Genomic DNA, 56,310 nt, shown 5'->3' with positions numbered 1-56,310 from the left:
GCACCGAGTTCCCCGTCGAAATCAGCCTCAGCCCCCTCGAAACCACCGACGGCCTCCTCGTCTCCGCAGCCGTACGCGACGTCAGCGAACGCAAGACCGCCGAAGAGCGCATCAACGAGCTCGCCGCGCTGGTCGAGTCCTCGCAGGACGCCATCCTCGCGAAGACCCTCGACGGCCGCATCACGTACTGGAACGCCGCGGCGCAGCGACTGTACGGGTTCACGGCCGACGAGGTCATGGGACGGCACGTGTCCGTCCTGGCCCCCTCCGCGAGGAGACACGAGATCACCGTGCTCCTGGAGCGGCTGCGCCAGGGCGAGAAGGTCGAGCACTTCGAGACGCTGCGGCTCACCCGCTCCGGGGCGTTGCTGGATGTCGACGTCACCCTGTGGCCCACCAGGGCGTCGGACGGTTCGGTCGTCGGGGCGTGCGCGATCGTGCGGGACATCAGCGACCGCAAGCGCGCCGAGGCGGAGCTGAAGGAGCTGTACGAGCAGCAGCGGCACATCGCCCTGACCCTGCAGCGCAGCCTGATGGGTACGCCGCCCGCCATCCCGGGCCTCGCCACCGCGAGCCGCTACCGGCCGGCGACCCAGGGAGCGGGTGTCGGCGGTGACTGGTTCGACCTGATCCCGCTGGGCGCCGGCCGCGTGGGCGTGCTGATCGGTGATGTGATGGGCCGCGGTCTGGAGGCCGCGGCCGTGATGGGTCAACTTCGTTCTGCGGCACACGCGTTGGCCAAGACCGGACTCCAGCCGCGGCAGCTGATGCAGGCGATGGACACCGTCGTCGCCGATCTCGACGTACCCGACCAGCTGGTCACCTGCTGTTATCTGGTCATCGCCGCCGACACGGGGGAGGTCACCATGTGTTCCGCGGGCCACCTGCCGGTTCTCGTCGCCGTCCCCGGTGTACCGACCCGGACGCTGCCGGCACCTGTGAACGCCCCCCTCGGTGTCGGTGGGGTGATCTACGAGCAGTGCTGCAGCACCATCGAGCCCGGCGCCACCCTGGTGCTCTACACCGACGGTCTGGTGGAAACCCCCGGAACCGACATCGAGGAGAAGCTCACCCAGCTCGTCGCCACCCTCGACGAGCTCCCGACCGCGGTACCCGACCTGGAGACCGCCGCCGACCATGTCCTGTCGACGCTGCTGCCGGACGCGGACGGCCACGACGACGTCACCTTGCTGCTGACCCAGTTGCCCGCAGCCCCGCTCGCCACGGCCACCACGGACCTGCCCGCCCTTCCCGAGTCCGTGCCGGCCGGCCGCGACTTCCTCAGCAAGGCGCTGAGCACGTGGTACTGCGCGGGTGCCGTCGACGACGCCCTCCTGCTGCTCTCCGAGATCCTCACCAATGCCGTACAGCACGCCCAGGGCCCTATCGGGGTGCACGCGTGCCGCACGGACACCGATCTCACCGTGGAGATCAGCGACCGCAGCCCCCAGTTGCCCCAGCCGCGCCTCGCGGCGGAGGACGAGGAGTCGGGACGTGGCCTGCTTCTCGTCCGTGCCCTCGCGGACGACTGGGGCGTGCGGCCGATGGACCACGGGAAGACGACCTGGTTCAGCCTCAAGCTGTAAGCGTCACAGGCGAGGCCGACGGGGACCCTCGGCTCACACCGCTCGCAGTCCGTGCTCCCGGAACTGCTCGCGCACGCGTTCCGTCAGTTCCGGGTCGGGCACGGGTGTGTCGCGCAGCGGGAAGTCGATCCCGAGGGCCTCGTACTTGTGGGAGCCGAGCTTGTGGAAGGGCAGGACGTCCACCCGGTCGACGTTGCCCAGCCCGGCCAGGAAGGCTCCGAGACCGTCCACGGCGGACGGGTCGTCCGTCCACCCAGGGACGAGGACGTAACGGATGTGCACGGGCACGCCCAGCCGGTCCAGGCGGGTGGCGAAGCTCAGCGTGGGGGCGAGACGGGCCCCGGTGAGCTGGCGGTAGGTGGCGGCGTCGAAGGACTTGATGTCCAGCAGCACCAGGTCGGTGTCGGCGAGGAGTTCGTCCGAGGCACGCCGGCCCAGGTAGCCGGAGGTGTCCAGCGCCGTGTGCAGTCCGGCCTCCTTGCAGCGACGCAGGAGGGAACCGGTGAACGCCGGCTGGAGCAGCGGCTCCCCACCGGTGAGGGTCACCCCTCCCCCGGCCGTGGTGAGGAAACCCCGGTACCTCTCGATCTCCGCCATGACCTCGTCGACCGAGGCCTCCCGCCCGTCACGCATGTGCCAGGTGTCGGGGTTGGCACAGTACCGGCAGCGCAGCGGGCAGCCGCTGACGAACAGGACGAACCGGGTCCCGGGACCGTCCACGCCGGTGGACAGGTCCCAGGAGTGCACCCGGCCGGTCGTCACGGCCGCCGTCGTGCCGTTCACAGCGACCCGTGGAAGGTACGGCTGATCACGTCGAGTTGCTGCTCACGGGTGAGCCGGACGAAGTTGACCGCGTAGCCGGAGACCCGGATCGTCAACTCGGGGTAGTTATCGGGGTGTTCCATGGCGTCCTCGAGCGTCGTCCGGCTCAGCACGTTGACGTTCATGTGGAAACCACCGAGGGTCATGTACCCGTCGAGAATCCCGACCAGATTGCCGGCCCGCTCTGCGAGGTCGTGGCCCAGCCCCTCGGGCGTGATGGTGGTGGTCAGGGAGATGCCGTCGCGGGCCTCCTCGTACGGCAGCTTCGCCACCGACAGGGCCGAGGCGACGACTCCGTGCCGGTCCCGGCCGTTCATCGGGTTGGCGCCGGGTGCGAACGGCGCTCCCGCGCGGCGGCCGTCGGGGGTGTTTCCGGTGTGCTTGCCGTAGACCACGTTCGAGGTGATGGTGAGGACCGACTGGGTGTGCTCGGCGCCGCGGTAGGTGGGGTACTGGCGCACCTTGGCCATGAAGGACTCCACCAGGTCGACGGCGATGCCGTCGGCTCGGTCGTCGTTGTTCCCGTACGCCGGGAAGTCGCCCTCGGTGCGGAAGTCGACGGCGAGTCCGGTGGTGTCCCGGAACACCTTCACCCGTGCGTGCTTCACCGCGGACAGGCTGTCCGCGGCCACCGACAGGCCGGCGATCCCGCAGGCCATGAACCGGTGCACGGGGTAGTCGTGCAGGGCCATCTCCAGGCGTTCGTAGGCGTACTTGTCGTGCATGTAGTGGATGACGTTCAGGGCGTTGACGTACGTGCGGGCCAGCCAGTCCAGGATGTGGTCGTAGGCCGCCGTCAGTTCCTCGTAGTCGAGGTACTCACCGGTCAGCGGGGGCGCGGCGGGCGCGACCTGTTCGCCGGTCATCTCGTCGCGGCCACCGTTGACCGCGTAGAGGAGCGCCTTTGCGAGGTTGACCCGTGCGCCGAAGAACTGCATCTGCTTGCCGACCGCCATGGCGGAGACGCAGCAGGCGATCGCGGTGTCGTCTCCGGTCCGGGGACACAGCAGGTCGTCGGACTCGTACTGGACGGCGCTGGTGTCGATCGACACCTGCGCGCAGAACTCCTTGAAGCCCGCGGGCAGTCGGGGTGACCAGAGCACGGTCAGGTTGGGTTCCGGCGCCGGGCCGAGGTTGTACAGGGTCTGCAGAAAGCGGAAGGAGGTGCGGGTGACCAGGGTCCGTCCGTCGGCGCCCATGCCGCCGATGGACTCCGTCACCCATGTCGGGTCGCCGGAGAACAGGGCGTCGTACTCGGGGGTGCGCAGGAAGCGCACGATCCGCAGCTTGATCACGAAGTCGTCGATCAGCTCCTGGGCCCGCTTCTCGTCGATGGTCCCGTCCTCCAGGTCACGCTGGAGGTAGACGTCGAGGAAGGTGGAGGTGCGGCCGAGCGACATGGCCGCACCGTTCTGCTCCTTCACGGCGGCGAGGTAGCCGAGGTAGAGCCACTGCACGGCCTCCTGGGCAGTGCCCGCGGGGTGCGACACGTCGCAGCCGTACGACGCCGCCATCCGCGTCAGCTCGTCCAACGCCCTGATCTGCTCGGCCAGTTCCTCCCGGTCGCGGATGACCTCGGTGGAGGATGCGCAGGCATCGAGCAGGGCACGCTCGGCCTTCTTGGCCCCGATCAGGCGATCCGTGCCGTAGAGGGCCACGCGCCGGTAGTCGCCGATGATCCGGCCGCGTCCGTAGGCGTCGGGCAGTCCGGTGATGACGCCTGCCTTGCGGGCGGCGCGCATCTCCGGGGTGTAGGCGTCGAAGACGCCGTCGTTGTGGGTCTTGCGGTAGGTGCCGAAGACCTTCGTCACGAAGGGGTCGGGCTCGTAGCCGTACGCCTTGAGGCCGCTCTGGACCATCCGCAGGCCGCCGTTCGGCATGATCGCGCGCTTCAGCGGGGCGTCGGTCTGGAGGCCGACGATCAGCTCACGGTCCTGGTCGATGTAGCCGGGGGCGTGCGAGGTGATCGTGGACGGGGTGGCGGTGTCCACGTCGAGGATGCCCCTGCGTCGCTCCTCGGGGAACAGGGCGCTGACCTTGTTCCACACGGCCAGCGTGCGCTCGGTCGGGCCGGTCAGGAACTCCGGGCCGCCGTCGTACGGCGTGTAGTTGGCCTGGATGAAGTCGCGTACGTCGATCCCCTCGCGCCAGCCCCGGCCGGCGAAGCCACGCCAGGCATCGGCGGGAGCGTCCAGGTCAGGACGGGTTGCCACGGTCATCACTGCCTCCGCATCGTTCGCGACGCCGCGCACGGACAGCTTCCGTGCGCGGCTCCACTGCCGATGCTCCTCGCGCGCCCTTCACCCGGGGCAGGGCCTGGGGGGACCTGTTGCCGCGCCGTACGGCCCTTCGGCGTTGGGACCTTTGGGCCGGGTCGCGGGCGGCCGATGCCCGGCGGTCAGGCGGAGATGTGCGGGCCGCTCAAGTGCCTCTTTGGTGGCAGCCGGTCGAGCGGGAGCACGTCAGGGCATCACCAGGGCACGACCCCGCCGTCGTCGAACATCTGACCGGTCGGGCCGTCGTCAGGCAGGGTCGCCAGCCTGACGGCGATGGCCGCGCCCTGCTCGGGGGTCCGCGTGCCGCTGAATCCGTTGAGGTCGGTGGCCACATAGCCGGGACAGGCGTTGTTGATCAGGATGTCGGTGCCGCTCAGTTCCTTGGCGTACTGGATGGTGACGGCGTTGAGGAAGGTCTTCGTCGGCGCGTAGGCCCCGCTGATCCCTCCGAGGTCGACGCCGGGCGTGGTCTGCAGCGTCAGAGAGCCGACATGGCTGGACTGGTTGACGATCCGCGGGTGCGCCGAGCGGCGCAGCAGCGGCAGCATCGCGTTGGTGACCCGGATGACGCCCATGACGTTGGTCTCCACCAGCCGCCGTACGGTTTCCAGGTCGACGGTCGAAGGCTCCTCCGGCCAGCCGCCCGCGACGCCGGCGTTGTTGACCAGCACGTCGAGGCGTCCCGCCCGCTCCTCTACCAACCGTGCGGCGGCGGTCACGCTCTCGTCGTCGGTTACGTCCAAGGGCACGGCGAACGCGTCGCCGCCTGCCGCGCGCAGTTTCGCCACGGCGTCGCTCCCGCGCTGCTCGTCCCGGGCGCCGACACCCACGCTCCAGCCCAACGCGCTCAGCCCGGCCGCGATCTCGTAGCCGATTCCCTTGTTCGCGCCGGTGACCAGCGCAATCGTCTTCTCGCTCATGAGACCGAGCATGGCTGCGCTTCGGCCGGGCACCAACACCGTCTCGGCAGTGCAGCGATACCCTGCCGGTATCGATCGGCTCCTCCCACGGTTACCGTGCCTGCATGGAACTACGCGAGCTGCGGTACTTCGCCGCCGTCGCCGAGGAGCTGCACTTCGGCAAGGCCGCCGAGCGTCTGGAGATGGCCCAGCCGCCCCTGTCCCGCGCCATTGCCCGGCTCGAACGACAGCTCGGGGTCACGTTGCTGGAGCGGACCAGCCGCAGGGTCACGCTCACCGAGGCCGGGGCGGTCCTGCTGTCCGAGGCACGTGCGATCCTCAGCGCGGTGGCCACTGCCGAGCGGCGTACCCAACAGGCCGCGCAGAGCCGCCCCCGTCTCGTCCTCGCCGTCAAGTCGGGCACCGCCGGCGGGTTGCTGGCCAAGCTCCTCGACGCCTACCGCGCGGAGCCCGGCGCGGCCACCGTCGACCTGCTGCTCTGCGAAGCGCATCAGCAGCAGGAACTGCTCCACACCGGGCGAGCCGACGTGGCTCTGCTGCATCTGCCCTTCGACTCGACGGCCGGACTCGACAGCGAAATCCTGTACACCGAGGGACAGGTGGCGATCCTGCCCGCCTCACACCGCCTCGCGGGCCGCTCCGAGATCCGGGTGGCCGAGGTCACCGCACTGCCGGAACTCCCGATGGCGCGCTGGCCGGACCACGACGGCAGCTACCCGGAGGGGCCGGGGCCGGAGGTGAAGAACCTGACCCAGCTCTTCCAGCTGATCGCGCTCGGCCACGCCACCGTGATCATCCCCGAGTCCGCCGGCGCCGACCTGCGCCGGGATCTCGCCGCCGTGCCGGTCCTGGACGCCCGGCCCGTGACAACCGTGATCGCTTGGCCCCCGCAGAGCCGCCTTCGCACAGCCGCCGACCTGATCCGGGTGGCAACGCGTCTTTGACGGGCCGCCCTGCATCCGCTCAGGTGGGACAGGGCCGACCGGTGCAGCGGCAAGCACTCCTGGGGCGGATCAGGGCTGAGGAGCAGGTCGCCGCCCAGGACTGCCTGTCCAGCGAGGCGGCCCCGCCGCCTGTCGCCGACCCGCACGACACCGCGCCGGGGGTGGCCGCGCAGATGGCACAGGTGCACAGCCCGTCCGTCACGACCGGTTCTCGTCCGCGCATTCGGGCCCGCGCAGACGCCGAGGACCGTCGAGTCGGTCGTGGACCATGTCCGGGCTTTCCACAGCCACATCGCCCAGCGCGGCGCCCCCGCAATCCGTACCCCGATCCCTTGCCCCGCGCCCCGGTCACCCTTCGAAGCGGTAGCCCATGCCGGGCTCGGTGATGAGGTAGCGGGGGTGGGAGGGATCCGCTTCCAGCTTTCGGCGCAGTTGGGCCATGTAGACCCGGAGGTAGTTGGTCTTGTTGCTCTGGGTGACGCCCCAGACCTCCTGGAGCAGCTGCTTCTGGGTGACGAGTCGCCCTGGGCTGGTGACCAGGATCTCCAGCAAGTGCCACTCCGTGGGGGTCAGGCGTACGTCGCGGCCGTCCCGGTGCAGTTTCTTGGCGAGCAGGTCGACGGTGAAGTCCGCCGTCTCGACGAGCGTCACCCCTGAGGCGAGCGGAGTCTCCTCGGTGCGTCGGGCGGCGGCCCGCAGCCGGGCCAGAAGCTCCTCCATGCTGAACGGCTTCGTGACGTAGTCGTCGGCGCCGGCGTCCAGGGCGGCGACCTTCTCGTCGGAGCCCTGACGGGCGGACAGCACGAGGATCGGCACGCGGGTCCAGCCTCTGAGCCCCTTGATGACGTCGAGGCCGTCCATGTCGGGGAGGCCCAGGTCGAGCATCACCACGTCGGGCTGCCGGGCGGCCACCAGCCGCAACGCGGTGGCGCCGTCGGGGGCCGCGTCGACCCCGTACCGGCGTGCCTGGAGATTGATGATGAGGGCCCGTACCAGCTGCGGGTCGTCCTCGACCACCAGCACCCGTGTCATCGGCGTGCGCCTTCCTGTCGTACGTCTGGTCACGTACCTGCTCATGACGGCGGGAGTCGGTGCACCCGGATCGTGTCCGGGTGCACCGACTCCCCCGGTGGGTCGGGTGACGCCATCAGCTCCTGGCCGCCAGGGCCTTGAGCGCGATGTTGAGTTCGAGGACGTTCACGCGGGGCTCCCCGATGAAGCCGAGCGTGCGGCCCTTGGTCTGCTCGTCGACCAGTTTCTGCACCTGAGCCACGCTCAGGCCGTTGCGCAGGGCGACCCGGTGGACCTGGAGGTCCGCGTAGGCCGGGGAGATGTCCGGGTCGAGGCCGGAGCCGGAGGAGGTGACGGCGTCCGCGGGTACGTCGGACGCCTTGAGGGTGTAGCCGGGCACCGAGTTGTCCTTGACGACGGCGGCCTGGGCGGCCTTGACCTGCTGGACGAGGACCTTGCTGTCGGCGGAGAGGTTGGTGGCCCCGGACAGGATCAGCTTGTACCGGGTGTTGACGCTGTTGGTCCCGAGGCCGTTCTGCGGGCGGCCCTGGAACCACTTCAGGTCCGGCTCCGGAGTCTCCTGCCCCTTCTTCAACGGCAGGTTGTACGACTGCCCGATGAGTGAGGACCCGACGACCTTGCCGTCGGCCCTGATCTCCGAGCCGTTCGCCTTGTCGTGGAAGAGGGCCTGGGCGACACCGGTGACGGCGAGCGGGTAGAGGACACCGGTCACCAGGGTCAGTACCAGCAGGGCGCGCAGTCCCGCCCCCAGCAACCGGCCTGTGTTCGATACGAGGTTGTTCATGGCCTTCAGCCGATCCCGGGGATGAGGGAGATGAGCAGGTCGATGAGCTTGATGCCGATGAAGGGGGCGATCAGGCCGCCGATGCCGTAGATGGTGAGGTTGCGGCGCAGCATCTTTTCCGCGCTGACCGGCCGGTACTGCACGCCCCGCAGAGAGAGCGGCACCAGCGCGATGATGATCAGCGCGTTGAAGATGACCGCGGACAGGATCGCGGAGTCCGGCGAGGACAGGCCCATGATGTTGAGCTTGTCCAGGCCGGGGTAGACCGCCGCGAACAGTGCCGGGATGATCGCGAAGTACTTCGCGACGTCGTTGGCGATGGAGAACGTCGTCAACGCGCCCCGGGTGATGAGGAGTTGCTTGCCGATCTCGACGATCTCGATCAGCTTGGTCGGGTTGGAGTCGAGGTCGACCATGTTGCCGGCCTCCTTGGCGGCCGACGTGCCGGTGTTCATGGCCACGCCGACGTCCGCCTGTGCGAGGGCCGGGGCGTCGTTGGTGCCGTCACCGGTCATCGCGACGAGCTTGCCGCCTGCCTGCTCCCGCTTGATGAGGGCCATCTTGTCCTCGGGCGTGGCCTCCGCGAGGAAGTCGTCGACGCCCGCCTCCTCGGCGATCGCCCTGGCGGTCAGCGGGTTGTCGCCCGTGATCATGACGGTCTTGATGCCCATGCGGCGCAGCTCGTCGAACCGCTCCCGCATGCCCTCCTTGACGACGTCCTTGAGGTGGATGACGCCCAGGATCCGCGAACCGTCGGTGTCCTCCACGGCCACGAGCAGCGGAGTGCCGCCGGCCTCGGAGATCCGGTCGGCGGCCGTCTCCGCGTCCGCGGCCACCCTGCCGCCCCGCTCCTCGACCCACTTGATGACCGAACCGGCCGCGCCCTTGCGGATCCTGCGCCCGTCCACGTCGACACCCGACATGCGGGTCTGCGCGGTGAACTCGACCCACTCGGCGCCTGCGAGTTCGCCCTGGTGGCGCTCGCGCAACCCGTACTTCTCCTTCGCCAGTACGACGATGGAGCGACCCTCGGGTGTCTCGTCGGCCAGCGAGGAGAGCTGGGCGGCGTCCGCGACCTCGGCGTCCGTCACCCCGCTGACCGGTACGAATTCGGACGCCTGTCGGTTGCCCAGGGTGATGGTGCCGGTCTTGTCGAGCAGCAGTGTCGAGACGTCGCCGGCCGCTTCGACCGCGCGGCCCGACATGGCCAGGACGTTGCGCTGGACGAGACGGTCCATGCCCGCGATGCCGATCGCGGAGAGCAGGGCGCCGATCGTGGTCGGGATCAGGCAGACGAGCAGGGCGACCAGCACGACCATCGTGAGGTGGGTGCCCGCGTAGTCCGCGAACGGCGGCAAAGTCGCCACGGCGAGCAGGAAGACGATGGTCAGCGAGGCGAGCAGGATGTTCAGCGCGATCTCGTTGGGCGTCTTCTGCCGGGCCGCGCCCTCGACCAGGTTGATCATCCGGTCGATGAAGGTCTCGCCCGGCTTCGTCGTGATCTTGATGACGATCCGGTCGGAAAGGACCTTGGTGCCGCCGGTGACGGCGCTGCGGTCGCCGCCGGACTCCCGGATGACCGGGGCGGACTCGCCGGTGATCGCCGACTCGTCGACCGAGGCCACACCCTCGACCACGTCACCGTCGCCGGGGATGATGTCCCCGGCCTCACAGACGACCAGGTCACCGATCGTCAGCTCGGTGCCGGGCACCTGCCCCTCGGAGCCGTCCTTGAGCAGACGGCGCGCCACCGTGTCGGTCTTGGCCTTGCGCAACGTGTCGGCCTGGGCCTTGCCGCGCCCTTCGGCGACCGCCTCCGCGAGGTTCGCGAAGACGACCGTCAGCCACAGCCAGGCGCTGATGGTCCAGCCGAACCAGTCCCCCGGGTCCTTGAAGGAGAACACCGTGGTCAGCACGGACCCGATCCACACCACGAACATCACGGGCGACTTGACCATGACCCGCGGGTCGAGCTTTCGGAAGGCGTCCGGCAGCGACTTCAGCAGCTGCTTGGGGTCGAAGAGACCCACGCCGACACGGCCCTCGGGAGGCCTGTGCCCGGTGGGCGCGTCCTGGTGGGGCGCAAGGGTGGGAGTGGACATCTCGTCACTTTCCGTACGGGTGCTCATGACGCCAGCCCCTCGGCCAGCGGGCCCAGCGCCAGGGCGGGGAAGTACGTCAGACCGGTGATGATCAGGATCGCGCCCACCAACAGGCCCACGAACAGCGGCTTGTTGGTGCGCAGGGTGCCCGCGGTCTCGGGGACGGGCCGCTGCTCGGCGAGCGAACCGGCCAGCGCCAGCACGAACACCATCGGCAGGAAGCGGCCCAGCAGCATCGCCACGCCGAGCATGGTGTTGTACCAGTCGGTGTTCGCGTTCAGGCCCGCGAAGGCCGAGCCGTTGTTGTTGGCGGCCGAGGTGAAGGCGTACAGCACCTCGGAGAAGCCGTGCGCACCGGAGTTGAGCATCGAGTGCGGCGGGGTCGGCAGCGCCATGGAGATCGCGGCGAGCACGAGCACCAGGGCTGGGGTGATGAGGATGTAGCAGGCCGCCAGTTTGATCTCGCGGGTGCCGATCTTCTTGCCCAGGTACTCGGGCGTACGGCCGACCATCAGCCCAGCGATGAACACCGCGATGACCGCCATGATCAGCATTCCGTACAGGCCCGAGCCGGTACCGCCCGGCGCGATCTCGCCCAACTGCATGCCCAGGATGGTGATGCCGCCGCCGAGCCCGGTGAAGGAGGAGTGGAAGGAGTCCACCGCTCCCGTCGAGGTGAGCGTGGTGGACACCGCGAAGATCGACGAGGAACCGACCCCGAAGCGCACCTCCTTGCCTTCCATCGCACTGCCGGCGATCTGCAACGCCGGTCCGTGGTGGGCGAATTCGGTCCACATCATCAGGGCGACGAAGCCGACCCAGATGGTGGCCATGGTCGCGAGGATCGCGTAGCCCTGCTTCACCGAACCGACCATGACGCCGAAGGTACGGGTCAGCGAGAACGGGATCACCAGCAGCAGGAAGATCTCGAAGAGGTTGGTGAACGGCGTCGGGTTCTCGAACGGGTGGGCCGAGTTGGCGTTGAAGTAGCCGCCGCCGTTGGTGCCGAACTCCTTGATCGCCTCCTGCGAGGCGACCGCGCCACCGTTCCACTGCTGCGAGCCGCCCATGAACTGGCCGACCTCGTGGATGCCGGAGAAGTTCTGGATGACTCCACAGGCCACGAGCACGATCGCGGCGATCGCTGCACCGGGTACCAGGATCCGGATCGTGCCGCGCACCAGGTCGGCCCAGAAGTTGCCGAGTTCACCGGTCCGGGACCGCGCGAACCCTCGTACGAGGGCCACGGCGACGGCTATGCCGACAGCGGCGGAGACGAAGTTCTGCACGGCGAGGCCGGCCGTCTGGACCACGTGGCCCATGGTCTGCTCGCCGTAGTACGACTGCCAGTTGGTGTTGGTCACGAAGGACACGGCCGTGTTGAACGACTGCGCCGGATTCACCGAGTCGAAGCCGAGCGAGCCGGGGAGGACACCCTGGAGCCGCTGGAGCAGGTAGAGGAAGAGAACACCGACCACCGAGAAGGCGAGGACACCGCGCAGATACGCGGTCCAGGTCATCTCGGCGTCGGGGTTGGCACCGATGGCCCGGTAGGTCCACTTCTCGACACGCCAGTGCTTGTCGGAGGAGTACACCTTCGCCATGTAGTTGCCGAGGGGGATGTAGGCGAGAGCCAGCGCGCCGATGAGGGCGAGCAACTGGAGGACGCCGGCGAGCACGGGACCCATGTCAGTTCTCAGAACCTCTCCGGGAAGATCAGGGCGAGGACCAGGTAGCCCAGCAGGGCGACGGCCACGATCAGGCCGACGATGTTGTCCGCGGTCACAGCTTGGTCACCCCCTTGGCGACGAGAGCCACCAGCGCGAAAGCCGCGGCTGTGATGACGACGAAGGCCAGATCGGCCATCGCGAACTCCTAGGAAAGGTTCGGACGAGAAACGGACAGCTAGAGCAAACCCCGGACCTGGCCGGATTCGGCCGGCCGTTGACGGCTCCCTTACGGCGGCCCCCACACCTTTGACGGCACCTTTACGGCCGCGCCCCAGAGCCCTCGCAGCCCTGACATCCCTGACAGCCTTGACAGCCCTCACAGCAGCCTGAATCTCAGTCGGCAGATGACGGCGTCCGTCTCCCGCCGTACCGCGTGGGCGACGACCGCGCCGCGCTGGTTCTGCAGCAGCCGCTGCCACAACCGCTCCGGCTCGGCCTCGGGGATCAGCACCGTCACCCGGGTGACCGGCTCCGCCGCGGCGACCTCGCGGACGTAGGCGGCGATCGGGCGGCCCAGAGAACGGTGCTCGCAGGACAGCCGTACCAGCTCGACCCCGGGGTCCCACTTGGCCCAGGCGCGCTCCAGGACGTGCAGAGCGGCCCGGTCCTCGGGGTCCGGGTAGCAGACGGTCACCGCGCGCCCTTCGTCGCCGAGGTCAGGGCCTCCGACGTCAGCCGGGACAGGGAGGAGACGGGGACGATCACCAGGGACCGCTGGCGGTGCGGTGGCTCGGGGACACGGCCCAGACCCAGCCGTTCGCCGATCCGGCCGTACGCGCGGTGGACGGCGACGAAGGCCACGACCAGCAGGGGCAGCGCGATCACGACCAGCCAGGCGCCCTCGCGGAACTTCTCCAGGGTGACGACGACCGTGGCCACGCCGGTGAGCGCGGCCCCGAAGCCGTTCAGCAGCGCCTTGCCCCGCCATCCCGGGTTCCGCTCCAGGCGCCAGTGCCGGACCATGCCGACCTGCGCGATCGTGAAGCCGACGAAGACTCCGATGGCGAACAGCGGCACCAGGGTGTTGGTGTCGCCGCCGGAGAACACCAGCAGCGCGGCGGAGACCGCGGCCAGTGCCAGTACCCCGTGCCGGTGCACCTGCCGGTCCCCCTTCAGCGCGAACACGTGCGGCAGGTAGTTGTCCCGGGCCAACAGCTTCAGCAGCACCGGCAGCCCGCCGAAGGACGTGTTGGCCGGCACCGCCGCGAGGTCCAACTCCTCGAACTGTCCCCCGCGGCACTCGCAGCTCGCCCGGGGCACGACCTCCAAGGCGTCCAGCATGGCCTCGATGCGCGGCCGGCCGTGGCATTCGGCGAAGCCGACCACGACGTCCGCGCCGCGGGCGGCCCGGCGCCGGCCCTCGTCGAGCATCCGGTAGGTCTTGCCCACCCCGGGTACCGCCCCGAGGTGGACCTTCAGCCGTCCGGGCCGTACGTCATCACTCATCGCCGCCGACGCGCTCCGCTCACTGGCTCAACTCCCACGGGAGGCGGGTCACTTCTCCCCCGACGCCTCCTACCGAAGCGCGTCCGGGGGACGGCCGGAGCGTCCGTTGGCGCTTCCTTGGCGTCCGTCCCGGGGACCTTGACACTGTCTTGACATCGACGGGACCGCTAGGGTGAACGCGGTGTGCCGGGAAGTCTGGTCGGCCGGGAGTCAGGGTGTCTCCTGTTCGGGTCCCAGGGGGACGGCATGCGCGGCGTGGACACGATTCTGGCTCTTGTGGTCCTGGCCACCCTTGTGGCGACCTTCGCCCGCCGGTGGCGTATCCCGGCACCGTCCCTGCTGGTCGTGGCCGGTCTGGCCGTAGCCCTGCTGCCCGGGACCCCCGACATCGAGATCAGCCCGGAGACGATCGGTCTGGTCGTGCTGCCGCCCCTGCTGTACGCGAGCGCCGAGGAACTGTCATGGCGCGAGCTGAAGGCCGTGTGGAAGCCCGTCGGCATCCTGTCCGTCGGACTGGTACTGGCCTCGGCGGCGGCCGTCGGCTGGGTCGCCTCCCAGGTCACGCCCCTGTCATGGCAGATGGCCCTGGTGCTGGGCGCGGTGCTCGCCAGCACCGACCCGGTCGCCGTGACCGCGCTGGGCCGGCGCCTGTCCCTCCCGCCGAAGGTTCAGGTCCTGGTCCAGGCGGAGAGCCTGTTCAACGACGCGACCTCGCTGGTGCTGTTCCGGGTCGCGGTGAGCGTGGCGGTGGCGTCGGCGGCGACCGGCTGGGGCCCGGCGGGCGGCGAGTTCGTCGTGCTCGCGGGCGGCGGCACGCTCATCGGCGCCGCGGTCGCCGCGGTGGTCGCGCTGATCCGCCGCCGCACCGAGGACCCGGTGCTGGAGACGGTGATCTCTCTGGTGACGCCGTACGCCGCGTATGTCCTCGCGGAGGGGGCGCACACGTCCGGTGTCACCTCGGTCGTGGTGGCGGGGGTCGTCCTGGGCGGGCGCGGCGACCGGCTCACCAACGCCCGCATCCGCCTCCAACTGCACGCCGTCTACGGCACGGTGGTGTTCCTGCTGGAGAGCGTGGTGTTCTCGCTCATCGGCCTGGCCCTGCCCGCGCAGGTCCGCGCGCTGGACGACGGAGACCGCGCCTGGCCCCTCTACGCCCTTGCGGTGGCCGCCACCCTGATCGCCGTACGGCTGCTGTGGCTGGCCCCGCTGTCGGCGGTCGTCCAGCGCAAGGGCGGCATCCAGCGGATGAACTGGCGGGTGCCGCTGGTGCTGACCTGGGCCGGCACCCGGGGAGTCGTCCCGCTCGCGGCGGCACTGTCCATCCCGGAGACCACGAAGGCTGGCGCCGCCCTTGCGGACCGTCCGCTGATCCTGGTCCTGACCACGTCCGTGGTGGTCGTCACCCTCGTCGTCCAGGGCTTCACCCTCGCCCCCGTCGTGCGCCGCTCCGGCATCGCCCTGGAGCCCGACCACACCGAGCGCGAGGAAGCCGCCGCCCGCTGCCGACTGGCCGACGCGGGCATCCGCCGCCTGGACGAACTCGCCGAACTCGACGCAGCCCCTAACGTCGTCCTGGACCGCCTGCGCCGCGGCCTCACCGCCCGCCTCGACGACGCCCGCGACCGTCTCGACGAGGACACCGGCGGGTCCGGGTCGGCGGACCTGGTCTACCGGCAGCTGCGGCGGGATCTCATCGGTGTGGAGGCGGTGGAACTCCAGCGGCTCTACGACGACCACGCGATCAGCGATGTGACGCGCCGTCGGCTTCAGCGGTCCTTGGACTTGGAGGAGGCCCGGTTGGCGGATGTGTGACGCCGAGAGGGTCGTCGGTCGGGTGCGGCTGGTCGCGCAGTTGCACGCGCCCCTGAGGGGCCTCAGTCGAACTCGGTGAAAAGGGGCCGCAAACCCAGCACGGTCAGCGAGAGCGCCGCGATCAGCAGGCCGGCCCCCCGTAAGGATCCCGTCAGGATTCGCCCGTACGACGTCAGAGCTCCGTCAGTGGCGGGCGCCGGACCGTGCACGGGCGCCTAGCGTCAGCGACATGCGACGTCTCGACGACCGGTGGGTCCGGGCCGGTGACCGCCACTGGCGTGGCAGCGCCCGGCTCGCTTCGAGCTGCGCCGCGCTGTTCGGCACCATGTCGCTGCTGATCGACTGGGACGCGGGCAGTCTGTCCCTCCCGCGCGCCCTGCTGTGGCTCGGACTGTCGGCCGCCCTGTTCACCGTCCTGCTCCCGGCCCGGGTGACGGCGGGCGCCGGCTGGCTGGCGGTACGGAGCCCGTGGCACCGGCAGATGGTACGCACGGATGCGCTCACGACCGTACGGCGATACGGCGGCGTCTCGTCCCCTCTGGTCCTGCACGACGCCCACGGACACCGCCTGGAACTGGACCCCCGCGTCCTCGCCGCCAACCCTCTGATCTGGCACGAACTCGACACGGGTGTGCGACGTTCCATCGAGCGTGGCACGCTGCTGCACGGCACGGACGTGCTGAGGCGGCTCGGGCAGCGCATCGACGAGGAGACGATGCGGGGCGTGCTCAGGGAGTCGGGGCTTCAGTGACCGCGTCGACACTGAAGCCGACCTGTCCACCCTGCGGGAACGCGCCGAGGCGGGGGACGCCGATGCCGCCGCCGAACTCGTCCAGCTCGCCTCGGAGTTCAACGACCTCGACGAGCTGCGCCGTCTCGCCGCCCGGGGCAACACCACCGCCGCCGAACAACTCGCGGAACTCACCGCCGACTGCCGACACCAGCGCTAACGGAAGCGTTCCCGGAGAATCTCCCGGGCGGCCCGGGCGCCGGAGGCCAGGGCTCCCTGGACAGAGCCCGTGGCCCGGTGATCGCCGCACACGTGGCGTCCCGGCCCCACCCGGGTGGTCCGGCTCAGTGGCAGCGGCGGCGTCATGACCGGCAGTGCGTCGGTGATCGTACGGACGGTCAGGAGGTCCCATCCCGCGGTGTCCGTCCCGTACGCCTCGGCCAGCGCGGCCCGTACGGTCCCTTCCCGCCCGTCGGCGTCCCCGCCGAGCACGGAGGTCGCCACGAGGGCGTAGCCGTCCGGGGCGTGTCCCGGCACCACCTCGCTCAGGACACAGGTGTTCAGGAACCGGCGACCTTCGTCGACGAGGAGCGTCGGCTCGGAGAGCGGCGACCGCGGTGCCACGTGGTAGTACGTGGTCACCACACGGCAGTCGGGCACCTTCAGGCCGGGCAGCAGCCGTCCCGCCGGGCCGGGGCCGGTGGCCACCACGACCGTCCGCGCGGGCAGTTCCTGTCCGCCGTCCGTCACGGCGCCGTCGTCCGTGAGGGCGCGCACGGCGGTCTCCAGGCGGACCGTGCCCGCGGGCAGCGCGGCGGCGAGTGCTGCGGGGACGGCGCCGATTCCGGCGCCCGGCAGACACAGAGTGCCGCGGAGCATGCTCCGCCAGACGAGGTGGAAGAACCGGCTCGAGGTCTCCAGCTCGTCCTCCAGGAAGACCCCGGACAGGAACGGCCGGAAGAAGCGTTCGACGAACTCCGCGGAGAATCCGGCATCGGCCAGGGCAGTGCGGGTGGTCCGGTCCCGCGCCGCCTTGACCCGGCTGACCGGGCCGACCAGGTCGCGGGCTGTGAGCAGGCCGAGCGCCGCGAGGTCACGGGGACCGGCGAGCCGTCCGGGCAGCAGCGTCGACCAGGCGTGCGGACGCCGGGTGGGGTCCTGGAAGCGCAGGGTGCCCTGCCCGGCGGTGTGCACCAGGACGCCGGCCGTGAACGGCCGCAGGTGCAGTTCCCGCAGCTCCAGCCTGCGGCGCACCTGCGGATAGGAAGTGTTGAACACCTGGAAGCCCCGGTCCACGACAAAACCGTCGACCCGGTCGGAGCGCATCCGGCCGCCCACCGCGTCGGACGCCTCCACGACCTGGACGTCCAGCCCGGCAGCCAGGAGGTCCCGCGCACAGGCCAGTCCGGCGACACCTGCGCCGATGACCAGGACGTCGGGGATGTTCGGGGACGCGGGCACGTAAGCCTCCTTGTCGGGTATTGCGGCGCCGGGGCAGATGCGGCGCCAGTCGCCGTACGGACACCGACTCCTTCCGTCCGCACGCCACCCTCGGATGCGCCGAACACCCGACCGGCCCCGCGAGAACGAGTGTCGGCAACGGGCTCTCCGCGCAGGCGGGGCGATCGACGGTGCTGCGGGGGCCGATCCTGAAGTCGGGGCACGCGGCCGGTCGGCAGGGCTGCACGTCTCGGCGTACACCGCGCGCGAGCACCTCACGGCGGTGTTCGCCCGGTTCGGCGTCAGCCTCCGCGGGGAACTGATCGCCGCGGTGCTCGCCCCGAAAGGCCGCTGAACCAACCGGTCGGAGGTATCGCGTCACCGCAGCCGGTGGTCTACGGCAGGCCAGGCCGCGTTTCCCCCTCGGAGCCCGGGCCTCTCGGCGCTGTCAGGGCCCCAGGCCCGCGCCGAGGCCTTCGCGCGCCACGCCTTCCCTTCCGAGACCGCTTCCTGTCGCGGTTGAACCGGCCGGGCAGAGGATCGATCCTGAAGTCATGGTGCAGCACGATGCCACGGCGATCGTCGACGCGCGGGGTGTGGTGCGGGCCTGGAGCGACGGCGCCCGCGACCTGGTGGGATATACGGTCGAGGAGGTGGTGAACCGTCCGGCCCACGAACTGCTGGTCGACGACATCGGAGCCGACACGGTCGCGAACCTGTCCGGCGTCGCCGTGCTGCGCCACCGCGATGGCTCGCCCGTCCCCCTCGCACTCAGCGCCTGCGCCCTGATCGACGAAAGCGGAGAGCGGTCCGCGTACGTGATCACCGCCGATCCCGCCGGCAGGCCGGAACCCACTCTGGCGGGCCAGGCCTTCCAGCAGGCGTCCCTGCCCATGTCGGTCTTCGACACCACCCAGCATTACGTGCGGCTCAACGACAGGGCCTGCCGCATCATGGGCGTGCCGGAGGAGGCGCTGCTGGGACAGCACTTTCCGGAGAGCGTGGAGGATCGCCCGGCGCATCGCGGCTGGCTTGATCATCTGCGGCAGGTCGTCGACACAGGCCGTCCGGTCCGCTACGAGAGCTTCACCGGAGCCCCCGCCCTGAACCGGGAGCACTCCTGGACCACCGACATGTGGCCCCTGCGGGATGCTCACGGCGAGGTCCACGCCGTCGGCATCGCGTCGTTCGACAGCACCGAGCAGTACTGGGCCCGGCAACGTCTCGCCCTGCTGAACGAGGCCGGGGCCTCCATCGGCACCACCCTGGACGTGGTGCGCACCGCCGAGGAGCTGGTCGAGCTGCTCGTGCCCCGGTACGCGGACTTCGCCAGTGTCGACCTGCTGGAGTGGGTCTTCCAGGCGGAGGGCCTCCCCGACATTCCGGCGCGGGAGATCGTCCTGCGCAGAGTCGCCCACGGCTCGGGCACGAAGGGGACGCCCGAGGCCGCCGTACATGTCGGTGACACCGACACCTATTCGCCGCTTTCCCCGCCGGCGAAGGCGCTGCGATCCGGGCGGGCCGCGGTCAGTCAGGCCGGCGAGCCGGACTTCGTGCGCTGGGTCGCCGCGCGCAACGCGCGCGCCCCCGCGGGCAGGGCCTATCGCGAGGGCGCCCACTCGATGCTCGCCGCGCCGCTGCGGGCACGCGGCACCACCCTGGGCGTGGTCGTCGCCGTACGGATCGCCAACCCGGAAGACTTCGGCGAGGACGACACCGTCCTCGCCGAGGATCTCGCCAGCCGGGCCGCCGTATGCATAGACAATGCCCGACGCTTCGCCCGGGAACGTGCCACGGCCCTGGCCCTCCAGCACAGCCTGCTGCCCCGGGGGCTGCCCGGACAGGCTGCCGTCGAGGTGGCCCATCGCTATGTGCCCTCGGATTCGCTGGCCGGTATCGGCGGCGACTGGTTCGACGTGATCCCGCTGTCCGGCAGCCGGGTCGCCCTGGTCGTCGGGGACGTCGTCGGGCACGGCATTCCCTCGACGGCGACGATGGGCCGCCTGTGCACCGCCGTCCGCACACTCGCCGACGTCGACCTGCCACCGGACGAACTCCTCACCCATCTCGACGACCTCGTCACCCATCTGGCCTCCGACGAGAGCGGCGAGGTCGCCGAACTCGGCGCGACCTGCCTGTACGCCGTCTACGATCCGGTCTCACGGCACCTGAACCTCGCGGCGGCCGGCCATCCACCGCCCGCGCTGCTGCTGCCCGACGGCAGCGCGGCCCTGGTGGAGATGACCGCCGGCCCGCCCCTCGGCGTCGGCGGCCTGCCCTTCGAGGCGACGGAGCTGGACCTGCCGGCGGGCTCGGTGCTCGCCCTCTACACCGACGGTCTGATCGAGGACCGCGACCGCGACGTCGATCACGCCACCGCCGCGTTGTGCCGGGCGCTGTCCGCGCCGGCGGAGACCCTCGACACGCTGTGCGACGGCGTGCTCAAGGCGGTGCTGCCGGAGGAGCCCGGCGACGACGTCGCACTGCTGCTGGCCCGCACTCGGGCGCTGGGCACGGATCACGTCGCCACCTGGGACATCACACCGGACCCCGAGCACGTGGCCGCGGCCCGCCAGGCGGCCACCGAGCAGCTGAGTGCCTGGGGACTGGACGAGGCTGCGTTCGTCACGGAACTGGTCGTCAGCGAACTGGTCACCAACGCCATCCGGTACGGGGCACCGCCCGTCCAGCTCCGGCTGATCCGCGACCGCGCCCTCATCTGCGAGGTCTCCGACGGCAGTTCCACCTCACCGCATCTGCGCCGGGCGCACGCCTTCGACGAGGGCGGCCGCGGGCTGCTGCTGGTCGCCCAGCTCACCCGTCGCTGGGGCAGCCGGCAGACCGGGCGAGGCAAGACGATCTGGGCCGAGCAGCCGCTGCCGTCCTCCGAGACCTTCCGGTGAAGGGGTTTCCGGCGACCGTCCGGTGAACGGGGTGCCAAGGCCCTGCGGTCGGCAGGAGACCGCAACCACGACCTGCTCCGCCGTCGGCGGTGAGGCGGCGCCCCGACAGCGGATCCAGATCCCGTGCGTCCGGATGCCCTCTCGTGGTCGTTCGGTCGGAGGTCGGGGCCGGTCAGCCCGGTGAAGTGGGGTAGGTGCCCGGGCAGCAGAGGTGGCATCGCCGGTCACGCCACCGTGAAGTCGGCCGCCTTGGGGTTCAGGGTCGTGTCGCCGTTCTTGGCGGTGACGAGAACGGCCACGTGCCACTGGCCTCGCGGGGAGTCGTCGGCACCGGTGAGAGCGACCTTGTACGTGCACTGCTCGGTGTCGTCGCCCGAGGGCTTGCAGACGGCCGACTCCGTGGCAGCCATGTCCTTGGCGGTCAGCGCCTTCTTCGCGAAGGTCGAGTTCGCCGGCCAGGCCAGCACCTTGACGCTCTTGAGCCCGGAGGACGCCGTGACGTCGGTGGTGAAGGTCAGCGAGCCGTTACGGGCGCCGTCGGGGGCGATGTAGTGGGCCGTGCTGTGCGTCAGCGCCGGAGGCTGGTTCTGGGCGTGTACGACGGTGAAGGCACCGGCACCGCCGAGGACGAGGCCACCGGCGATCACGGACAGAACGACACGACGCGACATGAGATTCCCTGGCTTGATGAGGTGGATCGGACCGGCGCTCTCGTCGGCGCCGTGCATCCATCCTGGCCGCCGGGCGGGCCCGAAGTATGAGTACGCCTACTCAACTCCCCCTGGGTCATGACGACATGGAGCCACCCCGGGTTCGCCTGGCCGCCACCGGCCCCGGCCGAGCACGCCGACAGTTGAAGGCGCGCGGCGCGCTGCACTCACCACACCGCCTCTCCGGGAACCAGGTCTGCATGCTTCATGGCCTGTTGGACGATGACGGGTTTCCTGCGAGCAGGGACTGACGGACCGGCAGACAATGAAGCAAGGCCGTCAGGATGATTCCCTGACGACGAGCTTCGTGCGGAGGATGACATGGCGCCAGGCCTCGGACTGGTCCTCCATCTCCTCCATCAGCAGTCTGACCATGGCCCGCCCCATCTCCTCCAGCGGCTGCCGCACGGTGGTCAGGCGCGGCTCGGTGCGCTGAGCCAGCGGAAAGTCGTCGAAACCGACGACCGCGACATCCTCGGGTACCCGTCGTCCGGTCGCGCGCAGTGCGCTCAGTGCCCCGGCCGCCGTGGTGTCCGACGCCGCGAGGACGGCGTCGATCTCGGGATGGCGGGTGAGGAGTTCCACCATCGCGCGTCGACCGCTCTCCTCGGAGAAGTCACTCTCCGCGACCCGGGACCGTGACGTCTTCAGGCCTGCCTGCGCCAGCGCGTCCTGGTAACCGCGCAGGCGGCACTGCGCGACGTACATGTCCAATGGCCCCGTGATGGTGGCGATCGCAGTGCGACCTTGTTTCACGAGGTGGGACACGGCGTCACGGGCACCGCCCACATTGTCGGCGTCGACGTAGCTGACGTACTCGTCGCCCGAGCGGCGCCCCAGTAGAACGGTCGGCAACCGTGCCTGGGCCAGCATGTCCGGCAGTCTGTCGTCCGCGTGCACCGACATCAGCAGGACTCCGTCGACCCGCCCGCCCCGGGCGTACTCGAGGAAACGCTGCCGCTCCGTCTCCGAGCGGATCAGGGTCAACATCAGCTGCATCCCGGTGTCCGCCAGGGCGTCGCCGAGCGAGCGGACGATCTCCGAGAAGAACGGCTCCGCGAACTGCCTCCAGTCCGGCTCGGTCAGCACGAGTGCCACGGCGTCCGCACGCTGCCCGGCCAGGGACCGGGCCGCGAGATTGGGTACGTACCCCAGTTCTTCGACGGCTCGCTGCACGGCTTGGCGTGTCGACTCCTTCACGCCGGCCGCGTTGTTGATGACCCGGGAGACCGTGCCCCGTCCCACCCCTGCGTGGGCGGCCACCTCTTCCAGGGTCGGCGCTCCAGGTCGCCGCCTGGCCATGAGCACCTCCCCCGCGCGTGAGATCACCGATCTTACGGGGCGGAGGACTCCGGCACATGCCTTCCGCACATGATCGACGTGAAGAGGGATCTCGACAGCAGGGCGACGGCGGCAGCCCTGGGCGCATCCGTCCCCACTCTCGAAAAGACGGTCACTGCACGGGCCTTGACACCGTCTCGCGCAGCGGCAAAGAATTCCCGCTGCAAACACCGCAATGAAACGATTCAAAGACGGCGTCCCCCGCGACTATCTCCCTCTCCCGGCCGTCAGGATGCCCCGCACCCGCACCGCACCGTCACAGCAGGAGCCCGCATGTCCTCTGTATCGCGTCGATCCATCCTGCGCTCGGCCATAGCCGTGGCGCTCGCACCCACCCTCGGCTCGGCGCTCCTGCCGGGACTCGCTCCCACAGCGTCCGCCGCCGTCTCCTGGACCGCGAAATGGATCTGGGCTCCCACCAGTTCGACGAACCAATGGGTGGCGTTCCGCAGATCGTTCACGCTGAGTTCCACCCCGTCGAAGGCCGTGACGCAGATCGCGGCGGACTCCAAGTACTGGCTGTGGGTCAACGGCGCGCTCGTCGTCTTCGACGGTCAGCTCAAGCGCGGCCCCAACCGGACCGGCACCTACTACGACGAGATAGACCTGGCCCCGTACCTGAGGAGCGGCAGCAACACGGTGGCGCTGCTGGTGTGGTACTTCGGCAAGCAGGGCTTCTCGCACAGCAGCAGCGGCAGCGGCGGTCTGCTGTTCCAGTCCGACATCACCACCGGTTCGACCACCACCCGGGTCGTCAGTGACACCAGCTGGAAGCACACCGTCCACCCGGGCTACTCCAACAACACCAGCGGTACCCAGGTCAACTTCCGCCTGCCCGAGTCGAACGTCTACTACGACGCCCGCAACGCCGCCGCCCTGACGGGCTGGGAGTCGACCGGCTTCAACGACAGCGCGTGGAGCGCCCCGACCGACTTCGGAGCCGCGGGCACCGCACCCTGGAACGATCTCGTGCAGCGACCGGTCCCGCAGTTCCGCTACTCGGGCCTGAGGTCCTACAGCAATGCGGCATCGCTGCCGTCCACAGGGCAGGGCGCCACCGCCATCACCGCCACCTTGCCCTCGAACCTGCAGGTCACGCCGTATCTGAAGGTGGACGCCCCGGCCGGCGCGGCGATCGGCATGCAGACCGACCACTACGCCGACGGTGACGGCCTGACCGGCCTCACCCCTGGGCAGGAGAACAACGTCCGCGCCACCTACGTCTGCACCGGCGGGGTCCAGGAGTTCGAGGCGCTGGCCTGGATGAGCGGCACGGCGGTGAAGTACACCATCCCCACGGGTGTCACCGTCCTGGATCTGAAGTACCGGGAGTCCGGCTACGACACCGACTTCGCCGGATCGTTCAGCAGCAGTGAGGCCTTCTTCGACACCCTGTGGGGCAAGGCGGCGCGCACGATGTACGTCAACATGCGCGACAACTACATGGACTGTCCCACCCGCGAGCGTGCCCAGTGGTGGGGCGACGTGGTCAACCAGCTCAAGGAGGGCTTCTACACCTTCGACACCCGCTCCCACGCTCTCGGCGCCAAGGCCATCGCCCAGCTGGCCGCCTGGCAGAAGCCGGGCGGCCAGCTGTACTCGCCGATCCCCTCCACCATCTGGACCGCCGAACTGCCCGTCCAGATGCTCGCCTCGGTGTGGGCCTTCGGCACGTACCACCTCTACACGGGCAACGCCGACGCGGTCTCCGGCACCTACCCGGCGGTGAAGGCGTACCTGAACCTGTGGAGCCTGGACTCGGCCGGGCTGGTCAGCCACCGCGCCGGGGACTGGGACTGGGAGGACTGGGGCAGCAACATCGACGCCCGCGTCCTGGACAACTGCTGGTACTACCTGGCTCTCGGCACGGCCATCACCCTCGCCGGCCTCAGCGGCAACAGCGGCGACGTCGCCTCCTGGCAGGCCAAGCGCGACAGCATCAAGGCCAACTTCGACAGCGTCCTGTGGAACACCTCCAGGAACGAATACCGCTCCCCCGGTTACAACGGCGACACCGACGACCGCGCCAACGGCCTGGCCGTCGTGGCCGGCCTCGCGCCCGCCTCCCGCTACCGGGCGATCACCGAGGTCCTGCGCACCCACCTCAACGCCAGCCCCTACATGGAGTTCTACGTCCTGGAAGCGCTCTACCTCATGGGGGCCGCCACCGTCGCCGAGGAGCGGATGCGCAACCGCTACGCCGCCCAGGTCGCCGATCCCGCCTGCTACACCCTGTGGGAGATATGGGACAAGTCTGGCGGCACCGACAACCACGCCTGGAACGGCGGCCCGCTGTACGTCATGTCCGCCTACGCCGCCGGCGTCCGTCCCACCAAGCCCGGCTGGGAGACGTACGACGTCGTCCCGCAGACCGGCACCCTGACGAAGATCAGCACGGTCACGCCGACCGTCAAGGGCGACATCCGCCTCGGCATCACCCGTGACGGCTCCCAGTTCACCCTGGCCCTCACCTCCCCCGGCGCGACGACCGCGCGGGTGGGTGTTCCGACGTACGGCGGCTCCTCACCGGTCATCAAGGCCAATGGCACCACCGTGTTCACGGGCGGCGCTTCCACCGGCAGCGTCCCGGGGCTGAGCTACGCGAGCAAGGACTCCTCGTACGTCTACTTCACGCTCCAGCCCGGCACATGGACCTTCACGGTCACGGGCGCCGGCCGCCTCGACAACCTCGCCCTGGGACGGCCCGTCGCCAGCAACAGCAGCCTGGAGAACAGCGACTGGGGCAAGAACCGGCTCACCGACGGCAAGCTCACCAGTGTGGGCGGCGCGAAGGGCTACACCAGCATCGACTTCCCCTCCGCCGACGTCAGCGCGAACCCCGTCTGGGTCGAGGTCGACCTCGGGGCCGACACCGATCTCGACGCCGTACGGCTCTTTCCTCGCACCGACACCCCTGCGGTCGGCAGCGGCACGGCGGGATTCCCCGTCGACTTCACCATCCAGACCCGCCCCGACGGGTCCGGCACCTACACCACCGTCCGCACGGTGACGGCCGAGCCCAACCCGGGCGGACTCGTGCAGACGTACGGCTTCAGAACGACGACCGCCCGCTATGTGCGTCTCCAGGCCACGAAGCTCGGGACCCCTCCCGTCGACGAGACCACCAAGTACCGCCTCCAGCTCGCCGAACTCACCGTCCCCACCGCCGCGACGACCGTCACCGCCACCTACACGCTGGAGAACGGCGACTGGGGCAAGACCCGGCTCCTCGACGGCACCCTCACCAGCGTGGCCGGCTCCAGGGGTTTCACCAGCATCGACTTCTCCTCGGCCGACGTCAGCGGCACGCCTCTGTGGATCGAGGTCGACCTCGGCGCCGACCGGGCCATCGGATCGGTCACCCTCCACCCCCGCACCGACACAGGCGCCTCGGGCGGGGGCACGGCGGGCTTCCCGGTCGACTTCACGTTCCAGACCCGTGTCGACGGGGGCACCACCTACACCACCGCCCGCACCGTCACCGGTGAGCCCAACCCCAACGGAGCCGCCCAGACCTACACCCTCACCTCCGCGAACGGCCGCTATGTACGCCTGAAGGTCACGAAGCTCGGCAAGCCCGCCTCCGACGAGAGCAGCAGGTACCGTCTCCAGCTCGCCGAGATCCGTATCAGGTAGCGGCCGTGCCGAAGGGGGCGGTGGGTGGTCCACCGCGGCCCAGCCGCCCCCGACGCCGTCAGACCGGTGAGGGCTCCGGGACACCCTTGGCAACTGCCTTCGACTGAGTGCCAGTTGACCTGTTGAGGTCCTTCCGTGAGCGTGGCGTCAGACGTTCTGGCAGGCCTTGGCTTTGAACTCCGCTATGGGGACGGTGACTGCGGATTCGTCGCCGTTGTCCGAGATGGTGTTGTAGCGGACCTTCCCCGGGGTGAGCCGGTCCCGGTCGGCCTGGGTGAAGGAAACATTGCCTGATGACCACGAGTTGTCCTTGGTCCAGCCGTAGAAGGCGTACGTGGTCCTGGCGTTGAGCGGAGTCAGGGATCTGGTCGCGGTCCAGCCGACGGCAGGAGAATCGAGGGTCCAGGTGGCGAGACCGGCTCTGAGGGGACGGTCGGCGGTCCATGAACCCACCGTCACATCCTTGTCGACGTCGTCACTGTCCGCGTAGAGGGTCGCGCCGTCGATCTTGTGGCCGCAGACCATCATGACGCCGAGCAGATGGCCGTCGCCGGTCACAGAGATCCCGGCGACGGCATCGACGGGAACCGTGCACCCCGAGGTTGCGGCCAGGGCCACGCCGACCGCGAGGGCAGCCCCGAAGCGCCGGAATACTGGCCGTGAAGCGATCGACCACATGCCCAGCCCCCTGCCCGGAGGCACGCTTGAGCCCCCTGTCCCCGAATGGTAGAGAGCAAGCGGCGTAGCGCCGTAGCCCTGACACCCACCCGTTGCGAACTCGTTGTTGCCTCTGATCGGCGGCATGTGGAACGAATGCGGCCAAGGGCAGCGCTGCTCGGCCCCAGTCGGGGCGGCTCCAACTGGCTCCGCTGAGAGGGGCGTTCGGAGGTATTAGGGGGGTAGTGGCGAGGTGGAGTGTCCCCACCCTGTGGCTTGCGGGTTGTCGTAGAAGTACGGCGTCCACCGGCGTCCGGTACGGGAGACGCCGGCCTCGCCGGTGCCGGGGCCGCGCAAGCGGTCGGTGCGGACCTCGCCTCGGAGCCGTACAAGTCGTTCACCACTGACGACACCGGCCCAGGCGAACCGATACCGGCACACGGCAACATCTACGCCTAGCACGGGCGGCCAGGAACGGCACGACCCGCTCGATGTCGTGGCTGTTGTTCGCCTGCTCGTACTCGCCCATGAACGAGGCGAGTTCAGATTCCAGGGCTGCTTGATCCGTCACGGCGACCATCCTGCCGACGTTGCCGACGGCCGGCCCGTCGCGCGACCCCTGATCGCTTACGACCGCTTGCCCTCTCCTGCGGTCCCGTCGGCACGGTGGAGAGCGGGGTGTCCGCTACAGGCCATGGACGGTGGTGAGGTCGGTGAGGCCCGAGATCGTCAGCACGGGAGCGAGGAGAGGGGTGGCCACCAGTTCGACGCGGTCGGCGCGGGTGAACAACACGTTGAGGCCGGCGCTGTCCAGGTACTCGACGCCCGTGAGGTCGAGGACGATCGGGCCGCGCGTGGTGTCCAGGGCGTCGGCGAGGGCTTCGGTGTTGGTCATGTCGATCTCGCCGACGGCTGTCAACAGCGTCGTGCCGTCGGGCCGCCGGCCAGGGGTCAGGGTGAGCGGAGTGGTCATCACGCGATCCTCGTGTGCATGTCGACGGTGGTCCCGGTGGCGCCCGTGGTGATGGTGACCTGCTGCATCATCGCTTTCATCAGGATCACGCCGCGCCCGCGGTGAGCGTTGGCGTCGGGTTGCGGGGTCTTCCACCGACCGCTGTCGGCGACGGTCAGGCGCACGTCGTTCACATACGCCTCGGCGCGCAGCCGGACGGGGTCTCCCGGGGCGTGGCGGTGGCCGTGTTCGATGGCGTTGGCGCAGGCTTCGCCCACGGCGACCAGGACGTTCTGCGCCGTCTGCGGGGGCAGCTGGCATCGCTCGAGCCAGGTGCGCAGAGCTTTGCGGACCGGCGCGAGCTGCGACGACTCGGCGGGGAAGGTCATCTCCAGTGGTGCAGGGTGCCGGTACAGCAGCAGGGCGACGTCGTCGTCGTAGCCGTTCTCGGGTGCCAGGCGGGTCATGATCTGGGTCGCCAGGTCGTCGACGGTCGCGTTCCTGCCGTCGTGGACGGCTTCGCCGGCCTGGTCGATGCCCTCGTTCAGCGGGCGGCGACGGCGTTCGACGAGGCCGTCGGTGTACAGCAGCAGGGTGGCGCGGGCGGGGATGGTGCACTCCGCCTCGGGACGCGGTCTGCCGGGGCGGACGGCCAGCGGCAGGGAGCGCCCGTCCTCCAGGAGGTGAATGGTGCCGTCGCGGTGGGCGAGAATCCCCGGAGGGTGGCCGGCGCTGGAATAGGTCAGGCGGCCGGTTGCCTGGTCCAGGACCCCGCAGAACACGGTGGTGCACAGGGCGCCGGGGATGCCGGCGGCGAAGTGGTCCAGGGCCATGAGGGTCTGGGCGGGACTGGCGTCCTGCAGGAGCAGGGCACGGCAGGCACTGCGCAGTTGTCCCATGACGGTGGCCGCTTCCAGTCCCCTGCCGACGCAGTCCCCGACGACGATGCCGGTCCGCCCGTCGGGCAGGGCGACGGTGTCGTACCAGTCACCGCCCACCTCCAGCGGCGGGGTGGCGGGCTCGTAGCGAACGGCGAATCCGTCCGGCAGGTGGGACGGGCCCAGGATCGCCCGCTGGAGGGCGATGGCGGTTTCGCGCTGCTGGTCGATCTGGTGGACACGGACCAGGCCCTGGGCCAGGTGTCCGGCCAGCAGCGACAGCAGCAGCTTGTCCTCGTCAGTGAAGGGCCTGCTCTGCCCCAGGTCCACCCACAGGGCCATGGGGCCGTCGGGGTGCTCGACCGTGATGCCCGCACTGGTGTGGTCGGTGACGGGAGTCAGCAGGGGTCGCTCGCACAGGGCGGCGAGTGCCTCGCGCCGGTCGGCGGGCAGCTCCTGCCAGTTGGGCGCTGCGTCCGCGGCGGCGAGTACGGGCTCAGCCCGTTGACCGAAGACGGCGGCCAGGACCTGGCGGGCCCGCCACAGGTCCTTCAGTTCGCTCAGGGCACCGGTCAGCGCCTCGGGCAGACTGGTGGCCTGGGAGAGGCGCAGGCTCAGTGCCGCGAGGGCGCTGTCCCGCTGGACGGCGTAGTGCTCGGCCGTGACGTCACGGAAGGTGCCGACGATCACGCGGTGCCCGGTGTCAGGGTCCTGTACCGGGTTGAAGGCAGCGTCGATCCACAGCCGATGCCCGTCGCGGTGGGTGACGGGCACGGTGCAGCGACCGTGTCCCTCCCCCACCAGGCGGTCGAACGCGTCGGCGATCTGCTGGTGAGCCTCGGGATGGGTGTCGGCGTCCGGCCACCACGGGTGCACAGGCCTGTACGGCAGCTCTCCGGGTCCGTAGCCGAGGATGTCGGTGAACGCGGCGTTGATCTCGATGACCGCACCGTCCTCGTCGCAGACGAAGAACGCCTCCTGCAACGAGTCGACCAGTGCGGTGCGCCACCGGGCGTGATGCGCGCGCAGATGGGACAGCTCCACGTTGGCCCGCACCCGTGCCAGCAGTTCCGCCGCTGCGAACGGCTTGACGAGGTAGTCGTCGGCACCGGCCTCGAGGCCCTCGATCGAGGCTTCCTGACCGGCTCGGGCGGAGAGCAGCAGCACGGGCACGGGGGCGGTACGCGCATCCGTGCGCAGCTCCCTCACCAGGGACAGCCCGTCGAGTCGGGGCATCATGACATCGCTGACCACGAGGTCGGGGGCGTCGGCTCGGACGGCCCGAAGGGCTTCGTGGCCGTCGGCGACCGCCTCCACGCGGTATCCGGCGCCCCGCAGGATGCGGGTGAGGTACTCGCGCATGTCGGCGTTGTCGTCCGCGATCAGCACCCGTGCCGGGACGACGGATCCGGAGGTGCGGGGCGCGACGTTGTCGGAGGTCGGCACCATGGGCGTGTCCGTGTCGGACGTGCCGGTGGGCAGCCAGCGCAGCGCTTCCAGGACGTACGGCTCGGCCGTGGCCGAGACGGCCGCGGCGGGGGCGGCCGGTGCGAGGGCGTCCGCGGGCAGGTGCGCGGAGCCGAAGGGCAGCCGGATGGTGAAGCTGGTGCCCTTTCCCGGTGTGCTGTCGGCGCTGATGGTGCCGCCGTGCAGGCCGACGAGCTCCTTGACCAGGGCGAGGCCGATACCGCTGCCCTCGTCGGAGCGGGAGCGGGCGGTCTCGATGCGGTGGAAGCGTTCGAAGAGCCTCGGCATTTCCTCGGCGGACACCCCGATACCGGTGTCGGCGACCGTGATCACCGCATGGTCGTTCCCGGCGCGGGTCGCGACGGTGACGGAACCGTCGAAGGTGAACTTCAGTGCGTTGCTGAGCAGGTTGAGGACCACCTTCTCCCACATGCCGCGGTCGAGGTACACCGGCTCGTCCAGTGGGGCGCAGTCCACCTCGAAGGCCAGACCGGCCTTGTTCACCGCTGAGCGGAAGACACTGGCCAGCTCGGCGGTGACCGCCGACAGGTCCACCGGTTCGTATCGTGCCTGCATACGGCCGGCTTCGATGCGGGAGAAGTCCAAGAGGCTGTTGACGAGTTTGCCCAGTCGCAGACCGTTGCGGTGGATGGCCTCCAGCTCTTCGCGCACACGGGGCTCGGTGCCGTCGAACCGTGCACGGAGCTCTTCCACCGGCCCCATGATCAGTGTGAGCGGGGTACGGAACTCGTGGCTGATGTTCGAGAAGAACGTCGTCTTCGCCCGGTCCAGCTCTGCCAGTTCCTCGGCCCGGCGCTGTTGGGCCTGGTAGCTGCGCGCACTGGCGATCCCGGCCGCGACGTGTCCGGCGACCAGCTCGACGAATCCGCGGTAGCCCTGGTCCAGGGGGCGGTACCGGTTGAGTCCGGCCACGAGGAAGCCATAGGGATCGCTGCCCTGTTGCAGCAGGGGGACGACCAGGGCCCGGGCGGGTGGCTTCGGCCACTCGCCGGCGGGCAGCGCGGTGAACGGGGCGCCGTCGAGGGGCAGGACCACGGACTCTCCCCGGGCCGGGGCGGCGGCCGGCCACAAGGCGTCCCCCACGTCCCCGGCGTCCGCAGCGCCCCCGACGTCCCCGACGTCCCCGACGTCCCCGACGTCCCCGACGTCCCCGACGTCCGCCGGAAGGTTGACAGGCGCCGCGGGGTGCCCGGCGGTCAGCCCGGTGGCCCCTGCCAGGCGCGCGCCGCCGTCCGGCTGGAAGAGATACGTCAGCGTGAACGGGAGGTCGCGGGGGTTGCGGCCGAGTTCCTGACCGACGAAGGCCAGCATCTCCTGCTCGGTCCGTACGACGCTGGGGTCCGAACCGAGGTCCCGCAGCGTGGCCATCCGCCGTTCGCCGATGACCCGCTCGGTCTCCTCGCTGACCACGCAGAGCATCCCGACCACCCCGCCGGTGTCATCCCGCAACGGGCTGTAGGAGAAGGTGTGGTAGGTCTCCTCGGCATACCCGGATCTCTCCAGGAAGAGCAGCAGCGCCTCGTCCCAGGTGGCCCGGCCCGTCGTCAGGACCGCGTCGATGCGCGGGCCGATGTCGTCCCAGATCTCCGCCCACACCTCACTCGCCGGACGGCCCAGTGCCCACGGGTACTTCTGGCCCAGTGTGTCCCGGCGGTAGGCGGCGTTGCAGAAGAACGTCAGGTCCGGTCCCCATGCCATCCACATGGGGAACCGCGACGACAGCAGGATGCTCACCGCCGTCTGCAGACTCTGCGGCCAGTTGCCCGGCGGTCCCAGCGGGGTCGCCCCCCAGTCCACCAGAGCCAGGTCCCCGCCGACCTCCACGTCAGCGGCGAACACATCGGCCGCCGCGCTCGGCGGGCGGTGCTCGTCATCTGCAGAACGCTCCACAGGAGACCCTCTCGTCCGTGTCGTCCACCCCGGACCACCGCGCGAGAGCAGCGTGGCCGACCCACGCGCCGCGTCCTGGAGAAGGCCACGTACCCACCGAGAAGGCGAGCAAGCCGTCACGGCCGGCTCGGTCTTTCCTGCCCTGCACCGCAATCGTCCGCCCCGTGTCGAGGCCGATCGTTTCGTAGGATAGTTCGATCATCCAGGGGCATCCGCATCCGGAATGGTGCAAGAGCCAGAAGCACGGACAGTGCCGTCAGAGCTGTCGGCACGCCTCCTGCTCGGAGCGTCTCACGGCTGCGGGCAGACCGGCGACGTCCGCCTGCTGCACACTGTGGAGAGTGCCCTCGGCAGTGGGTCCGAAAGTCGGCGGCAAAACGCCCTGCTTGCCCTGTCCATGTCCGAACCGCCCGCATCACCCCGTCAGGAGCACCGGTGACCGAGTCCACTCTGACCGTCGACCAGCAGATCCATGAGGCCGGTCCCATCCTGCTGAAGGTGACCGGCGAACTGGACCATCACACCGCGCCATGGCTCACCGAAGCGCTGGACGACGTCCCTCTCGCCCCCGGCGCGGCCCTGGTGGTCGACTTCTCCGACCTCACCTACTGCGACTCCACCGGCATCACCGTGCTCGTCACCGCCTACCACCGTGCCGAGGCCGCGGGCTCCGCCTTCAGCCTGGCCGGACTCGGACGCGACCTCACCCGCATGTTCCAGACCGTCGGCCTCGACCAGGTGTTCGCCCTGCATCCCACCGCGGACGCCGCCGTCGCCGCACTGCGCCACTGACGGGTTCGCCGCACCGAGCCCGTGCCCGACCGAGGGCGCGGAACGGCGGCGTCAGCGGTGCCTCGTCGCCGGACGAGGCGGCACAGCTCCTTGCCGATTTCTTCCATGACAGCCTGGTCGACGGGCGGGGCGACCGGGCTTTGTGGCCGCCGGGCCTCATGCTCGGCAAGGGCGGCGTCTGTCCCTGACGGGCGCCCGTGGCGCGGCACGGAGGGTTCCGCTCCGGTGGGATCTGCCGGTGCCGTCGCCCTAGGCCGGCCGGCAGGCGCCGCCGGCTTACCGGTTCGTTGGATCGCCCGGGAGCCTGGACGACTCCGGCGACGGGGCGGATCGCAGTCAGGAGCCGACGATCCGGCGCACGTTGTCGACAGCGCCGCAGTCTGCCTTGAGGTGACGCTCGCGCTCTTCCATGAACGCTGCGCCCAGTTCCTCCCGGCGCTCCATGGCCACGTTCTCGCGCGCTCCGTTCAGGATGGTGCGCTCCTCCTCGTCGGCGTGGTGGGTGACCGCCTGCACGAGTTCTTCCAGCTTCTCGTCCCACTCCTCGGAGCCGACCTCATCGACTTCCAGGAGTTCCAGGAGCGCCTTGTTGCCCTCCTCGTGCTCCTCCTCGCCGTGTTCCAGCTCATCGTCGTCGATCTTCTTGTAGCGCTTCAGGGCGGGATAGACCTTCTCCTCTTCCGCCAGAGCGTGGGCGATCAGCAGATCGGAGAATTCACGAAGGGCGGCAGCCCGGTCGGCTTCGACGCTGCGCATCAGGCGAAAGAGATCCTCCATCTTCCGGTGGTCCTGGAGGATGAGTTCAACCACGTCTTGTGTCTGCGCCATGGGAGTAAAGATCACTTTCGTGCGGGGGATGTTGCAGGGATCCGGCTACCCCGTCCTGCGGTGTTCAGCGGCACAACCTGATCGAGCCGGGAAGAGTGCCGCCGGCACGCCGGCCGCCGCGAGCACAACGCGGATGCCGGGCTATAGTCGTCTGGTCGCGAAAAACGATGTTCCGCGGTCCACCGCCGAACATCGCGCATACATCGATGCAGATGGTTCTGATCGGTGAGCGTCTCCTTGCCGAGACCGGGCAACCCGTCCGCTTTCGGCGCCGACCGTCGCCGGCACGTGCCGGCGCACCACAGGAGCGCTGCATGCAGAAGACCATCGCCATTGTCGGAGCAGGACTGGGCGGCCTGACGCTCGCCCGGGTACTGCAGGCGCACGGCGTCACCGCGACGATCTACGAGGGCGAGGCGTCGGCGGCGACCCGCACGCAGGGCGGCCTGCTCGACATCCACGAAGAGACCGGACAGGTCGCGGTGCGCGCAGCCGGTCTCCACGAGGAGTTCCTCGCTCTGGTCCGCCCGGGCGAGGACGCCAAGCGGGTGGTCGACCGACAGGGCACGATCCTGTACGACCTGCCTGCGGACCCCGGTTCGGCCCGTCCGGAGGTGGATCGTGGCGAACTGCGGCGCCTGCTCATCGACTCGCTGGCGCCCGGGACGATCAGGTGGGGTCACAAGCTCGCCTCGATCCGGCACCGCGTGGCGGGCGGTTACGTCCTCACCTTCGCGGACGGTTCCGCCACGCACGCCGACCTCGTCATCGGCGCGGACGGTGCCTGGTCGAAGGTGCGTCCGCTGCTCACCCCCGCAGAGCCTGTCTACAGCGGAACCTGCTTCATCGAGATCGCCCTCGCCTCGCGCAACGAGGACTGTCGGGCAAGCGTGGCCGCGATCGGCAGCGGCACGCTGATGGCGGTCGCGCCGGGCCAAGGCATCATCGCGCACCGCTACGCCGACGGGCACGTGCGCGGGTACGTGGCACTGAACAAGCCCGAGGAGTGGATGAGGTCGATCGACTTCGGCGACCCGTCGGCCGGCCTGCGTCGACTCGCCGACGAGTTCGATGGCTGGTCGCCGCTGCTCACCGCCTTCGTGACACACAGCGACGCGGAACCGTGGCTCCGACCGATCTACGCCCTGCCCGTCGGGCTCACTTGGGACAGGGTGCCCGGCGTGACACTCCTCGGTGACGCCGCGCACCTGATGTCGCCCTTCGCCGGCGAGGGTGCGAACCTCGCCATGCACGACGGCGCGGACCTGGCCACGAAGCTGGTTGAAGAACCCGACATCGAGGCCGCGCTCACCGCCTACGAAGAGCAACTGTTCGTTCGTAGCGGCGACTCCGCCGGCCGCTCGGCGCAGAACCTCAAGGACTTCTTCGGCCCGGAAGCACCGCAGAGCGTAGTGACTCTGTTCGCTCGCTCCTGACGAGGAGATCGACATCCCCCGAACCTCCACGGTCCGGGGGCACATGGAGCGGGCGCGTCGCCTCAGTACCAGACGGAGAACGTGGCGTCGGCCCTGGCTGTCGCGGTCGAGATCGGGTCGATGCGCAACGCGTAGTCGAAGTGCCGTATGTAGCGGTCCGGGTAGTTGTGGGAGCGGAACGACGACCAGGAGGGGTCGGCGAGGCCGGCGGTTTTGTGGAAGGTGGCGTCCTGGGCGAACTTCGCGGTGCCGTCGTTGGCGTCCTGTCGCAGCTGGAAGTAGGCGTGCCGCAGGTAGCGGGTCGGGTCGGTGACCGACTGGAAGGAGACACCGGAGGAGTCGGCCAGCCCGGCCACCATCTTCCACTCCGAGTCGGTGTACGGGTCGAACGGGTACGGGTCGATGCGGGCCATGGAGTCGACCTGGCGCCAGTACCTGTCCGGGAAGTTGTAGGACTTCAGCCGGTTCCAGGCCGGCTTTCCCCACTTGGCGACCATGTTGTCGTAGACCGTCTGGGGAATCTGCTTGATGTCGGCGTGCTTGGAGTTCAGCGGCTGGGTGTAGACGCGTCGGTCGGTGGCGGTCCAGGTGCCGGTGGAGAGGTCGTTGGTCTGGTAGGCGTAGAAGAGTGCGTTGGCGTCGCCCCACAGGTACCAGGTGCCGGCGGCCTGGGCGAGGATCGGGCCCTCGATGCCGCCCTGGGGCGCCAGGCCCGAGGTGAACTGAGTGAAGCTGCCGGGAGCGAGCGAGGTGGACTTCGCGCCCGTGAGGCTGTTGTGGCCCTTGTAGTACAGGTAGTTGACGCCGTTCACGTCCTTGACCAGGGTGCCGTCGATGATGTCGTAGCCGGGGTCGAAGAAGACCTGCGGTGACGTCACGGTCTGGAAGTCCGTGGTGTAGTTGACCATGATCACGTTGTGGCCGCTGCTGTTCACGGCCGAGTAGATGATGGCGTACTGGCCGCGGGAGGGGTCCCAGAAGGCGTCGGGCGCCCAGGTGTGGGTGGCCATGTCGTGCAGTTTCAGCAGGCGGTAGTTGTCGAAGGAGCGCAGGTCTGCGGAGTCCCAGACGTGGATGTACGGGGTCTTCTTGGTCCAGTCGGTGCCCTTCAGGTTGGTCGCCATGACGACGTAGGTGCCGTCCTGCTTGGGCACGATGACGGGGTCGCGCAGACCGCCGTCGCCGGCGGTCGGGGTCACGACGGGGTTGTTCTGGTTCAGCGGCATCCATTGCAGCGCGTCGGTGCTGACGGCGAGGTGCAGGCCGTAGTCCGTGCCGAGGTTTCTCGGTGACTGGGTGAAGTAGGCCATGACGAACGGGGAGTTCGTCGCGGCGCTCGCGGACCCGCTGCCGAGGGTCAGCGCGCCCGTCATGGACAGCGGTACCGCAGCGGCCATGCCGAGGAACAGCCGGCGCGACGGGAGAAGGGGTTCGGTCATCTGGTGCCTCCGGGGCGTGGGAAGGTGCCGCCGCTGGAGAACCCGTGGGCGGCTCCGGGCCGGGGCCGCCCACGGGTTCCGTCTCTCGTCAGTTCCAGGGAGCCGCGGTGAGCCAGCTGGTGTCCTGGGCCCACGACCTCGTGTTGTCCCAGGCGTTGGTGCCGCCGTTGCCGGCTATGTAGGCCGTGTAGTTGTAGTGGCGGAGGTATTTGGTCGGGAAGTTGGAGGACTGGAAGGAGGTGCCGACGCCGCCGTTGCCCGGGGTGGGGCAGAAGGTGGCGTCCTGCGCGAACGAGCTGCCGCCGCTGTCGGTGTTCAGGTAGAGCTGGTAGTTGGAGTGGCGCAGGAACTGGCCGGGCTTGTCGGCGGACTCGAAGGACAGGCAGGAGGTGTTGGCCAGTCCGGCGCGGACGATCCAGGTGGCGTTGGCCTTGTCGGTGGCCGGGCTGGCGGAGGTGATGTTGGAGATGACGACCTTGGTGTCGGCGCTGTTGTGGCGGAGGTAGTCCGTGGTGCAGCAGGGGGACGTGGTGGCCCGGAGGGAGATCCGGGAGCCGGGCGTCAGTGAACCGGTGCTGGTCGAGCCGCTGTTGTAGCCGGCGGCGGTGATGTTGGCCTGGACGGCGTTCTCGGTGGCGTCCGAGGGGTAGCCCGCGGTCATGACGCCTTCGTAGAAGGTGCCCTGGCCGGTGTTGCTGTTGTCGCCGCCGATGCCGAGGATGATCGCGCCCTGCTTCTTCATCGGGTTGTAGCCGCCGGCGGTGGGGCGGATGCCGTCGTAGAAGGTGGCAAGGCTGCCCGACTGGGCGTTGCCGCCGCGGATGGCCCAGTGGTTCGGCTCGCCCTTGACGATGGCGGTCGTGAACCGGTGGTTGATGGTCGGGTCGCCCGTGTTCACTCCGCGGTTGACCCCCGAGAACAGGCCGTTCTCCAGGTCGGCCATGATCCAGGGGCCGGTGCCGCTGCCGGAGCCCCAGCCCGTGCTGGTGCCGAAGTAGATGGCCTCCATGGTGCCGTTGCCGTCGTCGTTGCCGGTCGTCTCGGCGTTGCCGTAGTCGAAGCAGCAGCCGCCGTTGACGTGCGTGCCGTCGAAAATGGCGTACATGCCCTCGGGCTGGTCGCCGGTGGCGATGCCGTTGGTGTTGTTGTTGCGGTAGCCGGTGCCGGGGGCCACGTAGACGCCGTACGCCTTGTGCCCGCCGACGGTGACCGGCGCCTCGAAGGCGTTGGCCAGGTTGTCGTTGCCGTTCTCCGCCGGACCGGGCCAGTGGCCCTTGAGCGCCTGGGTGAGGTTGTTGTGCTTGGGCGACTGGTCGTAGATGACGGTGATGACACAGCTGGTGTTCGCGCAGAACGAGTCCTGCTGCGCGGCGTCGGCGTATCCGCCCGCGCTCAGCAGGCCGATGTCCTTCGTCGCGTTGTCGGAGGCGCGCTTGACCTGGTACAGCGGGCCGTTGTAGGCCCCGTACAGGGCGCGGGTGGTGCTGTGTGCGGCGACGCAGGGGGTGTTGCCCGCGGCGTAGATGTCGCAGGGCCCCTGGGTGGCGGCCTGCGAGGGGGCGGCCGTGGCGGTGAGCAGGCCGGCGGCGAGGGTGGCGGTGGCCCCTGCGGCCAGTAGCGTGCGTCTGACGCGGCGTATCCACTGGTTGTCGATCACGAAGAACTCCTACGCAGAAGGGAGCGGGAGATGCGTGGATCTCCCGGGTGCAGCCATTCCGGCGGCAGCACGGCCCGGCCCGGCCGGTAGCTGTGCCGGCCGAGGCGGCGGTGAGGCCTCACCGTGGGACGGTCGGGGCTGCCGCGCGAGCCGGAAGGGTGGATCCGTACGACGGTGTGCGCGGTTTCGCCATGCGCCGTGGTGACGGCGGGTCAGGACGCGCGCGTGTGCATCGGGCAGAGGCCCTCGCAGACGTCCGAGAAGTGGTGCATCCGGCACCTGTGCGTGCCGGATGCACGACCGCGGTCCCCTGTCAGGAGGGGATGATCTGCCACTGCTCCTCGGGAGCGCGGTTGTAGGTGAACTGGTTGATGTTGGCCCCGTCGGCGGTCGAGCCCGCGTCGACGTTGAGCGACAGTCCGCTGAACCGGTTGACGAGGTAGTAGTAGCCGTCGCCGGTGGGTGTGACCGCCCAGTGCTGCTGGGGGACGTCGGCGTCCGACCAGATGGCGACGTTCCCGCCTTCGGCCCGCGAGAGTCCGGCCACCTCCATCAGCTTCCCACTGTTGACGTTCTTGATCTCGTAGTAGCCGTCTCCGGTGGAGGCGAAGGTCCACTTCTGAGCGGTGTTGTTCAGCCAGGGCCACTGCTGGATGTTGGTGCCGTTGGCCGTGCCGAAGTTGAATACGTCGGCGACCTTGCCGCTCTTGCGGTTGACGATGCGGTAGACCGTGCCGTCGCCCGGGAGGACTCTCGACACCAGGGCCGGCTTGGCCGTCCGGCCGCCGATGTGGACGCCGCCCATGTTGGCGTAGCCACCGGTGGCCGCGTTGGCCTGGACCCGTACGAAGCCCACGTTCCGGGCGGGCCATTCGGCCACCTTGGTGGCGCGGTCGGCGGCCCAGGTTCCGCTGGCGACCTGGGTGAAGTTCGTGCCGTCGGTGCTGGTGGAGATCGTGTACGAAGTGATGTCGCCGTCGGTGGTGTTGGTGCGGTTCCACTGCTTGGGCAGGTACTCCAGGGTGGAGACGTTGCTCCACACCCCGCCCAGGTCGATCGTGATCGAGTGGGGCAGGGCCGGCGACAGTCCCCAAGTCGACCAGCAGGTCTCGTAACCCTTGTCACTCAGTCCGTCGATGGCGTTGAGCGGTCCCTCGCCGGCGTGGAATCCGGTCGCGTAGGCGCTGACGGGCGTCACGGGGTGCTCGGCGCGCAGCATCTGCATCGGCAGGGGCGGGCGGGAGGTGTCGGGGCTCCAGGCCGCGCCGACTTCGGCGAGCCGGTTGACGATGTTGGTGTCCAGCTTGCCGTTGCGGTTGGGCGGGCAGTTGAGGATGAACGAGGTGTACTTCGGTTCCAGGTCGGCCAGGTGCGAGAGGATCGCGTCCTTGCTCATGAGGCTCTCGGTCGGCGTGGCGGGGTGCCAGAACCAGCCGTTGCTGATCGTCTGCCCCTGCGTGGCGGCGTAGGTGTTCCCGGCGGGTGCGCTGACACCCAGCGGCTCCTCGAAGTAGATGGCGTCACCGAGGAACGGCACCGACAATGCACCGTGGTCGATCATGACGATGTCCGGCTGGAGCGACTTCACGTGTTCGCGGATGCGCTGGTAGGAGACGGCCTGCTGGCCCATCTGCCACCCGTAGCCGTCGGTGACGAAGAGGTCGATGGTGCCGTAGTTGGTGAGCAGCTCGGTGATCTGACCGAGGATGAAGGTCATGTCGCTGGGCTGGATGGCGTCGGTGGTCTGCAGGCCGACCCCCGTGTGCCGGCTTTCCCACGCCTGGACGCCGTAGGTGCGGTCCCATATCGAGTAGTAGAGCCCGACTTTCAGCCCCTTCGCCCGGAAGGCGTCGCAGTACGCCTGCACCACGTCGTGCTTGTAGGAACTGTTCGCGACGTTCTGGGTGCCGAAGGCGCTCGGCCACAGGGCGAAGCCGTCGTGGTGCTTGGTCGTCAGAATGCCGTAGCTCATCTTCGCCGCTGCGGCGGCATCGGCCCATTGGGCGCAGTCCACGGCCGTGGGGGCGAACAGGGTGGGGCTCTGGTTGGGGGCGGCCCACTCCTGGTTGGTGAACGTGCCCAGGTTGAAGTGGTTGAACATGCCGAACCGCATGTTGACCAGCTTCTCCAGATTGGTCTGGAGGTCCGCGGCGGCCGCCTCCGCCGCCAGGAGCGACAGCTCGGGGACCACGGGCAGCGCTGTCGCAGCCACTGCGGCGCCCGCTGCGCCCAGCAGGGTACGACGGGACAGGCTTCTTCCTGACGACATGGGGGGTACTCCCGGTTTCGGGTGGCTCTGATGTATCAGCGCGAGGGGCGAGGGGCGGCACCGGATGTTTCAGGCGAGGTCCTCTCTCAGGGCTGCAAGCGCCGAATGTCAGGCATGAAGGTCGGCGATGTAACCGCCCTGTGTCAACAGGTACGCGGATGAAAGCGTTCAAACGCAGAGCGAAATGGGCTGCTTTGGCAAGTTAGATGCTGCTTATTCAGCGGCAGACATGCCATGTTTCGCAGCGGCCGACCCGGAGCAAGCGTCGACCGGGGCAGGAAGAGCGTCACCGCACCGCGGAAGCGCATCACCGATCGGATGGATTACCTCACAACCGGCCAGCCGAGGAGGCGAGATGAGGTCATCGCTCCAGTTGATCAGGCCACTTTCCCTTCGCACCTGAATAGCGTCGACAACCGACGCCTATAAACATCCGATCTAAGCGAGTAGCCATGAGACTCAGGCCGGGCCTCTCAGTCTCGTTCGGGTGGCTTGATCGCGACGAGTTCGACTTCGAAGCCGTCATCGTTCTCCAGGTAGGCGGCATAGTGCTGTGCGCCGCCGGCGTAGGGGTGCCGCTCGGGGAACATCAGATGCCAGCCGTGCTGAGTGGCGTCGGCAGCCAACTTCTCGACCGTGGCCGCGTCTTCGACGTGGAAAGCCAGGTGGTTCAGTCCGGGGCGGCGACGGTCGTGCCGTTCGGCGGTGAGGGCCGGGGACTGCTCGATGACCAGGTAGGTCGGCCCGAGCCGCCAGCTGCGACCTCCGTCCCAGCTCTGGAAGAGCACGTAACCCAGTGCCTCCAGCAGCCATCCGAGCGAGGCGACAGCGCGGTCCAGGTCCGAAACCCACAGTTCGACGTGATGCAGGGTGCCGCGGGTCGGTCGGTTCATGCGGTCACCGCCTCGGCAGGTTCGACGAGGTGGCCGCATTCGAAGCGGGCTCCTGCGCGGACGAGAGCGACGAGGTGAGGTGCGCTGACCGGCCACCAGCGGGTCTGGGCGGAGTCGACGGGCTTGACCACCATGGCACTTGCGGCGGCGGCACTGTCGGCGCACCCGGTGTCGGCTGATCAGTTGCGCAAAGCCGGAGTTCTCCGATCCGGGTGTCGCCCTGCATGAGCCACCATCTGCCGCTCAGCTCCGCCCCCTTGGTCCGCGGTGGCCCGGCTGGCTGGCTACCGTCGCTCCAACGCAACGTACTCGGCGGCGAGTTCGTTCGCCATGCGGGTCACCGAGAAGCGCTCGGCGACCAGGTTCCGGCCTGCGGTTGCGTAGCGGCGGCGCTCGTCGTCGCTGATGTGTGCCAGGCGTCGTAGGCCGCGCATGAGGCCGGTCGGGGTGGAGGTGTCCATCAGGATGCCGTTCACCCCGTCGCGCAGGTAGTGGGCGACGCCCCCGCGCTGGGGGCCTGCGGCGGGCAGGCCCGCTTCCATCGCCTCGAGTATCGCGATCCCGAACTCCTCCTTGGCGCTCGGGCACACGTACCAACAGGGTGCCTGGGGGCGTGCCGCTAGGGCCCGCTGGAGACGGCGTACGTCGGCGTTGGGCAGTGCGGGCAGCAGGGCGATACGGCGGGATGCCTGGGGGACATCGGCGAGCAGGGTGTCGATGCGGCGGCGCATGTCCGTCTCGGCCTCGGTGGCGGTGTGCGGGCTGCCTCCGATGAGCACCAGGGTGCTGGTGCTGTAGCCGCCGGTCTCGAGCCATGCGCGTACCAGGAGGTCCTGCTGCTTGACCGGGTGGAGTCGGCCGACGGACAGCAGGAGGGGGAGAACGTGGTCCTCGGCGTCGAGGGCATCGGGGCGTGTGCCGTCCTGGTACAGGCCCGCGAGTGCGACGCGCCGGCGCTCGTGCTCGTCGGGGGCGGCCCGGTAGGGGGCGATGCCCTCGGGCGGGGCGCTGGGCCCTTTGCCCCCGGCGAGGTGTGCCAAGTGCGGGTAGTGGCGGACCAGTTCACGGGTTCCGCCGCGGCCCGGGATGCCGATGACCGTGTCCGCGCGCTCCACGAGACGGTCGGCCACGAACACGCGGTGCAGGTCGTGCCGCAACGCCTGGGCGGCCCCCGGGTCGTCGGGATCGCTCGCGGCGTGGCGTTCGGCGAGTCCGCGATGCGGATCCGGGGTGGCGGTGAACACCGAGGCGGCGCCCAGCTGTTCGGCGGCGTCGGCGAGTGCCAGGCTCGCGTCGTCGGCGTAGCGCACATGCATGACGTCCAGGGGTCGCGGCATGCGGCCCAGCAGCCGCACGGCCCACCACGTCAGCGCGGTTCGGTGCCGGTGTGTCTGTGTCGGCACGGGTGAGCGGGGCGTGTCGACGGGCAGCCTCAACACCCAGTGCCCGGTGCGTCGTTCGAATGCCAGCCGACCGTCGGCCGCCAGGTCCTCGTGTCCGGCCGTTACGACCGTGATCACGCCGGCGATTCCCTCGGTCTCGGCGAGTCGGTCCCCGAGGCCGCCGAGCAGGACCGCCATGCCCCCGCTGAGCCCCTGTCCTGGCGTGTCCAGGCCGCCCAGCAGCATGGTCTGGGCGACCACCCGGCCGTCCCGTCCCCCTTCTCGCGGCCCCAGCTCGGGTGTCGGCGGGTCCAGCAGCAGCCGTTCGTAGGCGTCCCCAGCCGTGGAGGGGGCGGGCAAGTGGGCCGTACCACCGGGAAGTCGGTGAAGGTAGCGCCATGCGGCGTGGCGTACGGCGCGGTCGGCGTGGCGCGCTGCGGGCGCGGCCTCGGCCGGAGTCAGGGGGGTGAGGCCGTTGGCCACGGCGAGGTCCAGGAGGTGACCGGTCGTGGGGGCGTCGGGTGATGCGGTGAGCGTCGCCCTCAGGGCCTCCTGCGCGTGGCGGCGGCCATGCAGGTGCACGGTCTGCGGCCACAGTTCGGTCAGCACCGCCCGCACCCACGGGCCGCCGTCGCGGTGGGCGAGCAGGGCCTGCGGCGTCAGCGACACGCCGAGGCGAGCGGCGCGCCGCAGGGCAGCCACGGCCGCGTCCTCCTGAGGGACGCCGAGCCCGTCGCCGGACGGCACGGTGCGCGGCCGTACCGCGTACTCGGCCTCCAGCAGTCGGACCAGGTCGTCCTGCGGGCGGTCGGCCGCGTCCCGCTCGCCGACGCGCCCGCTCCACATGCTGAAGAAGGCGGTCCGTGCGGCTACCAGGGGGTCACGGTCCTGCGTGGCGACGGCGGCCCGTCGTGCCGTGCTCGGGGTCGCCGGGGTGGTGGCGAAAGCGGCGGCGGTCACACGCTCTCCGATCTCAGAAACGGCTCTGACCTTGGTGGTTCCCGAATCGGTGGGCGCGCGGATGCACCCCGTTGCCGTGCTGATCGTCATGCCGTGCGCACGGCCCGTACGCGGCTACGATGCGCTGGCCCGGTCCGGACGGACCGCGGGCGCAGGACGTCTGGCCGAAGGGTTCGCATGCCGCGTGTCGTTGTCGTCAGTCCCCCGTTCCTGTCCCACGCGCAACCCTTGGCGGTCCTGGCCGGTGCCCTGCGCGAGCGGGGCGCGGACGTCCACTTCGCGTGTGCGCCGGCGTTCGAGCACCTGGCGCGACGGGCCGGGACAGGTTTCGTACCGCTGTCCGTGACCCGCAACGCCAACACCGGGGTGGCCGAGGCGACCCGGCAGGACGTGCGGGAGGCGGAGCGACTGCGGGAGTTCCTCGACGCGACCCGCGAGGGGGCCGTGGCCGCGCTGCTCGCCCAGGCCAGGCATCGGCGCGCGGACATGCTCGCGGACCCCGAGGCAGTCCTGGAGGCGCTGCGCACGACGGATCGGCGTCTGCGTCCGGACTGGTACGTCGTCGACCAGCTCAGCTACCCGGTCACCCTGGCCCTGCACTGTCTGGGCGTGCCGTACGCGACGTTCTGCCCCGGGCATCCGAGCTATGTGCTGTCGGGGCCCGAGGCGTGGTTCGGTCTCCCCTACGCCTGGCCCGATGCCGTACGCCCTGATTCCGAAGCTCTGGAGGAGCTGTCCGGGGCCGTCCGGGCGAACGACGAGGCCTTCACCCGTCAGTTCGCGGCTTTCACGCGTGAGCACGCGCCCTCCCGGCCTGCTCCGGGCAGGGCCTTCGCCCTGAGCTCCCCGTACGCCGTCGTGCACGCCTATCCGCAGCTGCCCTGGCTGCCTGCGAGGCCGGAGGGGCCCGTGCGGCTGTTCGCGGGGCACATGGCCGCACCGGTCGTGGGCCTGGACGCGCAGTGGGAGGCGCGGCTGAAGGGGCTGCGCGGTGCTGCGGCGCGGGTGGTCCTCGTCGCGCTCGGTACGTTCCTGTCCGCGCGCGACGATGTCCTGCGCACCGTGGTCACCGGGGTGCTGGAGGGCCTGCGGGACACCGCCGTCGTGGTGGCGGCGGGTGAGCGCACCGGAGCCCTGGCCGATCTGGTGGGTGACCGGGTCGTGGTGGTCCCTTCGTTGCCGCAGCAGGCCCTGCTGGAGCACGTGGACGCCATGGTGCACCACGGCGGCGGCAACTCCTTCACCGAGTGCCTGCGGGCGGGCGTACCCGCACTGGTGCTGCCGTTCTCGAGCGACCAGTTCTCCGTGGCCTACGACGCGCAGCGCTCGGGCGCGGGCGTGGTCCGCGACCCGAACAGGCTGACGAGTGACGACGTACCCACGGCTCTGCACGCCCTGTGGGGGGACACGGGCCCACGGCTGACCGGGCTGACTCGCGCGGTACGGGAGCGCGGTCCGGGCTGGGCCGCCGAAGAGCTCCTCGCGGTGATGGACCGGGGCGTGGCCGGGGACTGAGCCCTGCGTCACGCCGCCGAGGAGGCCCTCGCCGCAACGGCCCGACGCGCGAAGGTCGTTGAGTCCGGCGGCATGGACAGCGGACTCCGTGCACGAGGAGCGCTCAGGAACCCGGCAGACGCACAGGCGTGCCGAAGCGCACCGGGAGGCCCGGGGCGTACAGCACGCTGACGGGCTCGCCCTGCGGCTTCGGCAGTCCCGCCGCCGGGATCAGAGCGTCCTGCCAGTCCAGGAGGGTGCAGGCGCGGAAGGTCCAGGCAGGGTGCGCGTTGGGGAGGTAGTAGGTCTGTCCACGGAAGCGTTCGTGCAGCCCCCAACGGCAGGTGAGGAACTCCTCCAGTGGTCCGGGCGTCACCGGCGAGTCCTCGACGTCCAGCCACGCCCTTGCTCCGGGGTGGCCGTCGGTGCGGCGGGTGGTCGTGTACAGCAGACGGTTGTCGAACCATCCGGTACTGATGCGGGACCACTGGTAGGGCAGCCCGAATCCGGCGCGTGCCGTCAGGACCGGCAGGAGTCTGTCGCAGTCGAGCGAACGGAACACCACCCCGCGCCGGCCCTGGGCGTCGCGGCTGTAGAGGCGCACGTTGACCTCTCCGAACGAGCCCAGGTACGGCAGCGGCGGCGTCCGGCCGAACGCCAGGTTGTCCATGCGGAAGAAGACCAACCCCACATAGGTCCGCCCCTGGTGTAGGTCGGGCACGGTACCGGGCGGCAACAGCCCGGCCACCCGGAACGGATCCGCGGGCCAGTGCAGAAACACCAGGTCACGCCAGTGCTGGCGGAACAGCACCCGCCGCAGTGGCCTCGGGGGCAGCGGGGTGAGGGCCTCGGCCGGGCGGTGCGCTGGGGCGCGGTGAGGCGGCGGGGTGGAGTCGGCGCGTCTTCTCGGCATGTCCTACCGGACCACTTCGAGCGGGGTGATGGTGCCGGGCCGGATCAGGCGGGCACCGTCGGACAGGGCTGTGACGACCGCTTGCACCGCTTCCTCGACCGGCAGGCCCGGCGCCAGTCCCGGTGGCTCGCCCTGTACGGCCCGGTCGGCGAAGTCCGTGTCCATGTGCGGGAGGTTGATCTCGAGCACGCTCACGCCCCGGCGCCGCTGTTCCCGGCGGACCGCGGTGAGCCAGGCGGCCAGCGCGGCTTTGGCAGCGGCGTAGTCCGCCATCCGGGCAGGAGCCGCCTCGGCGACGACTCCCGTGACGGCGGCGAGGACCCCGCCCGCGTCGAGTCGAGGGGCAGCGGCCCGCAGGAACGCCATGGGGGCAAGCGCGTTGACCGCGGCCAGATGCTCGGCGACCGCGTCGCTGATCTCGGAGGCCGGGCCGAACGCGGCGACACCCACGCACACCACGACGCCGTCCAGGCCGCCCAACTCGCTCGCGGCCCAGTCGACGGTCCGCGCGCAGGCGTCGAGGTCCCACGCGTCGAACGTCCTGGCCGGCGCGCCTGCGCAGGACGCCGCGATCTGAGCGAGCCTGTCAGCGTCGCGGCCCGCGAGTGCCGGGCGGGCTCCGAGGGTGTGCAGGCGGGTCACGAGGGCTGCACCGATCCGGCCGGTGGCACCGGGGACCAGGATCCGAGCGCCACGCATCTTCATGCCGCACCTCCAGTGACTTCCGTGACTCCTGTGCCCCGCAGTGACTCCGGCGACGGCCGTGATCGTTTGTCTCGTGACTGCTTCGGCGGCCGGTGGCCGACCGGATGCAGGTCACGAGCTGCTGCTGGCTCTGGGATGCGGGCAGCGAGCGCCGAAGGGAGGGATGAGCAGGTGCGGAGAATTCAAGGACAGGGGTGCAGGCAGCTGTGTGCATCCGTCAGGCGCGCCGTGGGGGAAGTACTCGTGCTGGGACAGGTGGTCGAACTGATGGGAACGGAGCGGAGGGGCTTGTGATCGAAGTCGAGCGTGTGATGACGCTGGACCATCCCTTGACGGACGTGGTGGGCTTTCTCTCCGACTTCGCGAACACCGAGATGTGGGATCCGGGCACCGTGACCTGTGACCCTATCGGCAGCGGACCGGTGGCCGTGGGAGCCGAGTGGCGCAACGTCTCCGTCTTCCGCGGCCACCGCACCGAACTGCGCTACCGACTGGCCCGCTTCGACCCCGACCACCTGATCTTCGTCGGAAGCAACAAGACGGCCACGTCCACCGACGACCTGCGCTTCGAGAACGACGGTGGGCGAACCCGGCTCGTCTACCGGGCACGGATCGAGTTCGGGGGTCTCGCCCGGCTGGCCACTCCCCTGCTGAAGCGGGAGTTCGAGCGGCTCGGCGACGAAGTGAGCGAGCGACTGCCCCGGGCCGTCGACCACGCCCTCGGCGCCTCGTCTGGGGGAGCCGACCGCTCCTGGTGATCCCAGGGACCAATTCCCCTGCTTCTGCCTCGACGACCACCACTCGCCGAAGTGGACCGCAGGGCACGTCGTCGTGAACGACGAGGTGGTCGACCCGGCCGCTGGACCCGGACCGACCTCCCGCGCCAGTAGCTGATCGGGAAGCTTTGGCGGTAACGCCGTCTGGCCCGCCACGGTCACTCCGTGCTCAGCGGCAGGCCGTGGGTCGGATGACGAGGGGCTACGGACTATTCCCTGCGCCCGGCGACGAAGTGCGTCGCGGCGGTGAACCCGGCAAGGATCATCGCGGAGACCGCCAGCATCGCGCCAGCGGGGGCGAGCAGTTTCGTCGCGTCGGGGGTCGTGGACATCAGGGTGAACAGGCGGTTGACCGGAGGAGCGCCCTTGACGAAGAGGGCTCCCGTCATCAGCGCGAGAGCGGCGACCAGCGCATAGCCCTGCCGTTTGAAAACCAGGCGAGAGCACAGCACGCCGATGGCGATGCCGACGAGGGCACAGGTGAGCTGAGCCTCGATGCCCAGCAGGAGATCGGCCGCAGTGACCAGATAGTCACCCATCCACAGCGGGAAGAACAGCCCGAAGGCCATGAGGACGAGACAGCTCAGCAGTACCGTGCCGATCGCTGCGAGCAGAACCCTGAGCGACTGGCCGCCCGCGGTGATGACCACGATCGCCCTCTGCGGGGGATCGTCCAGGCTCATGACAGCCATGGTCAACCAGGTCGAGGAGACGAACAGCGCGCCGGCGGAGGAGGCGTAGGCGGGAGGCAGCGGGCCGGTGCCGTTGACGGTCAGCACGCCCATGAGGCCCATGAACAGGAGCAGCGGGGCGAGGTAGCGCTGCGTGTGGAGAACGGTGGCGAAGGTGTAGCGGATGAGCGCGATCACCGCATGTCGCCCTTCGTCGCGGGGCTCGGCATGTGGTGCTGGTCCGTGGTCGTTGTCCGGTGCTGGTCCGTGGTCGTTGTCCGATGCTGGTCCGTGGTCGTTGTCCGATGCTGGTCCGTGGTCGTTCCTGTGACGCGCTCGACGGACCAGCCGTGTTGGAGCGCGGTGAACAGCAGGGCGTCGGTGGACTCGCGCTGCACGCGCACCCTGACGCGTGTGACGTCCCGGCTCACCGCCAGTACGCCGTCCAGGTGTTCCCAGGCAAGGTCCTGCGGTACGCGACCGTCCCGGCCCGCGGTCAGGACGATGTCGGATGCAGGCTCGAGCTCGGTGGTCCACGGGTCCGACCCCTGCAACGACACGTGCCCATTGCTGACCGTGTAGGTCCGGGTGGCGCGCGCCCGGGTGACCGACTCGCGGTGGTCGGTGAACACGACGGTGCCGCCGGAGGCTGTCACCTCGCTCATGATCTCCGCGAGCACGCCGTGGGCGTCGGCGTCCAGCCCGGACCACGGCTCGTCCAGGACCAGCAACCCGGGCTCTACCAGGAGGGCTTGGGCCAGTGCGACCTTCTGCGCGTTGCCCTTCGACAGGCTCCGCAGGGGGGCGTGCGGGCCGCCCACCAGGGCGAGTCGGTCCAGCAGTTGGCCGGCCCGGGCTGAGGCGGCCGATGTGGTCAGACCGCGAACGCGACCTAGATGCGTCAAGTACGCCACGGCCGACATGCGTTCATTGGGAGAGAACCGGTCCGGAACATACCCGACAACGGGTGGCCGGGCCGCCACTGCGCCGCGGGTCGGCCGGGACAGGCCGACCGCGATCCGCAGCAGCGTCGACTTTCCTGATCCGTTCCCGCCGGCGAATGCCACGACCTCGCCGGCCGGGGCCTCCGCGTCCACGTCTCTCAGGATCCAAGCGCCACGGCCATAGCGCTTGCTCACGGAGTGAAGACGTAACAACTGATCTCCTTCGTCCGGCGCTCCCCCTACAGATGCTCGCAGACCACAGGGCCTGTCCGCTCGGCGTCGAGCATGCCGGCCGCGGCGCTCGTAGATCGGCTCAGCGGGGATCGCGAAGGCGGCGGCGTCAGGATCGCCGCCGCCAGGCGTCGCGAAGACGAGTTCAGCAGTTGCGCAGCGAGTGCACCGGGGTCCAGTCGGCGTACGTCTGGCTGGTCGGTGAGGCGTCCGTCCGCAGCGTGTTGCCGCCGCTGCCGTAGAAGCTGGAGACGGTGCCGGAGGTCTGGTTGTTGATGCAGTACCCGCCGCCGTCCCGGTAGGACACGGAGTGCCGGTTGCAGGGGTCTTGCTTGAACAGCTCCCAGTTCCCCGTGGCTGGGCCCCGGACCAGTTCGCACAGGTTCAGGTACTCGCACGTGTTGGTCTGCCCGGGGTTGACGTGACCCGCGATGGACCCCGGCGAGGTGTGGGGCGACGTCGCCTTGGGCGTCGAAGTTCCGAGAGTCCGCTCAGCTGCCCCGACCGCCGTCGGCCCGTGGTGTCCGGGCTCGAAGGCCGGGCACCACGGGCCGCTTGGTGCGCGTGCGGGTCAGGGTCGGAGGGCCGGTGCGGGGGCGGGCGTACGGCGTGCGGCGCTGCGGTAGGTGGAGATGCTCACCGCGAGCAGCCAGTAGCTCAGCAGCGCCCCCATCAGGGCCGTGCTGCCCCACCCGTTCGCCGCGTAGAAGTGCGCGGGGGTGTTGCCGAAGTACAGGGACGGCACGAAGGCCAGGTTCACCGCGGCAAGGCCGTACGCCGAGCGGCCGACCCAGCGGGGCAGCAGGTTCGCGTGGGTGACCGCGTAGCCGAGCGCGGTCAGGAACAGTGCGAGCAGCAGGCGGCCGATCGAACCGTAGAGGATGTACGTACCGCTGACGGTGATGGTCGGGTCGATCGGGTGGTCGGCGGCGATGACGGCACCGGCCTCCAGCCCGCTGGAGACCAGGGTGACGGTCGCGTAGACCAGTCCGGTGGCGAAGGCCACCGTGCCGACCCACTCGTAAGCGGGGTTCACCTGCTTGACCAGTTCACGCACGCCGGTGACGAAGAGGATCAGGGCCGCGAGCGCGACGATGCCGATCAGCAGCCGCGTCAGCACGTTGGTGTCCGGCGGCGGCCCCGAGTAGAGGAAGTACAGGGGTACTTCGATGATGAAGCAGACGGCCGCCGCTATGCCGGCCAGTCCCGTGGCGCGCCTGGCGATGATGTCGTTCATGTCGTTTCCCCCGAAGTGAGTGTGCCGTCGCCGGCTCAGTGCCGTGTCCGGCTCAGTGCCGTGTCCGGCTCAGTTCCGTATCGGCGTGTTGCCGACGAGGAAACTCTCCCGCGCACTCACCGCCACGTCGCTGGGTCTGGACACCGAACCGGGGGTGGGGCTGGGGACACCCCGCGGGGGCCGTACCCCCCTTGCCTACGGCCCGAACCGGCTCGTTGTCCCATGCCCTGCCTTGACGATTCCGGCCACGACGCCGTCGACGCTGGTCGTGTGGTGAGCCATGTCAGTTGGCGTTGCCGACGCCCCCGCCGGCGTTGCGTCCGAGGCGCAGCGCGGAGACGAGGAAGAAGATGCCGCCCAGCAGGGCGTAGCCGGCCAGACTGCTCAGCGAGGGGTCCGGGGCAGCCGCCTGCCGGAGGAACGAGAGCCCGGCGAGCGCGGAGATGCCGCCGCTGGCGATCATCGCCCACTGACCTCCGAGGGCGCGTCGCCGCAGAGCGACGATGAGCTGGACGAGGCCTGCCGTGACGGCCCAGGCCCCCCACACGCGCAGGACCCCCGGTATGCCGGAGGCTACCGCGAAGGCCAGTCCGACGGCGGTGAGCCCGCTGATCGCGATATTGGCATAGAGCCCGAGAGCGGATCGGCTCGCGCGGGAGGAGCGTGCATCGACGACGGCGGCGCCCACGTCGAACAGCGGGTAGATCACGAGCAGGGTCGCGCTCACTGGCCCGATGCTCGACGCGGTCGAGAAGAGCGCGACGGCCCAGATCAGGGCGAACGCGAAACGAACGAAGTAGAGCCGACGAAGCGCCGACGCGACGATGTCGGGGGCGGAGGCAGGGGCGGGGGCAGTAGTTGTGGTCATGACTTTTCCTTTCCAAAGGCCGTTGGGTCCGGCGTACGCCGGCATGGAGCGGAGTCGCGGCCCACCTCAGGGAGAAAGACCGTTCTCTCTTGCTGACTGGAGCCTGGCACGACTCCTCCGCGAACGCAAGACCGATCGTTCTTTCTGCTACGGTGGAGAAATGGCCACCCGGACACGTCCCGCCACCGGCAACCCGAACGGCAGCTCATCGGGAGAGCCGGTCCGCTCCGAGGCGCGAGAGCGCCTGCTGACCACGGCCAGCGGGCTGTTCTACCGCGAAGGCATCAGGGCGGTCGGCGTCGAACGGATCCTCGCCGAGGCCCCGGCCACGCGGGCGACGTTCTACCGGCACTTCCCCTCGAAGGACGACCTCGTGGTGGCCTACCTGCGCGGCGTGGACACCGCCACCCGAGCCAACGTGCAGGCCGCCATCGACGCCGCAGCCGCCCCGGCCGACGCACTGCGCGCGATCGGGACTGCTCTCGCAGACAGCCTGGCGTCACCGGAGTTCCGGGGCTGCGCGTTCCTCAAGGCCGCCGCCGAGTACCCCGACCCCGACGACCCGGTACGCCAGGTGATCCTTGATCACCGGGCCTGGTACACGGCCACCCTCACCGAACTCTTCGCCCAGGTCTTCGGGGACTCACCGCGTCGCGGCAAACCAGAACACGCCGCCCGGCACTTCGTCATGATGCGCGACGGCGCCATGAGCGGCGCCCACCTCGACGGCGCCGAAAGCGTCGGCGCCGCGTTCCACCGCGGCCTTGAGGGCCTGCTCACCATGCTTCACTGAGCCGCCGCACGGCGACGCGGCCCACGCTGTGAGCGTGGGCCCCCGACCGAGCGGGGTCGAACCCAGAGCGGGGTCCGTCGTCCGGCAGCGCCTCTCAGCGACCACCGGACGACGGTTCAGGACGCCGCTCATGCATCCCTTGTGAGTGATCCGGAGCCACCGGCCGCGCGGATGGGTGCGATCGTTCGGTCCGCGTGCCTTCGCCGTCTCCTCAGGTGCTCGTTGGCGAGCGTGAAGTGGTGGCAGCAGGCAGCGGCGACCGGCACGCTGGAAGTGCGGCATGCGCCCGTCCGGCCGGGGGTGACGCTGCTCGTTCTTCCTGACGGTCCGGAGATGTCGCGGCGCGGCGCGCGGCCCTGGCATCTGAACGTCCTGCGGATGCGGCCCGTTCTACGCGCGGTCTCCTGTGTGGTGCCGTTGGAACAGGCGTTGCTGGGACACGTGCATTACCGGAGTCGGGGATGGAATGCGGGCGCTGTGGTTGACGATGTCCTGCGGGCTCTCAACGACCTTGACCGACCGACCGGGCCCATCAGGACTGTGCTGGTGAGCCATGGCATGGGTGCCCGGGCGGCCTTGCAGGCCGCCGTTCATCCGCAGGTGGGCGGTGTCGTGGGTTTGGTCCCCTGGCTCCCCGATCACGAGCCGGTTGTCCAGCTGGCGGGGCGCGGAGTATTTCTGGCGCAGTCCGCCACCTCCGCCACGGGAGTGGCTCGGGCTCGGGAGTACACGCTGCGCGCACGCACCGCCGGCGCGCGGGCCGATGTGCAGCTGGTTCGCGGAGGAGACGCCTGGATGCTGCGGCATTCCGCCGCGTGGCACCGGGCAGCTGCGGCCGGGGTCCGCCGCGTGCTGGCTGCTGATGGCCAGGGCGCAAGGACGTAGATTCAGCGGTCGGTCGCCGACCTGCTGCACAGGGGAGCCGAGGAACGATGCCGGGCGCCGCGGCCGATCAACAGGCGCGGATCTGTTGCTCCGGCGGCGGCAACAGGTTCATGGGCGCGACCGCATGCTCATGCGGCCAGAGTTGTCTGCCCATCGCCTTCAGCCTCGTACAAACGCGATTGACGAGCCCTCTGCGCTTTGGCAGCCGACCAGTTCGGGGTGCGTCTTCAAGGAGCCGGACGAATCCGCGCCGCTTCCCGCTACGACTGTAAAAGCATCAGGCCTCCCCCACCCATCCGCCCCCGGACCGGCAACGGATCATTCGTGAGAGCACGAAGGGGCTGATAACGGATGGAACCGTCACCTGTGGTCCTCACTCTCAGGTCCCCTGAGTGCCTGAGTGCCGTGCGCGCGGATCTGCGCCATCAGCTTGCCCAGTGGGGCCGTCCCGACCTGTCGGAAGACTGTCTGCTGGTGGTCAGCGAGCTTGTCAGCAACGCCTTCGGTCACGGCCGGACGCCGGTCCGGTTGTCGCTGGCTCTCGAAGATGACCAAGTGCTCAGGATCCAGGTCACGGATACGGGTTCGGGGTTCGATGCCGAGCTCGTCAAAGCGCGGTGGCGACACCCCTCCTTTCGCCTGGGCACACGCGGGCGTGGCCCGCTGCTCGTCGACGCACTCTGCCCTGAGTGGGGTGAGCGGCACGATCGCACGGGCCACATCGTCTGGTGCGATCTGTCGCGCGCCATCACCTGACCACAGTGCCGAACATCCGCAGACAGCCCGTCGCTGCGCGCGCACTGCGCCCCAAGGCCGGCCAGTTCACTCGTAGGTGATGTCCATAGTGCGATTGACGATTCCTCGGGCGACATCGGTGCAGGTCTGATCCTGTGCGAAGGCCCGGGCCCGCAAGACCAGCAGGGCTTGTTGAGCGTTCACTCCCATCTGCGTCATGATCATTCCGGTGGCCAGGTGAATGTCCACCGCATTCCTTTTGGCACCAGGCCACATGGCGTCCTCGGACAGGTCTGCTGAGGAGTCACCCAGTGCGCCGACCATCAGCGCGAGCACCTCTGCAACCAGCGGCGCCGCCGCCCCCAGAAGCCGGGTGCTCTTGCCGTTCACACTCTCTCGATACAGGTCGAGTGTGCCCAAGGCGCCCGCTGGATGAGCGAGCGGCAACGAGAAGACGGCCTCAGCGCCGGCGTGTACCGCCTGGGCCGTGAAGAAGGGCCATCGGTGGGTGTACAGGCCACGTGTCAGGTCCGTAGCGAACACGGGATGCCCCAGACGCAAGGCCTGTACGGATGGGCCCTCACCGAGTGTGAACTGAGCCTCCGCGAGCAGCGAGGCGACCTCGTCGCTGGCGAACAGCAGAATGCTGGTGCCCAGCTCGGGCAGGGCGATCGACGCCGACAAACCGGAGACCTCCGGCAGAAGGTTCACACAGGCCCGGCACAGCGCATCGGGCACTTCGGCAGGCGGCAGTCCGGATATCGCTGTGGTCAGTTCACGCGCGATGCGCACCCTCTCGAGCCGTCCAGTGCGCGAAGCGTCCCGTCCGTCCGCCCCGCTTTCTGCCGACATCGTCATCCTCTCCGCCGGAACGTATTTCACTGCCGTGCCGCACCTCGTCAGACGGGGAAGCTCACGAGTGCGATCGGCGTGGTCGTGGGCTGCTGTGAACCGCCGACGGGTTCGACAGTCACGCCCATCCCCGATGCACTGTCCACGGCGCCGCGCATCAAGACGGCCTGGTCGCCGCCCCCCAAAAAAACCGAGCTGACGACCGCGTCGTAGACGCCGGCGAACGCCTTCTCGTCGCCCAGAGCAACGCACGCCACCAGCTCTTCCAGGTCCGGCTTCATCGATGGATCTCTGCCGATATGAACGGCTTCCTCCACAACGTCCTCCGCGGTCGGGACATCTCCGGACGTAATCCGTTCCTGCACAGGCCGCGGATTGGTCCGGCAGGCGACGAACGCGCAGGTGGCGTCGGACCGCACAGCGAGAAGACGGGAGGACCGAGGAGACTGCCGCCCTCGGGGGACGAAACCGCCCAGGCGCGAGCCGTCCTCCCGCACGCTCACGAAACGGCGATCGGATGGCGAGAGGACACAACAAGCCGAACGCGACGGGGCGCGAGCGCTGACCGACTGCAACAGCAGCAAGACCCCCGCAAGACCGTCCGCGCGCGTGCGTCGTGAAGATCAGCTGCCTCTGACGAACTTTGGCCCCGCAGGCCAGAGCATCCAGCCTTGACGCTCACCCCCGTGCAGTACCGTGTTGGCGTGTCCATGCGCCCTCCGCCACAGCCGCCCCCACAGAAGAGTCGAGTCGGCCCGGTGGTCGGGATCGCAGGCGGGGTGTTCGTGGTCGTCATGGCGATCTTGCTGACGCTCGTGATGATCAGAGCGAAGGCTGAAAGTGGCTTTCCCGAGGCGAAGTTCGCCCTGGTCCTGCCCAGGACAATGCTGGAGGGCCGATACGAGCTCACCAAGGACCTCTCCGACACCGTAGGCCGTAAGCTCGAGAAGGATTCGACCGGAATTTCGGACGCGAAGGTCACTCACTTCGTCGTGGGCCGGTACAGCCCGGGAAGCGACCTAACCAAGGGCGCGCTACTGATCACGGGCTTCTACGGCCGGTTCAAGAACGCAAACGACACGCGCTCCATGGCATTGAAGCGCGACGGTGAGGCCGACGGCGCGGAGGTGGACGTACCACCCAGGGATGTCACCCCGGCGGGGTCGCCCGTCAGAATCAGCTGCGAGGTGCTCATCCGGAAGCGACCCACGCTGACGCTCACCTACCCGGTCTGCGCGTGGGCGGACGGCAATACCTCGGCTCTGATAGCCAACATGACCTTCGGCGGCGTCAACGCCGATCTCGACCTGAAATCGGCTGCCAGGACCACGCTCGAGATCCGCACCGAGACTGTGCAAGCGATCAGCTGACCGCCCGGTCGGACAAGGGGCATGGACATTGAGCCTGCTCCGCACGAGCTGCTCCGAGCGCCGCTCGTCTGCGCGGAGTGGACAGAGCACCCTCCAGTCGC

The 56,310-nt window shown here is 69.6% G+C and carries 45 protein-coding genes and 2 pseudogenes; 14 read left to right on the top strand and 33 right to left on the bottom strand.

All coding sequences use genetic code 11. The features are described from left to right. On the top strand, positions 1 to 1,586 hold a 1,586-nt coding region (locus H295_RS43970; RefSeq protein WP_020139799.1), incomplete at its 5' end, for an ATP-binding SpoIIE family protein phosphatase. Between the two features lie 33 nt (positions 1,587 to 1,619). Here H295_RS43970 and pflA read toward each other — a convergent pair. From pflA to H295_RS0133845, 3 genes are all read right to left on the bottom strand, one after another. Further along, positions 1,620 to 2,369 carry a pyruvate formate-lyase-activating protein gene (gene pflA, locus H295_RS0133855; protein ID WP_020139798.1) on the bottom strand — a complete coding sequence of 250 codons (750 nt, stop codon included), beginning with the start codon at positions 2,367 to 2,369 and terminating at the stop codon, positions 1,620 to 1,622. Beyond that, positions 2,366 to 4,627 (bottom strand): formate C-acetyltransferase, encoded by a 2,262-nt coding sequence (gene pflB / locus H295_RS0133850; protein ID WP_020139797.1) that lies wholly within the window; start codon positions 4,625 to 4,627, stop codon positions 2,366 to 2,368. The genes pflA and pflB overlap by 4 nt, the downstream gene beginning before the upstream one ends. Before the next feature lie 251 nt (positions 4,628 to 4,878). Next, positions 4,879 to 5,616 carry an SDR family oxidoreductase gene (locus H295_RS0133845; protein ID WP_020139796.1) on the bottom strand — a complete coding sequence of 246 codons (738 nt, stop codon included), beginning with the start codon at positions 5,614 to 5,616 and terminating at the stop codon, positions 4,879 to 4,881. 92 nt (positions 5,617 to 5,708) lie between these two features. On the opposite strand from H295_RS0133845, the gene H295_RS0133840 reads away from it, so the two are divergent. Beyond that, positions 5,709 to 6,548 carry a LysR family transcriptional regulator gene (locus H295_RS0133840; RefSeq protein ID WP_020139795.1) on the top strand — a complete coding sequence of 280 codons (840 nt, stop codon included), beginning with the start codon at positions 5,709 to 5,711 and terminating at the stop codon, positions 6,546 to 6,548. A gap of 348 nt (positions 6,549 to 6,896) precedes the next feature. Here the strand turns inward: H295_RS0133840 and H295_RS0133835 are convergent, their stop codons facing one another. From H295_RS0133835 to H295_RS43960, 6 genes and pseudogenes are all read right to left on the bottom strand, one after another. Then, on the bottom strand, positions 6,897 to 7,580 hold the full coding sequence (locus H295_RS0133835; RefSeq protein ID WP_020139794.1) for a response regulator: 684 nt from the start codon (positions 7,578 to 7,580) through the stop codon (positions 6,897 to 6,899). 115 nt (positions 7,581 to 7,695) lie between these two features. Next, positions 7,696 to 8,364: a potassium-transporting ATPase subunit C gene (locus tag H295_RS0133830; RefSeq protein ID WP_020139793.1), complete on the bottom strand. Its 669-nt coding sequence runs from the start codon at positions 8,362 to 8,364 to the stop codon at positions 7,696 to 7,698. A 5-nt stretch (positions 8,365 to 8,369) separates the two neighbouring features. Further along, positions 8,370 to 10,493: a potassium-transporting ATPase subunit KdpB gene (gene kdpB, locus H295_RS0133825; RefSeq protein ID WP_028809998.1), complete on the bottom strand. Its 2,124-nt coding sequence runs from the start codon at positions 10,491 to 10,493 to the stop codon at positions 8,370 to 8,372. Next, positions 10,490 to 12,154, bottom strand: a complete 1,665-nt coding sequence (gene kdpA, locus H295_RS0133820) for a potassium-transporting ATPase subunit KdpA (RefSeq protein WP_020139791.1) — start codon at positions 12,152 to 12,154, stop codon at positions 10,490 to 10,492. Before kdpA ends, kdpB begins: the two co-directional genes overlap by 4 nt. Positions 12,155 to 12,162: 8 nt before the next feature. Next, a complete protein-coding gene (gene kdpF / locus H295_RS45050; RefSeq protein ID WP_020139790.1) occupies positions 12,163 to 12,252 on the bottom strand; it encodes a K(+)-transporting ATPase subunit F in 90 nt (29 codons plus the stop codon). Positions 12,253 to 12,512: 260 nt separating this feature from the next. Further along, positions 12,513 to 13,642 (bottom strand): annotated as a pseudogene (locus H295_RS43960) (amino acid permease). Between the two features lie 246 nt (positions 13,643 to 13,888). Between H295_RS43960 and H295_RS0133795 the strand changes: the two are divergent. Both H295_RS0133795 and H295_RS0133785 read left to right on the top strand, forming a co-directional pair. Next, entirely contained in the window at positions 13,889 to 15,454 is a 1,566-nt protein-coding gene (locus tag H295_RS0133795) for a Na+/H+ antiporter (RefSeq protein WP_020139788.1), read from the top strand. A 229-nt stretch (positions 15,455 to 15,683) separates the two neighbouring features. After that, on the top strand, positions 15,684 to 16,205 hold the full coding sequence (locus H295_RS0133785; protein WP_020139787.1) for a hypothetical protein: 522 nt from the start codon (positions 15,684 to 15,686) through the stop codon (positions 16,203 to 16,205). Here H295_RS0133785 and H295_RS0133780 read toward each other — a convergent pair. Both H295_RS0133780 and H295_RS0133775 read right to left on the bottom strand, forming a co-directional pair. Continuing rightward, positions 16,183 to 16,395 (bottom strand): hypothetical protein, encoded by a 213-nt coding sequence (locus H295_RS0133780; protein WP_020139786.1) that lies wholly within the window; start codon positions 16,393 to 16,395, stop codon positions 16,183 to 16,185. The genes H295_RS0133785 and H295_RS0133780 overlap by 23 nt on opposite strands. A 5-nt stretch (positions 16,396 to 16,400) precedes the next feature. Next, positions 16,401 to 17,645: an NAD(P)/FAD-dependent oxidoreductase gene (locus H295_RS0133775; protein WP_020139785.1), complete on the bottom strand. Its 1,245-nt coding sequence runs from the start codon at positions 17,643 to 17,645 to the stop codon at positions 16,401 to 16,403. 533 nt (positions 17,646 to 18,178) lie between these two features. On the opposite strand from H295_RS0133775, the gene H295_RS0133770 reads away from it, so the two are divergent. Then, positions 18,179 to 20,527, top strand: coding sequence for a SpoIIE family protein phosphatase (locus H295_RS0133770; RefSeq protein WP_020139784.1), 2,349 nt, complete (start codon positions 18,179 to 18,181; stop codon positions 20,525 to 20,527). Positions 20,528 to 20,751: 224 nt separating this feature from the next. On the opposite strand, the gene H295_RS0133765 is transcribed toward H295_RS0133770, so the two are convergent. Together H295_RS0133765 and H295_RS0133760 are read right to left on the bottom strand one after the other, a co-directional pair. After that, the gene (locus H295_RS0133765; protein WP_028809995.1) at positions 20,752 to 21,198 is read right to left on the bottom strand and encodes a DUF5707 domain-containing protein; all 447 of its coding nucleotides are present in this window, start codon (positions 21,196 to 21,198) and stop codon (positions 20,752 to 20,754) included. A 318-nt stretch (positions 21,199 to 21,516) separates the two neighbouring features. Further along, entirely contained in the window at positions 21,517 to 22,539 is a 1,023-nt protein-coding gene (locus tag H295_RS0133760; RefSeq protein WP_028809994.1) for a LacI family DNA-binding transcriptional regulator, read from the bottom strand. A gap of 312 nt (positions 22,540 to 22,851) precedes the next feature. Here H295_RS0133760 and H295_RS0133755 point away from each other — a divergent pair, with 312 nt between their 5' ends. Next, complete coding sequence (locus H295_RS0133755) at positions 22,852 to 26,214, top strand: discoidin domain-containing protein (protein WP_028809993.1); 3,363 nt, start codon at positions 22,852 to 22,854, stop codon at positions 26,212 to 26,214. 147 nt (positions 26,215 to 26,361) lie between these two features. Here the strand turns inward: H295_RS0133755 and H295_RS0133750 are convergent, their stop codons facing one another. From H295_RS0133750 to H295_RS0133740, 4 genes are all read right to left on the bottom strand, one after another. Next, a complete protein-coding gene (locus tag H295_RS0133750; protein ID WP_234021743.1) occupies positions 26,362 to 26,892 on the bottom strand; it encodes a hypothetical protein in 531 nt (176 codons plus the stop codon). A gap of 376 nt (positions 26,893 to 27,268) precedes the next feature. Beyond that, entirely contained in the window at positions 27,269 to 27,451 is a 183-nt protein-coding gene (locus H295_RS47315; RefSeq protein WP_158691094.1) for a hypothetical protein, read from the bottom strand. A gap of 105 nt (positions 27,452 to 27,556) precedes the next feature. Then, positions 27,557 to 27,844: an STAS domain-containing protein gene (locus tag H295_RS0133745; RefSeq protein ID WP_020139778.1), complete on the bottom strand. Its 288-nt coding sequence runs from the start codon at positions 27,842 to 27,844 to the stop codon at positions 27,557 to 27,559. After that, entirely contained in the window at positions 27,844 to 32,079 is a 4,236-nt protein-coding gene (locus tag H295_RS0133740) for a SpoIIE family protein phosphatase (protein WP_028809992.1), read from the bottom strand. Before H295_RS0133740 ends, H295_RS0133745 begins: the two co-directional genes overlap by 1 nt. 435 nt (positions 32,080 to 32,514) lie before the next feature. Here H295_RS0133740 and H295_RS0133735 point away from each other — a divergent pair, with 435 nt between their 5' ends. Further along, positions 32,515 to 32,871, top strand: coding sequence for an STAS domain-containing protein (locus H295_RS0133735; RefSeq protein ID WP_020139776.1), 357 nt, complete (start codon positions 32,515 to 32,517; stop codon positions 32,869 to 32,871). 336 nt (positions 32,872 to 33,207) lie between these two features. On the opposite strand, the gene H295_RS0133730 is transcribed toward H295_RS0133735, so the two are convergent. Beyond that, positions 33,208 to 33,699, bottom strand: a complete 492-nt coding sequence (locus H295_RS0133730) for a hemerythrin domain-containing protein (protein WP_028809991.1) — start codon at positions 33,697 to 33,699, stop codon at positions 33,208 to 33,210. Positions 33,700 to 34,013: 314 nt separating this feature from the next. Between H295_RS0133730 and H295_RS0133725 the strand changes: the two genes are divergently transcribed. Continuing rightward, positions 34,014 to 35,135, top strand: a complete 1,122-nt coding sequence (locus H295_RS0133725) for an FAD-dependent oxidoreductase (RefSeq protein WP_020139774.1) — start codon at positions 34,014 to 34,016, stop codon at positions 35,133 to 35,135. 62 nt (positions 35,136 to 35,197) lie between these two features. Here the strand turns inward: H295_RS0133725 and H295_RS0133720 are convergent, their stop codons facing one another. The 6 genes and pseudogenes from H295_RS0133720 to H295_RS43955 all read right to left on the bottom strand — a co-directional run bounded on the left by H295_RS0133720 (position 35,198) and on the right by H295_RS43955 (position 43,735). Next, a complete protein-coding gene (locus H295_RS0133720) occupies positions 35,198 to 36,574 on the bottom strand; it encodes a glycoside hydrolase family 43 protein (protein WP_020139773.1) in 1,377 nt (458 codons plus the stop codon). A gap of 88 nt (positions 36,575 to 36,662) precedes the next feature. Further along, on the bottom strand, positions 36,663 to 38,231 hold the full coding sequence (locus H295_RS0133715; protein ID WP_020139772.1) for an alpha-L-arabinofuranosidase B: 1,569 nt from the start codon (positions 38,229 to 38,231) through the stop codon (positions 36,663 to 36,665). A 313-nt stretch (positions 38,232 to 38,544) separates the two neighbouring features. Beyond that, positions 38,545 to 40,500 (bottom strand): RICIN domain-containing protein, encoded by a 1,956-nt coding sequence (locus H295_RS0133710; RefSeq protein WP_199788650.1) that lies wholly within the window; start codon positions 40,498 to 40,500, stop codon positions 38,545 to 38,547. A gap of 473 nt (positions 40,501 to 40,973) precedes the next feature. Beyond that, complete coding sequence (locus H295_RS0133705) at positions 40,974 to 41,393, bottom strand: VOC family protein (RefSeq protein WP_020139770.1); 420 nt, start codon at positions 41,391 to 41,393, stop codon at positions 40,974 to 40,976. After that, positions 41,390 to 41,548 (bottom strand): annotated as a pseudogene (locus H295_RS48160) (IS256 family transposase); the annotation flags it as partial. The pseudogene H295_RS48160 and the gene H295_RS0133705, both read right to left, overlap by 4 nt. Before the next feature lie 129 nt (positions 41,549 to 41,677). Further along, positions 41,678 to 43,735, bottom strand: coding sequence for a glycosyltransferase family 4 protein (locus H295_RS43955; protein WP_020139768.1), 2,058 nt, complete (start codon positions 43,733 to 43,735; stop codon positions 41,678 to 41,680). 177 nt (positions 43,736 to 43,912) lie between these two features. Here H295_RS43955 and H295_RS0133690 point away from each other — a divergent pair, with 177 nt between their 5' ends. Continuing rightward, positions 43,913 to 45,250 carry a glycosyltransferase gene (locus H295_RS0133690; RefSeq protein WP_020139767.1) on the top strand — a complete coding sequence of 446 codons (1,338 nt, stop codon included), beginning with the start codon at positions 43,913 to 43,915 and terminating at the stop codon, positions 45,248 to 45,250. Between the two features lie 103 nt (positions 45,251 to 45,353). Here H295_RS0133690 and H295_RS0133685 read toward each other — a convergent pair whose 3' ends face one another. After that, entirely contained in the window at positions 45,354 to 46,142 is a 789-nt protein-coding gene (locus tag H295_RS0133685) for a YqjF family protein (RefSeq protein ID WP_078616826.1), read from the bottom strand. A 3-nt stretch (positions 46,143 to 46,145) separates the two neighbouring features. Continuing rightward, entirely contained in the window at positions 46,146 to 46,847 is a 702-nt protein-coding gene (locus H295_RS0133680) for an SDR family NAD(P)-dependent oxidoreductase (RefSeq protein WP_020139765.1), read from the bottom strand. 290 nt (positions 46,848 to 47,137) lie between these two features. Between H295_RS0133680 and H295_RS0133675 the strand changes: the two genes are divergently transcribed. Then, on the top strand, positions 47,138 to 47,605 hold the full coding sequence (locus H295_RS0133675) for an SRPBCC family protein (RefSeq protein ID WP_020139764.1): 468 nt from the start codon (positions 47,138 to 47,140) through the stop codon (positions 47,603 to 47,605). A gap of 227 nt (positions 47,606 to 47,832) precedes the next feature. Here the strand turns inward: H295_RS0133675 and H295_RS0133670 are convergent, their stop codons facing one another. From H295_RS0133670 to H295_RS0133650, 5 genes are all read right to left on the bottom strand, one after another. Next, positions 47,833 to 48,492: a hypothetical protein gene (locus H295_RS0133670; RefSeq protein WP_020139763.1), complete on the bottom strand. Its 660-nt coding sequence runs from the start codon at positions 48,490 to 48,492 to the stop codon at positions 47,833 to 47,835. Further along, positions 48,489 to 49,391, bottom strand: coding sequence for an ATP-binding cassette domain-containing protein (locus H295_RS43950; RefSeq protein WP_234021742.1), 903 nt, complete (start codon positions 49,389 to 49,391; stop codon positions 48,489 to 48,491). Before H295_RS43950 ends, H295_RS0133670 begins: the two co-directional genes overlap by 4 nt. A gap of 223 nt (positions 49,392 to 49,614) precedes the next feature. Beyond that, positions 49,615 to 49,776 carry a hypothetical protein gene (locus H295_RS47310; protein WP_020139761.1) on the bottom strand — a complete coding sequence of 54 codons (162 nt, stop codon included), beginning with the start codon at positions 49,774 to 49,776 and terminating at the stop codon, positions 49,615 to 49,617. A 264-nt stretch (positions 49,777 to 50,040) separates the two neighbouring features. Next, positions 50,041 to 50,706: a hypothetical protein gene (locus H295_RS0133655; protein WP_020139760.1), complete on the bottom strand. Its 666-nt coding sequence runs from the start codon at positions 50,704 to 50,706 to the stop codon at positions 50,041 to 50,043. A gap of 283 nt (positions 50,707 to 50,989) precedes the next feature. After that, positions 50,990 to 51,574: a hypothetical protein gene (locus H295_RS0133650; RefSeq protein ID WP_020139759.1), complete on the bottom strand. Its 585-nt coding sequence runs from the start codon at positions 51,572 to 51,574 to the stop codon at positions 50,990 to 50,992. Between the two features lie 160 nt (positions 51,575 to 51,734). On the opposite strand from H295_RS0133650, the gene H295_RS0133645 reads away from it, so the two are divergent. From H295_RS0133645 to H295_RS0133635, 3 genes are all read left to right on the top strand, one after another. Beyond that, complete coding sequence (locus tag H295_RS0133645; RefSeq protein ID WP_020139758.1) at positions 51,735 to 52,367, top strand: TetR/AcrR family transcriptional regulator; 633 nt, start codon at positions 51,735 to 51,737, stop codon at positions 52,365 to 52,367. A gap of 231 nt (positions 52,368 to 52,598) precedes the next feature. Next, complete coding sequence (locus tag H295_RS43940) at positions 52,599 to 53,252, top strand: alpha/beta hydrolase (RefSeq protein ID WP_158691093.1); 654 nt, start codon at positions 52,599 to 52,601, stop codon at positions 53,250 to 53,252. A 351-nt stretch (positions 53,253 to 53,603) separates the two neighbouring features. Further along, complete coding sequence (locus H295_RS0133635; protein WP_106961002.1) at positions 53,604 to 54,008, top strand: ATP-binding protein; 405 nt, start codon at positions 53,604 to 53,606, stop codon at positions 54,006 to 54,008. Positions 54,009 to 54,074: 66 nt separating this feature from the next. Here the strand turns inward: H295_RS0133635 and H295_RS0133630 are convergent, their stop codons facing one another. Together H295_RS0133630 and H295_RS48795 are read right to left on the bottom strand one after the other, a co-directional pair. Next, positions 54,075 to 54,779 carry a GAF and ANTAR domain-containing protein gene (locus H295_RS0133630; RefSeq protein WP_234021740.1) on the bottom strand — a complete coding sequence of 235 codons (705 nt, stop codon included), beginning with the start codon at positions 54,777 to 54,779 and terminating at the stop codon, positions 54,075 to 54,077. Between the two features lie 107 nt (positions 54,780 to 54,886). Further along, on the bottom strand, positions 54,887 to 55,156 hold the full coding sequence (locus tag H295_RS48795) for a hypothetical protein (RefSeq protein ID WP_106961008.1): 270 nt from the start codon (positions 55,154 to 55,156) through the stop codon (positions 54,887 to 54,889). A gap of 441 nt (positions 55,157 to 55,597) precedes the next feature. Here H295_RS48795 and H295_RS0133620 point away from each other — a divergent pair, with 441 nt between their 5' ends. Then, positions 55,598 to 56,209 carry a hypothetical protein gene (locus H295_RS0133620; protein ID WP_020139753.1) on the top strand — a complete coding sequence of 204 codons (612 nt, stop codon included), beginning with the start codon at positions 55,598 to 55,600 and terminating at the stop codon, positions 56,207 to 56,209. The last annotated feature ends 101 nt before the right edge of the window (positions 56,210 to 56,310 follow it).

This window comes from Streptomyces sp. 351MFTsu5.1, from assembly GCF_000383655.1.
Lineage (GTDB): Bacteria > Actinomycetota > Actinomycetes > Streptomycetales > Streptomycetaceae > Streptomyces > Streptomyces griseorubiginosus.
Note: the sequence above shows the minus strand (reverse complement) of the source record. Positions and strands in the feature narration are given on the sequence as shown.

Coding starts and splice junctions, on each gene's coding strand:
- pflB (WP_020139797.1), bottom strand. CDS start 4,627: ATGACCGTGGCAACCCGTCCTGACCTGGACGCTCCCGCCGATGCCTGG.
- H295_RS0133845 (WP_020139796.1), bottom strand. CDS start 5,616: ATGCTCGGTCTCATGAGCGAGAAGACGATTGCGCTGGTCACCGGCGCG.
- H295_RS0133840 (WP_020139795.1), top strand. CDS start 5,709: ATGGAACTACGCGAGCTGCGGTACTTCGCCGCCGTCGCCGAGGAGCTG.
- H295_RS0133835 (WP_020139794.1), bottom strand. CDS start 7,580: ATGACACGGGTGCTGGTGGTCGAGGACGACCCGCAGCTGGTACGGGCC.
- H295_RS0133830 (WP_020139793.1), bottom strand. CDS start 8,364: ATGAACAACCTCGTATCGAACACAGGCCGGTTGCTGGGGGCGGGACTG.
- kdpB (WP_028809998.1), bottom strand. CDS start 10,493: ATGAGCACCCGTACGGAAAGTGACGAGATGTCCACTCCCACCCTTGCG.
- kdpA (WP_020139791.1), bottom strand. CDS start 12,154: ATGGGTCCCGTGCTCGCCGGCGTCCTCCAGTTGCTCGCCCTCATCGGC.
- H295_RS0133795 (WP_020139788.1), top strand. CDS start 13,889: ATGCGCGGCGTGGACACGATTCTGGCTCTTGTGGTCCTGGCCACCCTT.
- H295_RS0133785 (WP_020139787.1), top strand. CDS start 15,684: ATGCGACGTCTCGACGACCGGTGGGTCCGGGCCGGTGACCGCCACTGG.
- H295_RS0133770 (WP_020139784.1), top strand. CDS start 18,179: ATGGTGCAGCACGATGCCACGGCGATCGTCGACGCGCGGGGTGTGGTG.
- H295_RS0133765 (WP_028809995.1), bottom strand. CDS start 21,198: ATGTCGCGTCGTGTCGTTCTGTCCGTGATCGCCGGTGGCCTCGTCCTC.
- H295_RS0133760 (WP_028809994.1), bottom strand. CDS start 22,539: ATGGCCAGGCGGCGACCTGGAGCGCCGACCCTGGAAGAGGTGGCCGCC.
- H295_RS0133755 (WP_028809993.1), top strand. CDS start 22,852: ATGTCCTCTGTATCGCGTCGATCCATCCTGCGCTCGGCCATAGCCGTG.
- H295_RS0133750 (WP_234021743.1), bottom strand. CDS start 26,892: ATGTGGTCGATCGCTTCACGGCCAGTATTCCGGCGCTTCGGGGCTGCC.
- H295_RS47315 (WP_158691094.1), bottom strand. CDS start 27,451: ATGGTCGCCGTGACGGATCAAGCAGCCCTGGAATCTGAACTCGCCTCG.
- H295_RS0133745 (WP_020139778.1), bottom strand. CDS start 27,844: ATGACCACTCCGCTCACCCTGACCCCTGGCCGGCGGCCCGACGGCACG.
- H295_RS0133730 (WP_028809991.1), bottom strand. CDS start 33,699: ATGGCGCAGACACAAGACGTGGTTGAACTCATCCTCCAGGACCACCGG.
- H295_RS0133725 (WP_020139774.1), top strand. CDS start 34,014: ATGCAGAAGACCATCGCCATTGTCGGAGCAGGACTGGGCGGCCTGACG.
- H295_RS0133720 (WP_020139773.1), bottom strand. CDS start 36,574: ATGACCGAACCCCTTCTCCCGTCGCGCCGGCTGTTCCTCGGCATGGCC.
- H295_RS0133710 (WP_199788650.1), bottom strand. CDS start 40,500: ATGTCGTCAGGAAGAAGCCTGTCCCGTCGTACCCTGCTGGGCGCAGCG.
- H295_RS0133705 (WP_020139770.1), bottom strand. CDS start 41,393: ATGAACCGACCGACCCGCGGCACCCTGCATCACGTCGAACTGTGGGTT.
- H295_RS0133690 (WP_020139767.1), top strand. CDS start 43,913: ATGCCGCGTGTCGTTGTCGTCAGTCCCCCGTTCCTGTCCCACGCGCAA.
- H295_RS0133685 (WP_078616826.1), bottom strand. CDS start 46,142: ATGCCGAGAAGACGCGCCGACTCCACCCCGCCGCCTCACCGCGCCCCA.
- H295_RS0133680 (WP_020139765.1), bottom strand. CDS start 46,847: ATGAAGATGCGTGGCGCTCGGATCCTGGTCCCCGGTGCCACCGGCCGG.
- H295_RS0133655 (WP_020139760.1), bottom strand. CDS start 50,706: ATGAACGACATCATCGCCAGGCGCGCCACGGGACTGGCCGGCATAGCG.
- H295_RS0133650 (WP_020139759.1), bottom strand. CDS start 51,574: ATGACCACAACTACTGCCCCCGCCCCTGCCTCCGCCCCCGACATCGTC.
- H295_RS0133645 (WP_020139758.1), top strand. CDS start 51,735: ATGGCCACCCGGACACGTCCCGCCACCGGCAACCCGAACGGCAGCTCA.
- H295_RS0133635 (WP_106961002.1), top strand. CDS start 53,604: ATGGAACCGTCACCTGTGGTCCTCACTCTCAGGTCCCCTGAGTGCCTG.